The organism is Streptomyces sp. NPDC091281, assembly GCF_044757425.1.
Taxonomy (GTDB): domain Bacteria; phylum Actinomycetota; class Actinomycetes; order Streptomycetales; family Streptomycetaceae; genus Streptomyces.
In genome coordinates, this window is the sequence record NZ_JBIVUY010000018.1 from 56,043 (window position 1) to 111,677 (window position 55,635).

The following is a 55,635-nucleotide window of genomic DNA, read 5'->3' on the forward strand; positions in this document are numbered from 1 at the left end:
GCGCCCGGACCGGCGGCGCGGCCCGGTCGCCGGTCCGGCGTCCTGCGGCGATGTCGGCCGCGACGTCGACCGCGGCATCGGCTGCGGTGGCGGTCCCGGTGTCCGCGTCGGCGGTCGCGGGGTGCGGCCGGGCGGGCTGCCGCGCGCGGTGGGCGCGGGGCAGGACGGCGCGCGGGAAGAAGCCGATCAGCGCGGGCAGCAGGGTCAGCGCCACCAGCACGGCGACCACGACCGTACCGGCCGCGGCGAGGCCCATCCGGTCAGCGTCGGCACGCCGACCACGGAGAGCCCGGCGAGCGCGATGACGACGGTGAGACCGGCGAAGACGACGGCCGATCCGGCGGTGCCGACGGCCCGGCCCGCGGCCTCCTCGAAGGAGTGGCCCGCGGCGCGTTCGGACCGGTAGCGGGAGAGGATGAACAGGGCGTAGTCGATGCCGACGGCGAGCCCCAGCATCAGCGCCAGGGTGGTCGTGGTGGAGGAGAAGCCGACGGCGACGATCGCGCAGATGCCGACGCCGAGGCCGACCAGGGCGGTGAGCAGCGGCAGACCGGCCGCGACCAGGGCCCGGAAGGTGATCACGAGGACGACCGCGGCGGCGAGCAGACCGATGATCTCGGTGACGCCGCCGAGTTCGGGTTTGGCCTCCAGGGCGCTGCCGCCGATCTCCACGGTGAGACCGGCGGCCTCGCCCGCGCGGACCGCGTCGGTGAGCGCGCCCTTGGTCGCCCCGGTGAGGTCGCCGCTCTTCACGGCGTAGGTGACGGTGGCGTAGGCGGTACGGCCGTCCTCGCTGACGGCGTGCGTCGCATAGGGGTCGAGGACGCTCTTGACCTGGGGGCTGTCGGTGGCGCGGGCGACGACCCGGCTGACGGTCTCCTTGTCGGCGCCCGAGGTGAGGCGGTGGCCCTCCGGGGCGACGAGGACGATACGGGCGTCGGCACCGTCGGCCTTGCCGCCCGGGAAGCGCTCGTCGAGGAGCTGGAACGCCTTCTGGGACTCCGTGCCCGGCATCGCGAAGTCGTCCTCCGGCGCCGCCGGGGCGTTGAGGGCCGCGAGCGCGCCGAGGGCGAGGACCGCCAGCCACAGCAGGGCGAAGCGGCGTCGGTGCCGGAACGCGAGACGGCCCAGTCGGTACAGCAGCGTAGCCATGGGGAGGCTCTCCTGATCTGGGGGGTGTGACAGAGAAGGCGGTGGCCACCGCGCGCTCCGGCGGACCTGAGCCCGTGCGCGGAGAGCACGGGGGCCGGAGTGACGGCTTCATCCTGTCCGGCCGGGCGCGTCATCGTCGTCCTCCAGGCACAGGCCGTCGCCCGTACTGCCGCTGGTGTAGGCGGCGCGGCGAAGGTCGGCCCTGAGGACGAGAGTCCCGGCGGGAACGCCGGACGCGACCACCCCGCCGTCCGGTTCGCCCTAACTCGCCCTAGAATGTTCTTGAATCGGCCCGGCGGGTGTGCTCCGCGCCGCCCGGCCTCTGCGAGGAGCGCGGTGGACCCATGAGCGACACGTTCCCCCCACCTGTCACCGGTCCGGGGCGACCGGGGACCCTGCGGCGTGACGCGGTGCTGGCCGCGGCGCTCAGGAGGCTGCACCGGCGGCTGGGGCCGGGGACCTGCGCGGCCTATCTGGTGTCGGAGGACGGACGGGAGCTGCGGGCCGCGATGAGCGTGGACACCTCGCTGGGGTTCACGGTCCCGCCCGTCATCCCGGCCGACGCGGTGGAGCTGGCCACCGCGAAGGCGTTCCGGACGGGCGAGCTGGCGGTGTTCGGTCCGGTGGAGCGGGAGCGGGCCGAACGCCTCAACCCGACGCTCGTGCTGTACGGCCCGTTCCCCTTTCTGCTGGCGTCCGCCCCGCTGTGCACCGCGCGGCGCCGGTACGGCGCGCTGTCGCTGCGGTGGATGCCGCCGCGCGAGGTGGGTCCGGACGAACTCGCCCTGCTGCGGTCCGTCGGCGACGAGGTGGCCCGCGAGTTCGACGTCCTCGCCGACGCGGGTGTCCCGGTCACCGTGCCGCCCGTGCCCCGCTTCCTCTCCGTACCGCCCGCCGGACCCCGGCCGCCCCACGACCCCACGGCCTCCGGCGGTCAAGAGGACGGCGCGGTGGACGAGTTGGGCAGTACGGCCTATCTGTACGCCCTCCAGAAGCTGACCTCCGCGCTGGCCGCCGCGGTGCTCACGCGCGACGTGGTGGCCATCACCGGCGAGCAGTTGCTGCGGCCCTTCGGCGGGCGGGCGCTGATGCTGTGCCTGGCCGAGGAGGGGCTGCTGCGCGTGGTCGGCGCGACCGGGTTCTCCCGCGAGGAGGTGCGCCGCGTCGACGGCACCCCGCTGAGCCGCGCGACGCCCGAGACCGACACGGTGACCGACGTGCGGATCTCCTTCCACAGCACACCGGGAGAGATCCGGCGCGCCGGGACCGGCGCCCGCCGCGATCCCGAGGTCGGCACCCGCGTGCATGTCCCGCTGATCTCCGGCGGCCGGGTGGTGGGCGCCTGCGTCCTGGAGTTCCCCGCGCCGGGCCGCGGTCTCGGCTTCGAGGAGCGGGCGATGCTGATGATGATGCTGGAGCAGGTCGGCCAGTCCCTGGCGCGGGCCCGTTCGTACGAGGTGAAGCAGGTCCTCGCCCAGACGATGCAGCGCAGCCTGCTCCCCCGCACGCTGCCGCATCTGCCCGAACTCCTCACCACCGCCCGCTACTTCCCGGCGAACGAGGGCGCCGAGGTCGGCGGCGACTGGTACGACGTGCTGCGGCTGCCCGACGGCCGGATCGGCCTGGTCGTCGGGGACGTGGAGGGCCACACCATGGACGCGGTGGGCGTCATGGGCCAACTCCGCAGCGCCGTACGGGCGTACGCCGCCGAGGGTCATGAACCGGCCGCCGTGCTGGAGCGCACCAACCGTCTCCTCGCCGGGCTGGAGAGCGAGTTGTACGCCACCTGCTGCTGTGTCTGGCTGGACCTGGCGACCGGCGCCGCCCGCACCTCGAGCGCGGGCCACTGGCTGCCCCTCGTCGGCGAACCGGGCCGGACGGAGCACCACCGGACGGAGCATCACCGAGCGGAGCACCCCCGGACGGAGCATCACCGGGCGGACCCTGGTGGACCCGCGTCCGGGCAACCCGCTCGCACCCGACCAGAGTTCGACCGACCCGCGTCCGACCGTTCCAGCTCCGGCCGATCGGAGTCCCGGCGGTCCGAGTCCCGCCGTACGGAGCAGGTCGTCGGGCCGCCGCTGGGTATCGACACCGGGGCCGCCTACCGGCAGACCGCGTCGGTGCTGCGCCCGGGTTCGGTGCTCGCCCTGTTCACCGGCGGGCTGCTCCAGGCGCGGCGGCTCGGCACCGACGCGGCCCTGGCCCGCCTCGCCGATCTGCTGCGCGAGGGCGCCGGGGAGAACCTGGAGGTGCTCGCCGACCGTCTCGTCGGCGCCCGCCTCACGCACCGCCCGCCCGACGACGACACCGCGCTGCTGCTGGTCCGGTACGAGGGAGCGCGGCCGGGGCAGCGGCAGCGCGTCGCGGACGTCTCCGTGCACCGGCACGACCTCCAGGGCGTCGGCCACGTCCGCCGGTTCCTGCGCGAGCACCTGCGGGACTGGGAGCTGACGGCGCTCTTCGACGATCTGGAGCTGCTGGCCTCGGAGGTCGTGACCAACGCGCTCGTGCACGCCGACAGCGCGGTGGACCTGCGGCTGCGGGAGTGTGCCGACCGGGTCCGGGTGGAGGTCCGGGACAGTGATCCGCGTCCCCCGGTGCCCTCGGCCGTCCTGGGCACGGGCCGGGCCGAGGAGGAGGCGGAGTCCGGCCGGGGCCTGGTCATCGTGGACGCGCTCGCCGCCGACTGGGGCAGCTCCCCGTCCGGGCGCGGCAAGACGACCTGGTTCGAGATCGGCATCCCGCGCTGACCGGCCGCCACCGGTCGTACGGCGGACGCTCGGCCTCGGTCCGCCCCGGCCCGCTCCACCCTGCTCCGCCCGGGTCCACCCTGCGCCGCCCTGATCCGCCCTGATCCGCCGGACAGGCCTCTCACACCGCGGGCCGGTGCCACGCGCGCAGCACGCTGCCGACGAAGCCGGTCACGGCGCCCAGGAGCAGCCCGAGGAGCACGGTGTAGAGCACGCCGCCGGTGAGGTGGGCCCGGGTGCCGCCCATCGGGCTGCCGAAGACCTCGACGGAGAACGCGGCGGAGGCGCCCGCGACCCAGGCGAGCAGGCCGGTGACGGCGGCGACGGCGCAGCCGAGGCGTTCGGCCACCGCGAGATGGGGTGCCAGCGGGCCGGTCCCCCGGTACAGCAGGCCGGTGCGGTGGGGCCCCGCCGTCCCCGCGACGGACCGGCCGCACACCACCAGGGCCGCCGAGACCACCGTCAGGGCGGCCACCCACAGCGGCAGGCCGCCCGCGGCCAGGTCGTCCAGGCGGACGGCACGCGCGGTCATGAACGACGACGACGTCCCGCCGCCCGCACCCTCCCCGCCCCCCATGCCGCCCATGCCGCCCATGCCGCCGAACATCTCGGCGAGGGGGCTGCTCCCCGCGCTCTGGACGGGGTCGGTGGCGGCCCGCCAGGACGTGGTGAGGCCCAGCGTCGTGAAGACGGCGACGGCGTTGGGCAGGACCAGCAGCGCGGCGCCCGCCGCCGTCGCGGCCCGGTCCCCGGCGAGCACCGCCAGGACGCCCAGGGCCAGGAGGGGGAGTGCCGTGAGGACGGCGAGGGCGCGCAGCAACGGGGTGAGGACCGGCGCCCACGCGGTCCGCAGGGTGTCGAGGGCGCCGCCGAGCGGGAGCCGGACCCGGCGGGCGAGGAGGCACCCGAGGAGCAGGACCAGGCACGTCCAGACGACGGCCCCCAGGGCGGCCGGACCCGCGTGCACCTGGAAGGCGAGTTCGGTCGGCAGCCCGCCGCCCGCACCGGCAGCGCCTCCCCCGCCCCCGCCGAACAGCTCGGCCAGTCCGCCGAGTTGCCCCGCACCGGCACCCGCACCCCCACCGGCACCGCCCGTGCCGCCGCCGCCCATCCGGTCGGCCACCGTGTCCGGCAGGGTGAGGGTCCCGTTCCCGAGCCCGGCGACGACGGCGAGGAGCAGCGCGGCGGTGACGGCGGCGGCGGTGGCCCGCAGGGCGAGACCCGCGGTGTCGGACCGGTTGCGGCGCAGTCCGCGGGAGAACACCGCCCACAGGACGAGGGAGCCGACCAGGGTGACGCCCAGCGGGACGCCCTCGGCGGTGCCGCTCAGGGCGGGGCCCGTCCCGCCGCCGCCGAACAGGCCCGCCAGTCCGGAGGCGGGTGCGTCCGCCCCGGTGGCGGCGGCCGAGCCCGCGTCGAGGGTGCCGCCGACGGCCATCGCGGTCACGGCCGGGGTGAGCGCGGTCAGGGGGGCCACCTCGTCGGCGTCCAGCAGGACGAGCGCGAGGGCCGCGGCGGCGTACATCGCGGCGACCGCGCACAGCGCCGCGGCCGAGCCGTCGAGGGCGTGGCGCAGCGGGCCGGTGAGGGGTGCCGAGGGCGGGCGGGGCGGGGTGCGCCGCCGGACGGGGCGGGCCGGGACGGCGGGGGCGGTGGGGCGTGCGGTGACGGCCAAGGCGACGGCTCCGCTTCACTGGGGCGAGGGCGTGGGCGAGGACGCCGTCGAGCCTGGCAGGCGGGTGTGGCACGTTCCGGAGAGTGCGGGGGCGCTTCTGTGCGTTCTCTCAGGGACGTCGTGGCGGAGCGCCGGAGGCGCCGCCCGCGCGGGCGGTCGGACCGCGCGACTCCCAGAGAATTCCCAGAGGATTCCCGGAGAATCGCAGAAGGACGCCCCGACGGCGCCGGGCCCTCAGCGGGGCGGGAGCCGGTGCAGGACGACGTCGGTGAGGCGGCCCGCGTCCACGGTGGCCGTGAGGTAGGTGCAGTGGGGCTGGCGGCGGCGGTCGGTCGGGGAGCCCGGATTGAGCAGGCGGAGCCCGCCGGGGGCGGTGGTGTCCCAGGGGATGTGGCTGTGGCCGAAGACGAGGACGTCGGTGTCGGGGTACCGGGCGGCGCAGCGGGCCTCGCGGCCCTGCGCGGGGCCGGTCTCGTGGACCACCGCGAACCGCAGCCCGCCCAGCTCGGCGTGGGCCACCTCGGGCAGCCGGGCGCGCAGCGCGGGTCCGTCGTTGTTGCCGTGCACGGCGAGGAGCCGGCGGCTGCGGCTCTCCAGCAGGTCCAGGGTGGCGGTGTCGACCCAATCGCCCGCGTGCACGACGACGTCGGCCTCCGGCAGCGCGTCCAGGAGTGGCCCGGGGAGGGCCTTGGCGCGCTTGGGGAGATGGGTGTCGGACATGATCAGCAGGCGCACGGGGCCAGCGTACGACGGGTGCCGGGCGAGTGGGCGGGCCGGACGCGCAGGACGGGTGCGGCGACCGCCGCGGGGTTAGCATCGGGCCACGCACCCGCCGCCGTACGGAACACGATCCGAGGGGGTCCGGAGCCCGATGCCGGTCAAGGTCAGCGTCATCGTCCCCGTCTACGACCCCGGTCCCTACCTGGAGGACTGCGTGGCGTCGCTGCTGCGGCAGTCGCTGCCGCCGGACGCGTTCGAGGTGGTCTTCGTCGACGACGGCTCCACCGACGGCACGCCCGCCCGGCTGGACGCCCTCGCGGCCGAGCATCCCGGCCTGGTCCGGGTGATCCACCAGGAGAACTCCGGCTGGTCCGGGAAGCCGCGCAACGTCGGTATCGCGGCCTCGACCGGCGAGTATCTCATGTTCGTCGACCAGGACGACTACCTCGGCGACGAAGCGCTGGAACGCATGTACGACTACGGGGTGGCGCACGGCGCCGACGTCGTCGTCGGCAAGATGGCCGGGCGCGGCCGGTCGGTGCCGGTGGAGCTGTTCCGTGTGGACCGGCCCCGCGCCACCGTGGAGAACGCGCCGCTGATCGACAGCCTCACCCCGCACAAGATGGTCCGCCGCGCCTTCCTCGACCGCACCGGGCTGCGCTTCCCCGAGGGCCGCCGCCGGCTGGAGGACCACGTCTTCGTCACCGAGGCCTATCTGCGCGCCGACAGCGTGGCGGTCCTCAGCGACTACGTCTGCTACTACCACGTGCGCCGCGACGACGCGGGCAACGCGGGCTTCCGCCGCTTCGACCCGGTGGGGTACTTCAAGAACCTGCGCGAGGCCCTCGACGTCGTCGAGCGGTACACCGGGCCCGGTCCGCTGCGCGACCGGCTGTTCCGGCGCTGGCTGCGGGTGGAGATGGTCGAGCGGCTGCGCGGGCGCCGGTTCCTGGAGCTGCCGGACGACTACCGGCGGCAGCTCTTCGACGAGATCCACGCGGTCGTCGGCGAACGGTTCGGACCGGGCGTCGCGGCGCCGCTGCCGCCCACCCAGCGGGTGGTGGCCGCGCTGACGGCGGAGGGCCGCTACGACGACGTGGTGGCGTTCGCCCGCTGGGAGGCGGGGATCGCGTTCGCGGTCGAGCCGGACGGGCCGGAGGGGGTGCGGTGGCGTGACGGCGTGCTGCGGATCTCCTTCGCCGCGCAGCTCACCCACGAGGGCACCCCCATGACGTTCCCGTCCGCGCCGGGCTCCCCGCCGTGGCCGCCCGCCGACCTGGCCGCGGCGGTGCGCTGGCTGGGCTCCGACACGGAGGGCCGGTTCGGGCGGGCCCGCGCCGACGTGCTGCTGCGCGAACGGGTCAGCGGCGCGCAGTTCTTCCAGCCGACGGAGGTCGTCCGGGAGACGGTGCCCGACGGCGGGGACGGCGAGCGGGTCCGGCTGGTGCTGCGCGCGACCGCGGACCTGGACCCGGCCGGGGCGGTCGCGGGCGGCCCGGCGGGCGAGGGCCTGTGGGACGTGTACGTCCGGGTCGTCGTCGGCGGCTGGACGAAGGACGTCCGGCTGGGCCCGGCACCCCGGCAGGGCCGCCCGGCACCGTACGCGGGGGTCGTCGCGGGCCGGGTGGTGCTGCCGTACTGGACGGAGCGGCACGCCGCGCTCGCGCTGGACGTCGGGCGGGCCGGGCCCCGGCTGGGGCTCGGGCGGCTGCGGCCCGGCGACGTGGGCGTGACCGGGGACCGGCTGCGGGCCGACCTGCCGCTGTACGTGCCCGAGGAGACCGGGATGCTGCTGCGGCTGACCGGGCCGGGCGCCACCCACGAGGTGCTGGCCGGGCTCTCCCCCGGCGGGCGTCTGGAGGCGGTGCTGCCGGTCGGCGCGCTGGCCGGGCGGACCTGGCGGGCGGCCCTGTGCCTGACGCCCGAACCCCCTGACCGGGACGGTTCCGGTGCCCCGCCCGAGCCGCGTTTCCATCCGCTGCCCGTGGCGCTGCGGGCCGGGCGCGACGGCGTCCGGGCGGTCCACGCGGTGCGGCCGGGCGGGGCCCGGCGGGCGGTCCGCAGGACACGGCGGCTCCTGCACCGGATGCTGAGGAGAGGCGACCGCTAGCGGGACCCGGACCGTACGGGAAGGCCGGTCCGGGTGCCGCGCAGGAGAGGAGGGACGCCGTGCGGCCACTGGAGATCGACGGGGCCTGGGTGCGCGAGCCCGAGGTCCACCCCGACGAACGCGGCAGCTTCCACGAGTGGTACCGCTCCGACGACCTGCGCGAGGCAGCCCGGCACGGCCTCGACCCGGCCCAGGCCAACTGCTCGGTCTCCCGGCGCGGCGTCCTGCGCGGCGTGCACTTCTCCGACGTCCCGCCGGGCCAGGCCAAGTACGTGACGTGTCTGCGCGGGGCCGTCCTGGACGTCGTCGTCGACCTGCGGGTCGGCTCGCCCGGCTTCGGCCGGTGGGAGGCGGTCCGGCTGGACGACGTGACCCGGCGCGCCCTCTTCCTCGCGGAGGGACTGGGGCACGCCTTCCTGGCGCTGACCGAGGGCGCGGTCGTGGTCTACCTCTGCTCGACCGGCTACGCGCCCCGGCGCGAGCACGGCGTGCACCCCCTCGATCCCGGCCTCGGCATAGCCTGGCCCGCCGGACCGCGCCCGCTGCTCTCCCCGAAGGACGCGCGGGCACCGTCCCTGGCCCAGGCGAAGGAGTCCGGTCTGCTGCCGTCGTACGCGGCGTGCGTGGCGCACTACGAACGGCTCGACAGCCTCACCCGGTAGCCCGCGCCGCCGGGCGTCAGGCGTCAGGCGTGGGCGGCGAACGGTTGCAGCGCGCGCCGCAGGGGTTCCCAGCCGCGGGCGCGGCTGAGGCCGTGGTCGCGGGCGCGGACCAGGGGGCGCCAGAAGCCCGCCCGGAGCAGGTCCTCGGGGCGGACGGCGCCGACCCGCTTCAGGACGGCGTCGGGGACCGGCTGCGGGTCGGGGGTGTCGTGTGCGGTGACGATCTCCCCGTACGCGCGGCGCAGGACCGGGTTGCGGGGGTCGGCGCCGAAGACGAGGAGCTGGCCGGTGGGCCGGGTGTCGACGAGGACGGTGACCAGGTCGGGGCGGTGGCGGGCGAGGATCGCGGCGAGCTTGTAGACGTCGCCGGTCCAGGCGGTGGTGTGCCGGTCGCGGGCGGCCTCGTCGACGTTCCGCGGCAGCATGTCGTCGAAGACGATCACGCTGGACCAGTCGGCGTGCCGTTCGACGTGGGTGAAGTCGCGCAGGGCGTACTCGAAGAGGTGCATGCCGTCGATGAACGCCAGGTCGAGGACGGGGCGCCGCCAGTGGCCGAGGGGGTGGCGGCCGCGGGCGAGGTTGCGCAGCGGGTGGCGGCCGCCGCGGAGGTGGGCGAGCGGGTCGCGGCGGGCGAAGAAGTCGTCGCTGGTGGCCTTCACGAGGTGGACGTCGCAGCGGAGTTCGCAGGTCACCTTGAAGGCGGGGTCGACGGCCACGCTGGGCACCCGTGACAGGCGCAGGCTGCGGCCGTCGTTGACGCCGATCTCCAGATAGGTGCGGTTGGCGGTGACCTGGTGCAGGCCGCGCAGGAAGTCGTGACGTTTCACTCGGGGACTCCTCGGGTCTCCTCGCGGATCAGGGGCAGGGCGGCGTGCAGCGCGGTGCGCCAGTCCCGCGGGCGTTCCAGGCCCGCCTCGCGCCAGCGGCCGTGGCCGAGGACGCAGTAGGCGGGCCGGGGCGCCGGGCGCGGGAAGGCGGCGGAGGTGACGGGCCGGACCCGTTCCAGGTCGGCGCCGACGTGGCGGAACACCTCGCGGGCCAGTTCGTACCAGGTGGCCTCGCCCGCCGCCGTGGCGTGGAAGACGCCGTGGGCGTGCGGTCCGATGAGGGGGCCGAGGTCGGCGAGCCGGTCGGCGACGTCGGCGCTCCAGGTGGGCTGGCCGCGCTGGTCGTCGACCACCTCCACCACGCCGTCGCCCTCGGCTCGCTCCAGCATGGTGCGGACGAAGCTGCGGCCGTGGACGCCGTAGAGCCAGGCGGTGCGGACGACGGCGCTGGTGCCGGGGAGGGTGTCGAGGACGGCGCGTTCCCCGGCCAGTTTGGTGCGGCCGTAGGCGGAGCGCGGGGCGGGCGGATGGTCCTCGGGGTAGGGGGTGCGGCGGGCGCGGTCGCCGAAGACGTAGTCGGTGGAGACGTGCAGGAGGCGGGCGTCGTGGGCGGCGCAGGCCTCGGCGAGGTGGCGGGGGCCGTCGCCGTTGACGCGGAGGGCGTCGGGCTCGTGGGTCTCGGCGGCGTCGACGGCGGTCCAGCCCGCGCAGTTGACGACGAGGTCGGGGCGGTGGTCGCGGACGGCCCGGTGCACGGCGTCGGGGCGGGTGACGTCCAGGGCGGCGCGGTCGAGGCCGGTGACCTGCTCGCCGCGTCGGGTCAGCTCCGCGACCGTGTCCCGGCCGAGGAGTCCGTTCGCGCCCGTCACCAGCCACCTCATGGCCGCCCCGCCCCGGTGCGGGCGGTCCGCGCGGACGCCGGGAGGGGTTCCCACCAGGCGCGGTGGTCGCGGTACCAGGCGACGGTGGCGGCGAGGCCCTCGGTGAAGTCGCGGCGGGGCCGGTAGCCGAGTTCGGTGCGGGCCTTGGTCCAGTCGACCCGGTAGCGCAGGTCGTGGGCCTTGCGGTCCTCGACGTGGGTGACGCGGTCCCAGTCGGCGCCGCAGGCCGCGAGGAGCAGCCCGGTCAGCTCCCGGTTGGTGAGTTCGGTGCCGCCGCCGAGGTGGTAGACCTCCCCGGCGCGGCCCTTCGTGCGGACCAGGTCGATGCCGCGGCAGTGGTCGTCGACGTGCAGCCAGTCGCGGACGTTGCGGCCGTCGCCGTAGAGCGGGACCCGCTCGCCGTCCAGGAGGCGGGTGACGAACAGGGGGATCACCTTCTCGGGGAACTGGCGGGGCCCGTAGTTGTTGGAGCAGCGGGTGACGCGGACGTCGAGGCCGTGGGTGCGGTGGTGGGCGAGGGCGACGAGGTCGGCGGCGGCCTTGGAGGCGGCGTACGGCGAGGTCGGGCTCAGCGGCTGGTCCTCGGTCCAGGCGCCGGTCTCCAGGGAGCCGTACACCTCGTCGGTGGAGACCTGCACGAAGGGGCCGACGCCGTGCCGGAGGGCCGCGTCGAGGAGGGTCTGGGTGCCGAGGACGTTGGTGCGGACGAACGCGGCGCCGCCCTCGATGGAGCGGTCGACGTGCGACTCTGCGGCGAAGTGGACCACCTGGTCGGCGCGGGCCATGAGGGTGTCGACGATCTGCGGGTCGCAGACGTCGCCGTGGACGAACTCCAGGCGGGGGTGGCCGAGCGGCAGGTTGGCGCGGCTGCCCGCGTAGGTGAGGGCGTCCAGGACGGTGACGGTCAGGTCGGGCGGGGCGCCGAGACCGGCGGGGGCGTCGGTGGCATCGGTGCCTTCAGCACCGTCGGGGCCGCCAGCACCGTCGGGGCCGTCGGCGAGGAGGCCCCGGACGTAGGCGGAGCCGATGAAACCGGCGGCGCCGGTGACGAGGATGTTCATGAGTGGATCTGCACCTTGCTGTGGTCGCCGAGGACGAGCCGGTGGGCGGTGGGCACCCCGGGCGCGGGGGTGACCTCGACGTGCCGGCCGATGAGGGAGTTCTCGATGCGGCCGACGCCCTCGATGGAGGAGTCGCGCAGCACGATGGAGAACTCGACCTCGCTGTCGGTGATGCGGCAGTGCTCCCCCACCGAGGTGAAGGGGCCGACGTAGGAGTCGCGGATCTCGGTCCCGGCGCCGATGACGACGGGCCCCACGATCCGGGACCGCACCACGCGGGCCCCGGCCTCGACGACCACCCGGCCGACGGTCTCGGAGGCCTCGTCGACCTCGCCGTCGATGCGGCGCTCGACGCCCTCCAGGACGGTCCGGTTGACCTCCAGCATGTCGACGACGTTGCCGGTGTCCTTCCAGTAGCCCTTGATGATCGTGGAGCGCACCTCGGCGCCGGAGTCCAGCAGGTGCTGCACCGCGTCGGTGATCTCCAGCTCCCCGCGCCGCGACGGACGCACGGCCCGGACGGCGGCGTGGACGGCCGGGGTGAAGAGGTAGACGCCGACGAGGGCGAGGTCGCTGCGCGGGTTGCGGGGCTTCTCCTCCAGCCCGACCACGTTCCCGGCCTGGTCGAGTTCGGCGACGCCAAAGGCGCGGGGGTCGGCCACCCTGGTGAGGAGGATCTGGGCGGCCGGGCGGGTGCGGCGGAACTCGTCGACGAGGGCGGTGATGCCGCCGACGATGAAGTTGTCGCCCAGGTACATCACGAAGTCGTCGTCGCCGAGCCAGTCGCGGGCGACGATCACCGCGTGGGCGAGGCCCAGCGGGCGTTCCTGCGGGATGTAGGTGACGTGGAGGCCGAAGCGGGTGCCGTCGCCGACGGCCGCGCGGATCTCGTCGGCGGTCTCCCCGACGATCACTCCGGCCTCGGTGACACCCGCGTCGGCGAGGGACTCCAGGCCGTAGAAGAGGACGGCCTTGTTGGCGACCGGCACGAGCTGCTTGGCCGAGGTGTGGGTGATCGGCCTCAGTCGTGTCCCGGCGCCACCGGCCAGCACGAGAGCCTTCATCTGGCTCACCCTAGCCGCGGTCGCCCGGATCGGCCCGCCCGAGATGTCCGGTACGCGGCCGGGGGGGCGGAGGCGGTCGCCCCGCCTCAGTCCTCACCCCGGACGATGTGGCCCTCGGGCCCGGACCGGGCGGGCCGGGCGCCGCCGACGGCGGTCCCGGAGGCCTCGCGGGCGGGCACGGAGGTACGCGGCGCGGACGGGGCGCGGCGCAGACGGCGGGCCCGCGACCAGCCGGTCTCCGGCGGGGTGGGCTCGGCGGGCGCGGTCGCCGCGTCGGGGGTGGTGCTCGCTGCGGGTATCTCCTCGGCGCTCGGGTACGGGTGCGGGGTCGCGGTCACTGCGGGTCAACGCCTTTCGGTGGGTGGTGGTCGGGGCTCGTTCGTCGCGGGGGCGAGCCGGGCGCCGGTACGGGGCCGGTGGCTCAGTGGGTGTCCCAGCGGGGGCGCGGCGCGTTCCCGCCGCTCTCGCCGTCGCCGGGGGTCCGGGCGTCACGGCCGCCGTTCGGGTGCAGCTCGTGCGGGCGCAGCCGGGTGCCGTCGGCGGAGCGCGGCAGCTCGTCGGGCTCGCGCCGCTCGTGGCTCTCGCGGACCGGTCCGTCCGCGGGCAGCCGCGGCTGCTCCTCGGGGCGCGGCGGCGCGGGTTCGCGGCTGCGGATGCGGGCGCCGAGCCGGAAGGCCCAGATCAGGCCGCCGACGAGTACGACACCCACGACGACGAACGCGACGGTGGCCAGCGCGGACTTCCCGGCTGCCGCGAGTGTGGCGGTGGCGATGAGGTTCATGGACGGCGGGTACCCGGCGTTCGGTCCCGGACACCCCGTGACGCCCCGCGGGCGCCGTACGGTCGCTCAGGCGCCCAGCAGGATCTCGCTCCACACCTGTTTGCCGCCACTGACCGGCAGGGTCCCCCACGCCTCGGACACGGCCTCCACGAGGAGGATGCCGCGTCCGCCGGTGGCCTCCCAGCCCGGGTCGGTGGGCTGGACGGGGGTGCGGGGCGAGGCGTCGGTGACCGCGACGCGCAGGCGTCCGCCGACCAGGTGGAGGTCGAGGCGGACCCGGCCGTCGGTGTGCACGAGGGCGTTGGTGACCAGCTCGGACACGACGAGCAGCGCGGTGTCCAGGCAGTCGGCGGGCACGCCCCAGGTGCGCAGGGTGCGCCGGGTGAAGCGGCGGGCGTGCCGGGCGGCCTCGGGGACCCGCCACACGGTCCAGCCCTCGCGCAGCGGGCGGACGGCCATGCCGTCGTAGCGCATGAGGAGCAGGGCCACGTCGTCGCCGCGGTGGGCCTCGCCGAGCAGGGCGTCGGCCACCAGGTCGAGCTGGGCGGGGTCGGCGGCGGCGAGGCCGTCGGCGAGGCGGGCCATGCCGGTGTCGATGTCCAGCTCGGCCGACTCGACCAGGCCGTCCGTGGTGAGGGCGACGACCGTGCCGGGCCGCAGCCGCAGCGGGGTCATCGGGAAGTCGGCCTGGCTGACGACGCCGAGCGGCGGACCGCCCTCGGACTCCACGGTCTCCGTTGCTCCGTCCGGGTGGCGCAGGACGGGCGGGGGGTGTCCGGCGCGGACGCTCCAGGCGGTCCCGGCCTCCATGTCGACGTCGACGTAGCAGCAGGTCACGAAGAGGTCGGTCTCCAGCTCCAGCAGGAGCCGGTTGGCGTGCGAGACGACGACGTCGGGCGGGTGGCCCTCGGCGGCGTAGGCGCGCAGCGCGGTGCGCATCTGGCCCATGAGGGTGGCGGCGCCGGTGCTGTGGCCCTGGACGTCGCCGATGACGAGGGCGACGTGGTTGTCGGGCAGCGGGATCACGTCGTACCAGTCGCCGCCGACCTCCAGGCCGGCGGTGGCGGGGAGGTAGCGGGCGACGGCGGTGCCGCCGGGGAGTTCCGGCAGGCGGCGGGGCAGCAGCTGGCGCTGGAGCATCGCGACGAGTTCGTGCTCGGCGTCGAAGGCGTGGGCGCGCAGCAGGGCCTGGCCGACGAGTCCGGCGGAGGCGGTGAGCAGGGCGCGTTCGTCGGGGCCGAAGTCGTGCGGGGCGTCCCAGCCGATGAGGCAGGCACCGGCCATCCGGCCCGCGGCCGACAGGGGCAGCACGGCGAGGCCGCCGGGGCCGACCTCGGCGAGGGCCGGTTCGAGGGCGGTCCCGGCCGGCCAGATCTGGGCGCGCCCCTCGCGGAGGGCTCCGGCGAGGGTGGGCATGGCGCGGACCGGGGCGTCGGGCCACTCGGCGCGCCACTCCAGGCGCCACAGTTCGGGCCAGGACTCGGGTTCGGGCGGGTCGAGGACGGTGACGACGAGGCGGTCGTTCTCCAGTTCGGCGAGGGCGATGCGGTCGGCGCGCAGCGGGGCGCGCAGGGCGGCGACGACGGCCTTGCTGACGTCGCGCACGGTCCCGGCGGTGGCGAGGGCGGCGGCGAGCCGCTGGACGCGGGCGACGTCGGTGACGTCGGAGCGCAGGGTGGAGGCGTCCGCGACGGTCCCGGCGAGGCGGGCCGAGCGGCCCGTGCCGCCGGGCAGCAGCCGCCCCCGCAGCTGGAGCCAACGGGGCGGGCCGTCCGGGCGCACCACCCGGAACTCCAGTTCGCGCTCGCCGATCGGCATGTGGTCGGCCTCGACGACCGACATGAGGGCGGGCAGGTCGTCGGGGACGGTGAGGCCGAGCAGGGTCTCGACGCGGCCGTCGAAGTCCTCGCGGCGCAGCCCGAACAGGTCGAGGAGTTCGTCGCCGACGTCGACGCGGCCGGTGTCCATGGCGAGGCTGAAGGCGTCGGGGCGCAGGTCCTCCGGCGCGCCGGGCGGGGCCGGGGCGGGCAGGGCCACGGCCTCGGCGACCAGGTGGAGGCAGGCACGGTCCTCGGCGTCGAAGCCGTCGGGGTGCTCGCTCACCGCGAGGAGTCCGCCGCCCGCGCCGCCCGGCGTGCCGTCGCCGACGGGCAGCACCGCAAGATGGACGTCCCGGACGGGCATCCGGGCGCCCTCGGGGCCGTCGGCGAGCTGGTCCGGGGTGAGCCACAGGGGCCGCCCGCCGCGGCAGGCCTCGGCGATCGGGGAGCGGCCGTCGGCGGGATAGCTCTCGCGCAGCCCGTACAGGGTCCTCGGCACCCCGGCGGACTCGACGAGGCGGAGCGGGACGGCTCCGGCGGCGGGATCGGCCGGGTCGGCGGGGCGGGTCGGGTCGGCGGGGTCGGCGGGGGTGGTGAGGGCGGCGGGTTCGCCGGGGTGTCCGGGCGCGTAGACGGCGGCCACGGTCGCCCCGGTGAAGACGAGCGCCTGCTCCAGGACCCGGCGCAGCCGTTCGGGGGAGGCCGGGTCCCCGGCGAGCGTCTTCAGGGCAACCACGGCTCGCGTCGCTCTCGCTCTGCGCTCGGCGGCACCCTGACTGACCACGACCGTATTACAGCGCTTATGAGCCGTTCCCGCAGCCCTTGTGACGCCCCGCGCGGGATCACGGCACGGACCCGTGCCCCCATCCTTGGGCAGGGCTCCACCCGATCTCTGGTCAGGGCTTCACCCACCGTCGACGGCGGTCCGGGCTGGGCCCGCGGGCGGCTCCAGCAGGACGGCACTGAGGAGTCCCGCCAGCCAGTCCTCGTACGCCTCGGCGGACCAGCCGCGATCGGCGGTGAGCCGGGTGTAGGGGTGGGGGTCGGTCAGGGTCCAGCAGGAGTCGGCCAGACGGGCGAGGTCGGCGCCGGGGGGCAGGGCGCCTGTGGCGGAGAGGTGGGTGACGAAGGCGGTCACGCCGGTCAGCCGTTCCTCCTCGCTGCGGGCCAGGACCTCGGCGGCGTCGGGACCGGCCCCGGCGAGCAGGGCGGACAGCGCGGCGAGCCGTTCGTGGACGCCCCGGACGAACGCGGCGTAAAGGCGCAGCTTTTCCCGCGGGTCCGGTGTCTGCAGCACCTGCCGGAGCTGGGGGCGCTCGGCCATGGTCAGCGGTTCGTCGTCCCCGGCCAGGGTGACGTCCCAGAGGGCTTTCAGCAGGCCCGGTTTGCCGCCGAACGTCTTGTAGACCGTCTCGGGTGAGACACCGGCGCGTTCGGCCACCGTGCGCACGGTGGTGGGCCGGTAGCCGTCGCGCAGGAACAGCTCGCGGCAGGCCGCCAGCACGGCGGCACGGTTGCGGTCCGCCGCCTCCCTCCTGCGTCCGGAGTCGTACGGCCGCCGTGGGGCGTCCCCGGACATCGCGTCTCCCTTCCCCGTCCCGCGTGCGGCGGGCCCGGCACATCCATTACAGTCGACTGTATCGAATAGTCGCCCGGCGCCGGTCCCCGCCGTCCGACGACGCGGGGAGGCACCCCCGCCGCCGTCCGGGCAGGGGGCGGCAGGCGCCGTGACGCAGGAGGAATCCCATGTCGCGCTCCCCTCACCCCGGCGCCGGTCGGCAGGTCGCCCCGGGCGTCCACCGCCTGGGCGACGACGTCGTCAACTTCTACCTGGTCGAGGAGGGGGACGGGCTCGTCCTCGTCGACGCCGGGCTCCCCGCCCACCTCGGGCAGCTCCGCGCCCACCTCGCCGGGTCCGGCCGGACGCCCGCCGACATCCGGGCCGTCCTCGTGACGCACGGCCATCCCGACCACACGGGGCTCGCCCACGCCCTGCGGCGGGCCGGTGCCGACATCTGGGTGCACGAGGCGGACGCCCCGATCCTGCGCGACGGTCCCCGCAGCGCCCTGCGGCACGCGCGCGCCGAGCGCTCGATGCTGCCGTACCTGCTGCGGCGGCCCGCCGCGCTCGCCACCCCGCTGCACCTGGCCCGCGCGGGCGGCTTCACCGCGCCCGCCGTCCCCGACGTGCGCGTCCTCACCGGGGAGGAGCCGCTGGCGGAGGTCCCGGGCACGCCGCGGGCCGTCGCCCTGCCCGGCCACACCGGGGGCAGCACCGGCTACCTGTTCCCCGAGCGCGGGCTGCTCTTCACCGGCGACGCCCTGGTCACGTACGACGGCCTGACCGGGCACACCGGGCCCGGACTGGTCTGCCGGGGCTTCACCCAGGACAGCGGCGCGGCCCTGGCCTCCCTCGACCGGCTGGACGAGCTGACCGGCGTCACCCTGCTGCTGCCCGGCCACGGCACGCCCCTCCCGGGCGACCCGCGCGCCGCGACCCGCGAGGCCCGGCGAACGGTCCGCCGCTGACCGGGGCGGCCCCCGGCCGCAACCCTCCTCCCCTGCTCTCCTCCGCGACCCGCCGCCCGTCCGCGCCCGCCGCCCCGCCCGGCACGCCCGCCTGCGCCGCCCCGCGCCGACGCGCGCCGCCCCTCCGCGCCCCTCGCCGTGCGGCCCGGCCGCCCAGGGGGGAGATTTGAAGGTCAATGGGCCGCGCGGCCGGGCGAGGAGGTGGTCGCCGTGTCCGACGGGCGGAGGTCCGGTCAGCCGTCGGCGGTCGCGGGAGAGCCGGTCGGGCGGCCCCTGCTGTCCATGGCCCTCACCGGGATGATGGACGCCGTGGGCGCCCACTCCGGCGCGGTCTACCTGCGGCGGGACGACGAACCGGTGCTGGAGATGGCCGTGATGGCGGGCCTGCCCCGCTCGTTCGCCGCGCCCTGGGAACGGGTGGGCCTCACCGCGCCGATCCCGGTCGCGCGGGCCGCCCGGGAACGGCGGCTGGTCTGGGTGGGCGGCGAGGAGGAGATGGCCCGCCACTACCCGCGGATCGCCGTCGTCCTGCCGTACCCGTTCGCGCTGGCCGCGCTGCCGGTGGCGACCGGGACGCGGGTGTACGGCGCGGTCTTCGTGACCTGGCCCGGCTCGCACCCGCCGGACCTGTCCGCGTGGGAGCGGCGGCATCTGGAGGCGGACTGCGAACGGCTGGCGCTGAGCCTGGAGCGGGCCGCCGCCGAGAACCGCCCGGTGCGCGCGGAGGCGGACCCGCTGGACACCCGCTCCTACCGGGCGGGCGCCGACACGCTGGGCACGGTGGAGGCGGCCCGGATGGTGGCGCGGCTGCCGTACGGACTGTGCTCGCTGGACCCCGAGGGGCGCGTCGGCTTCGCGAACGCGGCGGCGGCCGAGCTGCTCGGGGTGCCGGTGGGCGACCTGCTCGGCGGTCAGCTGTGGGCCTCGGTGCCCTGGCTCAACGACCCGCTGTACGAGGAGCGGTACCGCGCGGCGCTGATCAGCCAGGCCGTCACCTCGTTCGTGGCGCTGCGCCCGCCCGCCGACTGGCTGTCGTTCCGGCTGTACCCGAGCACGTCCGGGATCAGCGTGCGCGTCACCCGCGCCCGCTCGGTGTCCACCACCCGGTCCGCCGCCGACGAGACCGGGGAGGCCCCGAACCGGCTGGTGTCGATGTCGCAGGCGCTCAGCCTGGCCGGGGCGCTCACCGAGACGGTCAGCGTGCGGGACGTGGTGCGGCTGGTGGCCGAGGAGATCGCCCCCGCCGTCGGCAGCAGGGCGCTGGCCCTGCTCGGCGCGCACGCGGGACGGCTGCGGGTGCTGGGCCACCACGGGTACGCCGACCCGCACGTCGTGGAACGCTTCGACGGCATGCCGCTCACCGCGCCGATCCCCGGCGCGCACACCCTCACCCACGGCGTCCCCGCCTTCTTCGACTCCCGGCAGCAGCTCGAACACCTCTACCCCGCCCGGCACTCCACCCCCGACGGCCACGCGGCCTGGGCGTTCCTGCCGCTGATCGCCTCCGGCCGCCCGGTCGGCGCCTGTGTGCTGGCGTACGCCGAGCCGCGCACCTTCGCCACCCACGAGCGCGCGGTGCTGACCAGCCTGGCCGGGCTGATCGCGCAGGCCCTGGACCGGGCGCTGCTCTACGACGCCAAGCACCGGCTCGCGCACGGACTCCAGGCGGCGCTGCTCCCCCACTCACTGCCCTCGCTGCCGGGCATCGAGGCGACCGCCCGCTATCTGCCCGCCACCCGCGGCATGGAGATCGGCGGCGACTTCTACGACCTGATCGCCGCCCGCCCGCTGCCCGCGGCGGTCATCGGGGACGTCCAGGGGCACAACGTGACCGCGGCCGGGCTGATGGGCCAGATCCGTACGGCCGTACGGGCGTACACGACCGTCGGGCAGGAACCGGCCGAGGTGATGCGCAGCACCAACCGGCTGCTGATCGACCTCGGTTCGGAGCTGTTCGCCAGCTGCCTCTACCTGCGGCTGGACCCGGCGCGCGGGCGCGCGGTGATGGCGCGGGCCGGGCATCCGCCGCCCCTGCTGCGGCGGCCGGACGGGCAGGTCCGGGTGCTCGACCTGGCGGGCGGGCCGCTGCTCGGCATCGACGGACGGGCCGCCTACACGACGACGGAGGTGGAGCTGACCCCCGGCTGCGTCCTCGCCCTCTACACCGACGGGCTGATCGAGACGCCCGGAGTGGACATCGAGGAGTCGGTGACCGAGCTGGGGCGGCGGCTCGCGGCGGCCGGGGACCTGCCGCCGGAGCGGCTGGCCGACGACCTGGTGGGGCATGTCGCGGCGGCGGAGGAACGCATCGACGACGTGGCGCTGCTGCTGATCCGGGCACACGCGTGACCCGGCGGCCCCGCCCTCCTTCCCGAAGGCCGGACCGCCGGGTCACCGCGGAGGTGACAGGTGTCACCCCGCGTCCGGCACCGGGATCAGTGCGTGTCGGTCAGGCCCGAGTCGTCGCCGTGGGCGGCGCCGCTGTTGCCGTTCTGGTCGTTGCCGTTCTGGTTGTTCTGGTTGTTGTTCTGGTGGCCGTTGTTCTGTCCGGCGCCCGCGTCCTGGTCGGCGGCGTCACCGGCACCCGCGCCGCCCGCGGCCGCGTCGTCCCCGGCGCCCGCGTCGTCGCCCGCGCCCGCGCCGGCGTCGTCACCGGCCCCGGCCTCGTCGCCCGCACCGGCACCGGCACCCGCGCCCGCGTCGCCGAGGGTCGCGCCGACGGCCGCCAGGGCGGTGGTCACCGGCTGGAAGAAGGTCTCGCCGCCGACCGTGCAGTCGCCGCTGCCGCCGGAGGTGAGGCCGATGGCCAGGCCGTCCTGGGTGAACAGGGAGCCGCCGCTGTCGCCGGGCTCGGCGCAGACGTCGGTCTGGATGAGGCCGGTGACGGTGCCCTCGGGATAGTTCACGGTCGCGTCGAGGCCGAGGACCTGGCCGTCGGAGAGGCCGGTGGTGCTGCCCATCCGGAAGACCTGGGTGCCGACGGTGGCCTCGGCGGCCTGGCTGATCTGGACGGTCTGCTCGCCGAGGTTGACCTCGCTCGGGGCGACCGTGGCCGGGTCGTCGTACTTCACGAGCGCGAAGTCGCCCTCGCCGGGGAAGACCGCCTGGTCGACGGTGGCGATCGGCTCGCCGTTCTGGGCGTCCGACCACGCCTCGGCGGCGACGCCGCAGTGACCGGCCGTCAGGAAGGCCGGGGAGCCGTCGCCCGCGGTGACGTTGAAGCCGAGGGAGCAGCGCGCCCCGCCGCCGAAGATGGCGTCGCCGCCGGAGGCGAAGGTCTTGAAGGTCCCGGTCGACTTCCGGATGGTGGCGGTGCCCGAGCCGAGCCGCTGCACGGTGGACTCCAGCTGGTCCCACCTGTCGCCGGTGACGGTGGCGTCGGCGGTGACGAGGATCTTGTTGGTCCGCGGGTCGACCGCCCAGGCGGTGCCCGGGATGGTGGCCCGCGTCTTCAACGTCCGCGCGGCGGCCTTGAGTTCGGCGGGACTGTTCTCGACCTCGCGGACGAGGGCACCGGCCCGCTTCACCTGCACGATCACGTTGTTGTTGTCGCCGTTCACGACGTTCACGACGAGCTGCTTGCGGCCCGTGTCGTAGTAGGAACCGGCGAAGGACTCACCGAGCAGGCCCTGGAGCTGCGAGGCGAGGTCCGAGGCGTCCGACGCCTTGAGCGTCTTCGGCGTGGCCGCGCCGGCGGCGTCGGCGCCGTCCTGGGAGGCGTTGGCGTTGGGGAGCAGGAGCGCCGCCGCTCCGAGCGCCGCGACACCGCCGACCGCGATCGCGGCCTTGCGCTTCGGAATTCGCTTGTGACTCAAAAAACTCGACCTCCTGGGGAACGGGGTCCGGCTGCCGGCGTTCGGCGACCCCGTGGAGCGGCGCCTGGTTGCGCAGGAGTACGGGGCGGGGACGGGGTGCGTTCAACGGGCTTCGCCAACTTCCTTTGCGAAGCCGTGAATCGGCCATGACCGTGCGCGGCAGGGAGACCGGGACGAACGGCGCCTTCCGGCCGCCCCCAGAGGCGAGGCGGCCGGGGTCACCCGGCAGGACGGAACGAACCGGTCGGAGGGGAGGGCGGAGCGTGGCCGAGGGTGAGCGTGCGCGGACGAACCGACCGTGGCTCGATCTCGACGGTCCGGGGCCGGTCCCGGCCTCGGCGGACACGCCACCGGAGCCCCGGATCGAAACTTTGCCGTTTCGCAGAAAGTGTTCTAGCCTCGACGTGTACGAAACGGTTTCGTTTACACGCTCTTTGCCTCCGCGTCCGCACGACTCAACCTGGAGCGCTTCCCCATGTCACAGAAGACCCTGACGGACGGCACCCGCGCGGGTGCCGACAAGGCGCCGGCGGCCGCCTCCGCCAAGCGGTGGTGGATTCTCGCCGTCGTCGCGCTGGCCCAGCTGATGGTGGTCCTGGACGCCACCATCGTGAACATCGCCCTGCCCTCGGCCCAGGCCGACCTCGGCTTCTCCGACGGCAACCGGCAGTGGATCGTCACGGCGTACGCGCTGTCGTTCGCCTCGCTGCTGCTGCTCGGCGGCCGGATCGCCGACCTCTTCGGCCGCAAGCCCGCCTTCCTCGTCGGGATCGTCGGCTTCGCCCTGGCCTCCGCGCTCGGCGGCGCGGCGAGCAGCTTCGGCATGCTGGTCACGGCCCGCTCGCTCCAGGGCGTGTTCGGCGCGCTGCTCGCCCCGGCCGCGCTCTCCCTGCTCAACACCACCTTCACCGACGCCCGCGAGCGGGCCCGCGCGTTCAGCGTGTACGGCGCCATCGCCGGGGCCGGCGGCGCGGTGGGTCTGCTGCTCGGCGGCTTCCTGACGGACGCCCTCGACTGGCGCTGGACGCTCTTCGTGAACGTGCCGATCGCGGTCGTCGCCTTCGCGGGCGGCTGGTTCCTGCTGACCAACCACCGGGACGCGGCGAACGCCAAGCTGGACGTGCCCGGCACCGTCCTGGTCGCCGCCGGTCTGTTCGGTGTGGTCTACGGCTTCTCCAACGCCGAGTCCCACGACTGGGGCTCCCCGCTGACCTGGGGCTTCCTGACCGCCGGTGGCCTGCTGCTGGTGGCCTTCACCTGGTGGCAGACGCGCACCGCGCACCCGCTGCTGCCGCTGCGCATCCTGCTCGACCGCGACCGCGGCGCCTCGTTCATCGCGGTGCTCATCTCCGGCGCGGGCATGTTCGGCGTGTTCCTCTTCCTCACCTACTACCTCCAGCTGAACCTGGGCTTCAGCCCGACCAAGACGGGTGTGGCGTTCCTGCCGATGGTCGGCGCGCTCATGGTGGCGGCGCAGGTCGGCACCACGGGCCTGCTGCCCCGGATCGGCCCGAAGGTCGTCATCCCGTCCGGTTTCGCCATCGCGGCGGCCGGTATGGCCTGGCTCACCGACATCGGTGTCGGCTCGGACTTCGCCACCTCGGTCCTGCCCCAGCTGATCGTGATCGGCTTCGGTCTCGGCCTGGTCATGCCGCCCGCGATGCAGCTGGCCACCGGCGGGGTCGCCGCCGAGGACGCGGGCGTCGCCTCCGCCACCGTCAACGCGATGCAGCAGGTGGGCGGTTCGATCGGTACGGCGCTGCTGAACACCCTCGCGGCGAGCGCGGCCACCGACTACCTCGTCGGCCGTGACCCCCGGGACAAGCTGGTGCAGGCGCAGGCCACGATCGAGAGCTACACCACCGCGTTCTGGTGGTCGGCCGGGTTCTTCGCGGCGGGCGCGGTCATCGCCCTGGTGCTCCACCGCCGCGGGGTCCCGGAGCAGGACCCCGACGCGGCGCCGGTCGTCCACATGTGACGCGTACGCCCATGTGACCCACCTGCCACCTGGCCGAGGGGCCGCCGTCCTGAGCGGGGACGGCGGCCCCTCATCTCTGCCGCCCCTCCCCCGAGGGGCTGCGGTGCGCCCCGTCGTTCCTCGCCGTTTCCGGGTCGCTTCCCGGTCGGCGGTGGCGCGCGGGCGCGTGTCGGCGGCCGTCGCGGGTACCCGCCCGGCCATGAGACTCAGCGTGCTCGACGTGGGCTCCAACGCCGTCCGGCTCGTGGTGGCGGACGCGCGGGACGGCGTACCGCTGCCGGTGCACACCGCGAAGTGGCGGATACGGCTGTCCCAGCGGGTCGAGCCCGGCGGGCCGATACCGGACGACGCGGTCGCCCGGCTGGCCGACGCGGTCGCCGCGGCCGGCCGGACCGCGACCCGGTGGGGTGCCACCGCCCCCTCCGCCTTCGCGACGGCCATGGTCCGCAACGCGCCCAACCGCGTGGACGTGCTGCGCACGGTCCGCTCCCGCACCGGGGTGGCGCTGTGCACACTGCCGGGTGAGGTGGAGGCCGAGCTGACGTTCCTCGGCGCGCGCCGCTGGATGGGCTGGCGGTGCGGGCCGCTCGCGCTGCTGGACATCGGCGGCGGCTCGTTCGAGGTCGCCTTCGGCCGGGGGCGGCTGCCCGACTTCGTGGCCTCGCTGCCGCTCGGGGCGGGCAGGCTCACCCACGAGTACTTCCCCGGCGCGGAGGCCCCGGCGCCGGACCGGGTGCGGGAGTTGCGCCGCAAGGTCCGCCACCAGTTGCGGGACGCCGCCGCGCGGGTCCGCTGGGAAGGGCCGCGCACCGCGGTCGCCACGTCCCGCACCTTCCAGCAGCTCGGCCGGTTGTGCGGGGCCGCTCCGGGTCGGCAGGGTCCGTTCGTCGAGCGCACGCTCGACCGCCGCGACCTCGGCGGGGCGGTGGAGCGGCTGGCGGCGCTGCCCGCCGCCGAGCGCTCCGCGCTGCCCGGTGTCTCCGCCCCGCGCGCGGCGCAGAGCCTGGCCGGGGCCGTGGTCGGGCACACCGCGATGAAACTGATCGGGCTGAAGCGGGTGACGCTCTGCCCGTGGGCGATCCGCGAGGGCATCATGCTCCGCCAGATCGAGGACGGCCCCTCCTGGTGGGCGGAGGTCGCCCGCCGCGCCGAGGAGGACGCGCCCCCTGAACCGGTCCCCCTCCTCCTGGCCGCCCACGGCCGCTGAGCCCCCGTACGCCCACCCCTGTCCCCCGCCGCCCACCCACCTGAGCCCACGGCCTCCGGACCGTCGGAGAGAGGAGCCCCCATGTCAGCCCACGACCGCCATTCCCGCCTCGACGAACCCGAGGAACACGACAACCACCCCGCGACCGCACTGGAGGACGTGCTGCGCGAGATAGAGGAGGCCGAGCGCCTGACCGACGACGCCGAGCACGGCCGGGGACCGCGCCACCGCGGCGAGACCGGCGACGCCCACTCCCCCGCCCCGGCGGCACGGGACGACGCCGCCGACGGATAGCTCCACGGGGGACCGGTGATCCGCCCCGCGTGGGTGGCCCCCGGCCCGAGGGGTACCCGGCGCGCATGGAACACCAGGAACCACGGCTCCCGTCGGCCCGGGGCCCGCTCTCCGCGGACGTCCGGGGGTATCTGCTGGGCACCGGTCCCCCGCCGGACCCCGCCCCGGCCGCGACCGCCGCGCCGTACGGCGACGACCTCCAGCTCGCGCTCCACCTCTGCTACGAGCTGCACTACCGCGGCTTCGCCGGGGTAGCCGACGACCTGGAGTGGGACCCGGAGCTGCTGCGGATGAGGGCCGCGCTGGAGGACCGCTTCCTCACCGCGCTGCGCGCCGACACCCCGGTCCGCGACACCGTGGAGGAGGCGCTCGGGGACCTGCTCGTCGAGCCCGTCGACGGCACCGGCGTCTCCCACTTCCTCCAGGACGAGGGCGCCTTGTGGCAGGTCCGCGAGTACGCGGTGCTGCGCTCCGTCTACCACCTCAAGGAGGCCGACCCGCACGCCTGGGTGCTGCCCCGGCTGCGGGGACGCGCGAAGGCCGCGATGGCGGCGGTGGAGTTCGACGAGTACGGCGGCGGACGCGCCGAGCGGGTCCACGCCCGGCTGTTCGCCGACCTGATGACCGACCTCGGCCTCGACACGACGTACGGCCGCTACCTCGACGCGGCGGGCGCGGACACGCTGGCCACGGTGAACGTGATGTCGCTGCTCGGTCTGCACCGGGCTCTGCGCGGCGCGCTGGTGGGGCACTTCGCCGCCGTGGAGATCACCTCCTCGCCGGGCTCGCGGCGGCTGGCGGAGGCGATGCGCCGGGTCGGCGCGGGACCCGCCGCCGCGTTCTTCTACGACGAGCACGTGGCGGCGGACGCCGTCCACGAGCAGGTGGTGCGGCACGAGGTGGTCGCCGGGCTGCTGGCGGAGGAGCCGTGGCTCGCCCCGGACGTGGCGTTCGGCGTCGCCGTCACCACGCTGCTGGAGGACCGCCTCGGTGCCCGGCTGCTCGCCGACTGGCGGGCCGGACGGTCCGCCCTGCGCACACCCCTCGAAGCACACCCCTCAATTCCGACATGACCCGTATTTCATGACGACCGGGGTACTCGGGTGCGCGTGAACACACTCGTGCTTCCCGGAATGTACGCCCCGCAGGAGGACACCGGCCTGCTGACCGAGGCCCTGTCCGAGGAACCCCTGCCGCCCGGCGCCGACGTGCTGGACCTGTGCACCGGCTCGGGGGTGCTGGCGCTGACGGCGGCCCGCCGGGGCTGCCGGGTCACCGCCGTGGACGTGTCCCGGCGCGCGGTGTACGCCGCCCGCTGGAACGCGCGGCGGGCCGGGGTGGCGGTGCGGGTACGGCACGGGAACCTCTTCGAACCGGTGCGCGGCCGGTCCTTCGACCTGGTGCTGGCGAACCCGCCGTACGTCCCGGCCCCGGGCGGCCGTGCTCCGCGCGGTCCGGCGCGCGCCTGGGACGCGGGGCGGGACGGGCGGCTGGTGCTGGACCGGATCTGCCACGAGGGCCCCGGACTGCTGCGGCCCGGCGGGGTGCTGCTGCTCGTGCACTCCTCGCTGAGCGACGGCGGGCGCACGGTCGGCCGGTTGCGGGCGGTGGGGCTCAGGGCCGCGGTGACCCGGCGGTGCCGGGTGCCGCTCGGGCCGGTGCTGCGCTCCCGCGAGGAGTGGCTGCGGGCGCGCGGACTGCTGCGCGCCGACGAGGAGAACGAGGAACTGGTGGTGGTCCGTGCCGAACTCGTCCGCTGACCGGCCCCGCCGGATCACCATGCGCCGCAAGGGCCCGCTGCTCGTCGAGGGCCCCGTGGAGGTGGAACTGGAGGACGGCTCCACGGTCACCTCCGACCGCTTCCAAGTGGCGCTGTGCACCTGTCGGCGCAGCCGCCGCTACCCCTGGTGCGACACCAGCCACCGCGACCGTTCCTGAGCGGAGCACGACGCGAAGGGCGACGTGAGGGGCCCCGGTCCGCGGTGACCGCGGGCCGGGGCCCCTCACGTATACCGGGGACCGGCGGGCGACCCCACATCGCCCTGCCGGTCCCCGGGTTGCGGGATCGCCGCGGTGTCCGTGTCGGCGGCTCGCACTCCCCACGTCACGAGCCGTTCCTGTCACCCACGGAACCACGCGATCCCGGTCTCAGAACGCGAAGAGGACGCTCCCGGAGGAGTTCTTCACGCACTCGTTGGACCAGGTGCGCTCGAAGGAGACGCGGCGGCCCTGCCACACGCCGTCCACGGTGACGACCACGGGGTCGTACTCCCGGGTGCACAGCCCGCCGCCGGGTCCGGCGAGGACCTCGAAGTCACCGCCGGCGGCGCGCAGTTCGGCGCAGGCGCGGGCGGCGGCCGGGTGGCTGCCGGAGGCGCTCGGGGCGCAGGTGAGGGTGACGGCACGGGCCGGGTTGACGGCGGCGGCGCTCTCTCCGTGGCCCGTGGTCAGCACGAGGGCCGAGGGGGCGTAGAGGGAGGCCGGGGCGGCCGGGGCGGCGTGCGCGGACCCGGTCAGGGTCCCGCAGAGGGTCGCGGCCGTGAGGCCGAGGGTCGCTGCCCAGCGCGCGGTGTTCCGCATTGTGTGCATCCTTCCGCTCGATTCGGGTGGTGCCGGTCCGGCCCGGTCGGGTGCCGGAAGCGGCGAGCGCGAGTCTGCCGAGTCCGCCGCCGAAACTCACATCGACCCCACAGGTTTCGGTAACCTTGGGTATTCAATCAGTGGCGTGAAGTGACAGAATTCGAACGTTGGAACGCCGGAAGCAAGCGCTTCATGATCCGCCGAGGCGCCCTGGTGACCGGATTCCATCGGTTCGTTAATCGTCCGGAAACATTCCGCTTCCGGTCCGCGAAGGACCCGCGGCGTACCCGGGAGAGGCTTCCCGTTCATGTTCCGGTGGTGTGCTTTTCATCCACTCACCGCACCGGAAAAGGATGAACAGTCCACTGGTCGGGACCAGTTCCGCGCCCGTCGTCGGCGGCGGTGTCAGTGCCGGGGGCTACGTTGGCGGGCATGACTCACTTCGTGGTGGTGGCAGGCGCCTGGCTCGGCGCGTGGGCGTGGGACGAGGTGGCGGCCGACCTGGAGGCCGCCGGGGAGACGGTGTCCGCGCTGACGCTGTCGGGTGTGGCGGAGCGGCGGGCGGAACCCGCCGGTCTGGAGACCCATGTGCGGGACGTGGTCGGGGCGGTGGAGGGGCGGGACCTGCGGGACGTGGTCCTCGTCGGGCACAGCTACTCCGGCGTCCCGGTCGGGATCGCGGCGGGGCGGATCGGCGACCGGCTGCGCCGGGTGGTGTTCGTGGACGCGAACGTGCCCGTGGCGGGCGAGGGGTTCCTTGACGCCTGGCCCAGCGACCCCGTCCGCGCCGCGATCGCCGCGCACGACGGCGTGTGGCCACCGCCCGCCGCCGAGGAGTTCGCGGGGCAGGGGCTGACGGACGAGCAGATCGGGCGGATCACGGCCGGTGCCACCCCGCACCCCGGCGCCACTCTCACCGATCCCGCCCGTCTCGCCCGCCCGCTGGGCGAGTTGCCCGCGACGTACGTCAAGTGCCTGCTGGACGGCGACGAGCCGCCGCCCCCGGTGGCCGAGCTGGTCGCGGACGGCCGCTGGGAGCTGGTGACGATGGACACCGGGCACTGGCCGATGTTCTCGCGCCCCGCCGAACTGGCCCGGCTGCTGCGGGAGTCGGCCGCCGCCCGCTGACCGGGCGTACCGGCCGGTAGGGTCGCCGTGCGCGTGCCTCGACGGCGAGAGACGGGACGGACCACGGATGGCGAAGCACTGGGCGGACTTCCAGTACGAGATCTATCTGAACGGGATGACGGGGGCGGTGCCCCGGCTGCCCACCGACCTGACCCGGCTGGAGGAGCTGGCCGAGCACCGCCTCGGCCCCGGCCCGGTCGGGTACGTCGCGGGCAGCGCGGGCGACGGCGGCACCGCCCGCGCCAACCGGGCGGCCCTGGCCCGGCGCCGGATCGTGCCCCGGATGCTGCGCGACGTGCACGAGCGGGACCTGTCGGTCGAGGTGCTGGGCCGCACGCTGCCCGCGCCGCTGGCGCTGGCGCCCGTGGGCGTGCTGTCGATCATGCATCCGGAGGCCGAGTCGGCGGCGGCCCGCGCCGCCGCCGCGCAGGGTGTGCCGTTCGTGCTGTCGTCGGCGTCCAGCACGCCCATGGAGGACGTGGCGGCGGCGATGGGCGACGCGGAGCGCTGGTTCCAGCTCTACTGGTCCAAGGACCGTGAAGTCACCCGCAGCTTCCTGGAGCGGGCGGCGGCCTGCGGGTTCTCGGTGCTGGTGGTCACGCTGGACACCCCGCTGCTGGCGTGGCGGCCCCGCGACCTCGACCAGGCGTACCTGCCGTTCCTGCACGGGGTGGGCACCGCCAACTACTTCACCGACCCGGCGTTCCGGGCGGGTCTGGCCAAGCCGGTGCACGAGGACATGGACGCGGCGGTCATGCGGTTCGTGAGCCTCTTCTCCGACCCCGCGAAGACCTGGCCGGACCTGGCGTTCCTGCGTGAGCACTGGTCGGGCCCGATCGTGCTCAAGGGGGTGCTGCATCCCGACGACGCCCGGCTCGCGGCGGACGCGGGGATGGACGGCGTGGTGGTCTCCAACCACGGCGGCCGTCAGGTGGCGGGCTCGGTCGCCGCCGCCGACGCGCTGCCGGGGATCGCGGCGGCCGTCGGGGACCGGCTGACGGTGCTGTTCGACAGCGGGGTGCGCACCGGCGACGACGTGGTCAAGGCGCTCGCCCTGGGCGCCCGCGCGGTCCTGCTGGGGCGGCCGTACGTGTACGGGCTGGGCCTGGACGGCCAGGCGGGCGTGGAGCACGTCATCCGCTGCCTGCTCGCCGAGGTCGATCTCACGCTGGCCCTGTCCGGGCACCGCACCCCGTCGTCGATCGGCCCGGACGACCTGGTGGAGACGTCCGGTTGACGCTCCCGGCCCCGGCCGCGCCCCCGGCCAGGTCCCCCTGCCGCCCGCTCAGGCGGTACGGCCGGACGGCCCTCCGGGAGCCGGGGGCGGTCCGTCGGTCCGCGTGATCGACAGGGAGCCCGCGCTGGCCGGGGTCGGGTCGGCGACCCAGCGTTGAGCGGCCGAGCGGTCGCGGATCTGGACGACCACGTCGGCGCCGGGCTCCTGCGCGGTGGCCGCGAGGGCGAGGGAGTCGTCCCAGCGGGGCACGAACTCGCCCTGCCCGCTGAGGTCGTAGCGGACGTCGTCGGCGCGGGCCCGGCCGGTCTCGGCGCACTCGGCGAGGATGACCACCCCGGCGTCGGCGTGCGAGTCCGCGCACAGTTCGGGCTCGGCCAGGTTGCGCATCAGCCCGTCCCGCTCGTACGACCACTGCTGGGTGAGGTCGGGCGAGCACTCCCGCAGTTCGAGGGGGGCGCCGTCGACGGCCTCGCCGCGCACGTCGAGGCAGAGGTCGGCGGCGGTGTTGCGCAGCCGCGTCTCGCGCGGGGCGACAGGCAGTTGGGCGGTGTCCGGGTCGGACGGCGCGGTGGGGGTGACCGGCGCGCCGGAGCCCGCCGGGGCGGCGCCGTCGGCGGCGGCCGTGGAGGTGGCCGGGTCGGCGCTCCCCTCGTCGGAGAAGACCCCGGCGGCGAGCATCGCCGTGATCAGTCCGGCGGACGCAAGGCCCACCCCGGTGAACAGGGCGCGCGGGGAACGGGGGGCGCCCGGGGTGCGGCGGCGCGGGGAGGGGATGCGGTCGAGGAGGGCCCCGGCGCCGCGCGCGCCGCGACGGCGGGAGCCGCCGGGGCCGCCGCCCCGGTGGGAGCCCTTGAGGCGGGTGGCCGGGCGGGCGGCGCGGCCGGGCCGGGAGTCGACGTAGCGGCGGGCGCCCCAGCCGAGGACGGCCTCGGCGAGCAGCATGCCGAGGTCGCGTTCGAACTGGCCGAGCTGTTCCGCGGCCGCCCGGCAGTAGCGGCAGGCGTCGAGGTGACGGCGGACGTCGGGCAGCAGTTCGCCGCCGCGTCCGATGGGCACGTCCAGGAGGCGGTTGTAGAAGCCGCAGTCCCGGCTGGGGGCGAGTTCGCGGTGGGCGCGGACGCAGCCCTGGCGGAGCTTCTCGCGCGCCTCGTCGCGTACGGCGGCCACGGCGTCGAGGTCCATGCCGAGGAGTCCGGCGGGGACGGTGATCGGGTCGGCCTCGACCTCGGCGTGCCAGAGGACGGCGCGGGCGACGGGCGGCAGTGCCTGGAAGGCGCGTTCGGTGAGCACCCGGTTCTCGGGTATCGGGGAGGCGGCGGCCCGCATGCCGCGGGCGCCCGCGGGCTTGCCCAGGTCGGGCACGGACGCGGACAGCACCGGGTCGGACGCCCAGAGCCGGACCGTGTCGCGGACGCCGACCAGCAGGCGGGGGCGGAGCGCGGCACCCGGCTCGCCGAGCTTCAGCCGGTCCAGGACCTGGTGGAAGGCGGCGGTGGAGACCATGGCGGCGGCGGGCGCCGAGGCGAGACAGATGACCGCGTAGTCCTGCACCGGCTGCCAGTGCCGCGCGATGAGCAGCGCGGTCGACCGGGCCACCTCGTCGTCCGTCCCGCCGCGCGTCCCGGCGGCGAGGGACTCGTCGGACTCACCCGGCCCGGAACCGGGCGGCGGGTAGGAGGGACGAGGGGGCTGGGGGGTGAGCACTGTGCGGCTTCCTTCGGGGGTACGTACCTGTCCGGCGCGGCGGGGAGCACGCGTTCGCCTCCGCCGGCGACCACGGGGAACCCGGCCCCGGCCCCCCGCACGAGGGGCTCACCTTCGCACAACCGAGTCGCGCGCAACAAGCGAGCGGGACGTCCCGGCCCCTGTTGAAAGAAAGTCGATAGCGGGCGCCCGATTCGCCCTCCGGACAGGGGGTTTCGCCCCGCCGCCCGACCCGCGCCGAGAGACCGTCCGGGCGCCCGCGCCCGTCCCCCGCGCCCCGTGTGAACCACGCGCCCGCGGGGGCACGGCGCACACGGTGCCGACGCGCGGCAGGACCGTGGTGGACTGGCGTCGGCCCTTCCTCGGGGGCCCCGCGCGGAACGGCGGCTCTCCCGCGCGAAACGGCCGCCGGCCCTGCTCCTCCCGCCCTCGGCCGGCGGCCCGGGGAGACCCCGGGACGGCACACGCGGAGGCGGGCCAGGGTCCGGGGTTCGGGGCCCGTGTGCTCAGATCTGCCAGGACCGCAGCCGGTCGGCCGCGCCGTACACGTCGGTCTTGCCGTCGATCAGGTCGCGGGCCAGGTCGACGAGGGCGCCGTAGGGCGGGTCGATGCCGACGCCGCTGACGAACATGTAGGCCACCGCGGTCGCGCAGGCGAAGCGGGCGTTGGCCGAGGGGAGCGGTTTGAGCAGGGCGAGCGTGTGCAGCAGGGCCGCCGCCCGCCAGGCCGGGTCGGAGTCCACGCCGAGCCGGGGCGGGTCGACCCGGTGGCGGGCGACCGCGGCGACGAGCGCGGAGAAGTCGTTGACGGTGGGCTGGTCCGGCAGCACCTCTTCGTGGCGCTGGAGCAGCCAGGGCACGTCGATGTGGATGACAGGGGTCATCGGTCAGGCGACCCGTCCCGCGCCCGCACCCCGTGCGGGCGACTCGTCGTCGGGGAAGGCCGCCGCGAACTCGTCGGCGTGGGAGGCGAAGAAGGTACGGAAGGCCGCGGCGCCCTCCTGGAGCGCCCGGTGCCGCGCTATGTCGGCGGCGGCCGCCTCCCGGACGAGCGCCTTCATCGACGTACCGCGTTCCTTGGCGATCTGCCGCAGGTCCTCCAGCTCGCGATCGCTGAATTCCACGTTGAGGGCTGGCATGCCTCTCACGGTACCGCTCGGGTACTTACTCGTAAATATCCCCAGGTCAAGCCGGAGGGCCACCGGTACCGGACCGGCCCGATCCGGCCCCGCCGCCCACCGCTTCCGGCCACCGACCGGCCACCGGACGCACCCGACCGCCCGACGGACCGGCCACCGCCCGGGTCACGGACCGGCCACGCGCCCCCTGCGGTACGGGGTGAACAGGGTTGGCCTCCGCACCAGCCCCACAAGCACTAAGGTGGAACTCAGGTGACGCAATCGATCACTGTGAGTGTCCGCGATGGAGTGGGGACGATGACCTCGGACAATCCGTTCGACGACGCCTCGACGGCGCGGGCGGTCATCGACGAGCACGGCACGCTGACCCGGTGGAGCGAGGGTGCCCGCCGCCTCCTGGGTCACGCCCCCTCCGAGGTGGTCGGCCGCCCCGCCGCCGAACTGCTGGCCCCCGTCCCGGCCAACACCGCCGGGACGCCGCGTCCGCCGGACCCCGGCGAGCGCCGCTGGTACGGCACGGTCGGGCTCCGCCACCGCGACGGCCGTACCGTCACCGCCTGGGTCCTCGCCCACCTCCGGCCCGCACAGGACGGCACCCCGGGCAGCTGGCTCGTGGCGTCCCCGCTGGAGGACACCTCCCCCGCACCCGGCGACGAGGCGCTCGCCCACGCCGCGCTGGTGCAGTCGCCGTGCGCCTCGATGGTCTTCGACGAACGGCTGCGGCTGCGCGGCGTCAACCACGCCATGGCCGACCTGGTCGACCTGCCGGCCGCCCGGATCATCGGTCTGCGGCCCACCGACTTCGACGGCCGCGCGCAGGGCTCGGAGCTGGAGGCCGTCATGCGGCGCGTCCTCGCGACCGGCGAGCGGCGCGAGATAGAGACCTTCCTGCGGGCGGCGGACCAGACCCGGGCGCACGCCTGGCTGCTGCGCGTGGCGCCGCTCACCGACGCCGCCGGACGGCCCTGCGGGGTCTGCTTCACCGCCCACGACTTCACCGAGCACGTCCGCGCCCGCGAGCGGCTCCAGCTGGTCAACGAGGCGAGCGTCCGGATCGGCAGCACCCTCGACGTCACCCGTACGGCACAGGAGCTGGCCGAGGTGTGCGTGCCCGCCCTCGCCGACTTCGTCTCCGTGGACCTGCTGGAGGCAGCCGACCACGGCGCCGAGGCCGCGGGTCCGCCCACCGCGCCGGTCGCCCTGCGGCGGGCCGCGCACCACTCGGTCACGCCGGGGGCGCCGGAGGCGGTGGCCCGGCTCGGCGAGGTGGAGACGTACCCGAAGACCTCCCCGCAGGCCGCGTCGCTGCTCGCGGGGCGGTCCGTGGTGGCCGGGGCGCAGTCGGACAGCGTCGCCGAGTGGCTCGCGTGGGACGAGCGCCGGTTCCGGCGGATCGCGGAGCACGGCGTCCACGCCACGATGTCGGTGCCGCTCCAGGCCCGCGGCACGACGCTCGGCGTGGTCGTCTTCACCCGCTTCCGGCAGCCGGAGTCGTTCTCCGCCGACGACGTGCTGCTCGCCGAGGAGGTCACGGCGCGGGCCGCCGTCTGCATCGACAACGCCCGCCGCTACTCCCGCGAGCGGGAGACCGCCCTCGCGCTCCAGCGCAGCCTGCTGCCGCGCTCCCTGCCGCAGACCGCCGCCGTCGAGGCCGCCTCGCGCTATCTCCCGGCCGCCCGCGCCGGGGTCGGCGGCGACTGGTTCGACGTGATCCCTCTGTCCGGGATGCGGGTCGCGATGGTGGTGGGCGACGTCGTCGGGCACGGCATCCAGGCCTCCGCGACCATGGGGCGGCTGCGTACCGCCGTGCGCACCCTCGCCGACATCGACCTCGCCCCCGACGAACTCCTCACCCACCTCGACGACCTGGTGGTCCGGCTCTCCCAGGAGGCGGGCGGCGAGGGCAGCCCCGGCGAGGTCGGCGCGAGCTGTCTGTACGCGGTGTACGACCCGGTGTCGCGCCGCTGCACCCTGGCCCGCGCCGGGCATCCGGCCCCCGTCCTGGTGCCGCCGGGCGGCACACCGCGCCGGGTCGAGATGCCCGCCGGTCCCGCCCTGGGGGTGGGCGGGCTGCCCTTCGAGTCGGCCGAACTGGCGGTGGCCGAGGGCTCGGTGCTCGCGTTCTACACCGACGGACTGATCGAGTGCGGCGACCGGGACGTCGAGACCGGGCACCGGGCGCTCGCCGAGGCCCTTGCCGCAACCCCGCCGAACCGGGCCCTGCCCAGGTCACCGGGGACGGCACCGGCGACAGGGAGCGCGGCGTACGGCTCGCTGGACGAGGTCTGCGACCGGGTGCTGCGCGCGCTGCTCCCGCCGGGCGGCGCCGCCGACGACGTGGCGCTGCTGCTGGCGCGGACCTGCGGGCTGCCCGCTTCCCAGGTCGCCACCTGGGACATCCCGGCCGATCCGGCGCTGGTCGGGCCGATCCGCAAGCAGGTCGTGGAGCAACTGGCCCGCTGGGGGCTGAGCGAGACCTCGTTCACGGCGGAGCTGGTCGTCAGCGAGCTGGTCACCAACGCGATCCGGTACGGCGCCCGGCCGATCCGGCTCCGGCTCATCCATGACGCCACCACCCTGATCTGCGAGGTCTCCGACACCAGCCACACCGCGCCGCACCTGCGCCGGGCGAAGACCTTCGACGAGGGCGGGCGGGGGCTGCTGCTGGTCGCCCAGCTCACCCAGCGGTGGGGCAGCCGGCACACGGCGGACGGCAAGACGATCTGGGCCGAACTGGGTCTCCTCGACGAGGACTGAGCCCCCCGTCGGCGCGGACCCGGTCCGGCCGGTCGGCCGCCCTACCCGATCGGGGCGGGCGGGTCCAGGTGTCGGCCCGGCAGCACCGGGGCACCCGTTCGGTGCATGTGCCACGTAACTGACGTGGCGCGCGGGTGTGTGGAGGGTGGAGACATGACACGTACGTCCCGTCCGGCCGTGGTGACGGCGGGTGTCCTCGCGGCGTTCGGCCTGCTGGGCGCCTGCGGCGGCAGCGACGGTGGGGGCGGTGGCTCCGCGTCCTCGTCGGCCGCGCCGCCCCCGACGAGCGCGTCGGCGCCCACCTCCCCGGCGCCCACGGCCACGCTCACGCCCCCGGCCCCCGCCTCCGAGGCGACGGGCACCCCGACGGCCACCACCGCGCCCGCCGCCGACGCCCGCTGCCACACCTCCGAACTGCGGGCCTCGGTGGGCCGCGCGGAACCGGGGGCCGGGCAGGTCAACTTCCCGCTGGTGCTGACCAACACGGGTGACCGGACCTGCACGGTGCGCGGCTATCCCGGCGCCGCCTTCACCGACGCCGCCGGGAAGCAGCTCGGGCCGGACCCCGTGCGGACGCCCGGTTCGGCGCAGGCCGTGTCGCTGGCCCCGGGGCGCAGTGCCTGGTCGGGGCTGACGTACTCGAATCCGCAGGTCAGCGGGGCCGAGACGGCGACTCCGCGCACGCTGGTGGTGACTCCGCCCAACGAGCGGGACGCGCTGAAGGTGCCGTGGACGGGCGGCGAGGTGCCGGTGTCCGGGAACGCCTCCTCGGTCCGGCTCACCGTGCTGGCGCCCGGCACCGGCCCCTGATCCACCCGGCCGCCGCCCCCGGCCGTCCCCTGACGACCCGGTACGCCGGTCCCCGTCACGGCATCCCCTCCCGCACCTGGTTCGATGGGCGGGCATCATCACCCTCGCCCTGGAGCACCGCCCTGAACGCCCCGCTCGCCACCGTGCTGTCCGTCGTCCTCCTCGCCGCCTCCCTCGGGTGGGCCGTGCTGCGCCCCGCCGGGCGGTCGGAGGCGCTGGTCGCCGTCCCGGCCGCCCTGCTGGCGGTCGCGCTCGGGCTGGTGTCGCCGCAGCACGCGCTCTCCGAGGCGGAGCGGCTCGGCCCGGTGGTCGGCTTCCTCGCGGCCGTGCTGGTCCTGGCGCATCTCTGCGCCGTGGACGGCCTGTTCACCTGGTGCGGGGCGTGGATGGCGCATCACGCGGCCGGACGGCCCCGACGGCTGCTGACCTCGGTGTTCGTGCTGGCCTCGGTGGTCACGGCGGTGCTGAGCCTGGACGCCACCGTGGTGCTGCTGACCCCGGTCGTGCTCGCCACCGCGACCCGGATGGGCGTACGGGCCCGGCCGCACCTCTACGCCTGCGCCCACCTGTCGAACACGGCGTCGCTGCTCCTGCCGGTCTCCAACCTGACCAATCTGCTGGCGTTCACGGCGAGCGGACTGACGTTCACCCGGTTCGCCGCGCTGATGGCGCTGCCGTGGCTGGTGGCGATCGCCGCCGAGTACGTCGTCCTGCGCCGCTTCTTCGCCGCCGACCTGCCCGCCGGGGACCTCCAGGCCGCTGCGGCGCCGGAGGCGGAGGAGGCGCCCGAGGTCCGGCTGCCGTTGTTCGCGCTGGTGACGGTGGGCTGCACGCTCGCCGGGTTCGTGGTGGCGTCGGCGGTCGGCGTCGAACCGGCCTGGGCGGCGTTCGCCGGGGCGCTGGTGATGGCGGTCCGGGCACTGGCACGCCGCCGGGTCACGCCCCTGACGGTGGTCCGGGAGGCGGCCCCCGGGTTCCTGGCGTTCGTGCTGGCGCTCGGGATCGTGGTGCGGGCGGTCGTCGACCACGGGCTCGCCGACGCCCTGCGCCACGTGCTGCCCGACGGGACGGGGCTGCTCGCCCTGCTGGGCCTCGCCGCACTGGCCGCCGTCCTCGCCAACCTGATCAACAACCTGCCCGCGGTGCTGGTACTGGTGCCGCTCACCGCCCCGGCCGGGGCGGGGGCGGTGCTCGCCGTGCTGATCGGGGTGAACATCGGGCCGAACCTGACCTACGCCGGTTCCCTCGCGACGCTGCTGTGGCGCCGGGTGGTGCAGGCGCACCAGGAGCGGGTCTCCGTCGGCGAGTTCACCCGCGTCGGCCTGCTCGCCGTACCGGCGGCACTGGTGCCGACCGTGCTGGCACTGTGGGCGTCACTGCGGGTGATCGGCGTCTGAACCGGCCCGGCCGCGCGGGCAAGCCGTCAGCGCGGACCCGGCCGACGCACGCGGGTCAGCGTCCCCCGCCGCCTCCCCCGCCCCCGCCACCGCCACCGCCACCGCCCCCGCCGCGGGAGCCGCCGTCGGAACCGGACCCGTAACCGTCGTCGTAGCCACCGCCGTAGCCGTAGCCGTCGTCGTAGTCGTCGTCCGGGTACCAGCCGCCGTCCTGGCCGCCGGACACGCACTCGCCCCGGGCGTCCTCACGGCAGATCGGGGGGTACGTCACAGCGGGCGGCGGTGGGGTGACGGGCGCCGGGGCGGGCGGACGGGGCGCGGCGGACGGGGTCGGGGTGGTACGGCCGGGTGCCGGGGTCCGGGAGGCGGAGGGCGCCGGGACGGGGGCGCGGGGGGCGGCGCCGTCGAGGTCCCAGTTGACGCTCTGCATCTTGGGGTCGGGCTGCGAGGTGTCGATCACCCAGCGCTGGGCGCCGCTGTCGGTGCGGTTCTTCAGGACGAGGGCGCCCGATCCGTCGGTGGCGGCGGGGGCCAGGGCGAGGTTCTGGTCGGAGCGCGGCACCAGGGTGCCCTGGAGGGTGAAGTCGTAGCGGACGCTCTTGGCGCCGCGGTCTCCGGCGCCCGTGCAGGTGGCGAGCCGCACCGAGTAGCCGAGGCCGGAGTCGAGGCAGAGGCCGGGGTCGGCGCCGTTGCGGAGCAGCCCGTCGGGCTCGTACGACCACTGCTGGGCGGGCGTTCCGGAGCACTTGGTCACCTCGGTCTCGGCGCCCTTGGCGGCCTGCTTGCCGATGATGCCGATGCAGAGCCCGGAGGAGACGTTGTGGAGGCTGCCCCGGAGGGTGCCCTGGGGCTCGTCGCCGATGCCCACCCAGGCGGGGTCGGAGGGGGCCTTGCCGGGGGTGACCGGGGAGTCGTCGGCGCTCGCCGCGTCCCGGTCGCTGCCGGACAGGGTGGACCAGAGCACGAGCGGCAGGACGACCAGGCCGCTCACGGTGAGCACGGCGAGGGCGAGGTTGCGACGGCGGGCCCGGCGGTTCGCCTTCTGCGCGCTACGGCTGGACGCCGGGCGGCGGCCCGCGCCGGACCCGGCGGACGCGACCGGCACGAGATCGGTGCCCGGACGGCGGGCCCGGCCTGAGCGGCGGTGCGGACCGTCCGGCTGCGGGACGCCCGGCGCGTCGGAGGCAACCGGGGGTGCGGGGACCACGGCGGGCAGGCCGGACGCGGCGGGCGCGCCGGGTATCGCGGGCGCGCCGGACGCGTGGTCGGTGCCGGACGCGTGGTCGGTGCCGGGTGTGCCGCCCACCGGCATCTCGACGGTGAACGCCTCGCCCACGGCGGCCAGTCGCTCGGCGGGCGGCGGCGCGAGGACCCGCTCGTCGCGGGTCGGCTCGGTACGGGCCCGCAGATAGGCCTCGGCGGCCCAGCCGAGGACGCTCTCCGCGAGCGCGGTGCCGATCCCGGTCTCGAACCGGCGCAGTTGCTCCGCGGTGTGCAGGCAGTGCCGGCAGCCCTCCAGGTGGGCGCGGAGGTCGGGGTCGAGGTCGGTGCCGCCGCGGCGGCAGGTGACGTCGAGGAGCCGGTGGTAGCGCTGGCATTCCTCGTCGACGGCCTGCTCGCGGTGGACCTGGAGGCACTCCTCGCGCAGCCGCTCGCGGGCGCGGCGCAGTTCGACGGCGGCGCCGTCCTCCTCCAGCCCGAGCAGTCCGGCGGGCACCGCGAGGGGCTCGGCCTCGATCTCGGTGTGCCAGAGCAGACAGCGCGCGGACTGCGGCAGCCGGTGGAAGGCGCGGGACAGCAGGCGCCGGTTGGCGGGGGGCAGCAGGCGGGCGGCAAGGCGCTCGCTGTCGCCCTCGGCGGCGCGCAGGTCGGGGTGGAGCAGGTCGCGGCGGCCGTCGGAGTCCCACTCGGCGGCGATCCGCCGCACGGTGAGCAGGAGGTGGGGGCGCCAGGCGGCGCTGGGGCCGTTCTGCCGCAGGGTCTCCCCGAAGAGGCGGGTGAAGGCGGCCGTGGTGAGCATGCCCGCCGCCCGCTCCCCGTCCGCGCACAGCCGCGCGTAGGCGAAGGCGGCCTCCCAGTGCCGGTCGAGGAGTTCACCGACGGGATGCAGCGCGGGCGACGCTCCCGTCCAGTTCTTCAGTTCGGCGCTGAGTTGCACGTCCGTCACGTCGAAGCGGCGCGCCGATGGGGAATTCGACAGGCCTGCGTCCTTCACGGCTGCATTCCTCCCGGGGAATCACGGCAACGAAAGTACGTACCAGGCGCCGCGGTTCGGTGCGTCTGACGCTCGACACGTACACCCGTCGTCAGGGAGACGGGATTTGTGGAACAGGGTTCGGCACCGTGGACGTCCACCGGAAACAGCACTGCTGGAACGGGGGGTGTGTTGTTCGGGAGACGTCTCGTGCGCACGGATCGGGAAATCTTACTGTCCGTGTGCCGACACGTGACACCCTTGCACAGGCGAAGCAGGCAGAACAAGAGATTCCGCCTGTCCTCCTTGCCCCTTCAGGCACGCTTTTTTGACGCGAAGTCAAAAGCACGCGAAGAGGTTGAACAGCGGGTGTATTCCGGTTCTTTTCCGCGGTGCCCGAGCGTCGTACGGGACTTGTTGTCCGGGACTTGTTGTCCGGGACTTGTCGTACGGGCCTTAGTGACCGGCCACCGCGTGCGGGACGTACGGCTGTTGCAGCGCGGTCCGTTCCTCGTCGGTGAGCGTCAGGTCGACCGCGGCCAGGGCGTCCCGCAGGTGTCCGGAGGTGGCGGCGCCGACGATCGGGGCGGTCACGGTGTCCTGCCGGAGCAGCCAGGCGAGTGCCACCTGGGCGCGCGGGACGCCGCGGGCGTCGGCGACGCGGCCGACGGCCTCCACGACGGCCCGGTCGCCGTCCGGGTAGAGACGGCTGCCGAAGGCGTCCTGCGTGCTGCGTCCGGTGTCGGTGCCCCAGTCGCGGGTGAGGCGGCCGCGGGCCAGCGGGCTCCAGGGGAGCACGCCGACGCCCTGGTCGGCGCAGAGCGGGAGCATCTCGCGCTCCTCCTCGCGGTAGAGGAGGTTGTAGTGGTTCTGCATGGAGACGAAGCGGGTCCAGCCGTGCCGTTCGGCGGTGTGCTGCATCTTCGCGAACTGCCACGCGTACATCGAACTCGCCCCGATGTAGCGGGCCTTGCCCGCCTTCACGACGTCGTGCAGCGCCTCCATCGTCTCCTCGACCGGGGTGTGCGGGTCGAAGCGGTGGATCTGGTAGAGGTCGACGTGGTCGGTGCCGAGGCGGCTCAGGCTGTGGTCGATCTCGGTGAGGATCGCCTTGCGGGACAGGCCCGCGCCGTTGGGGCCGGGGCGCATCCGGCCGTGCACCTTGGTGGCGAGGACGATCTCGTCGCGGCGGGCGAAGTCGCGCAGCGCCCTGCCGACGATCTCCTCGCTGGTGCCGTCGGAGTAGACGTTCGCCGTGTCGAAGAAGGTGACCCCGGCCTCCACGGCCTCCCGGATGATCGGGCGCGACGCGTCCTCGCCGAGCGTCCAGGCGTGCGCGCCGCGGTCGGGGAGGCCGTAGGTCATACAGCCCAGACAGATCCGGGAGACGTCCAGACCGGTGGAACCGAGCTTCACGTACTGCATGGCTGCTGCTCCTGACGTGGGTTGCCGGGGGGGGCTGAAGTGCCCGGACGACGGGTGGGGCGGGCCGCTTCGGCAGCGTATCGGCCGGTCCGGCCGCCGCTCACTCCACCAGGTCGAGTGCCCGCTCCCAGCCGAAGTCCCCGCCCTCGTGGGGGTGGCCGAACCGGACGCCCGCCTCGCGCAGACGGATCAGGCTGTGCTGGTAGGCCGGGTGGGCGGCCAGGGCGTCGGAGACGCGGGGCAGCACCCCGATGGGCACCCCGAGCCCGAGCGCCTCGCACAGAGTGGCCACGGCGAGGGTGTCGGCTATGCCGGCCGCCCACTTGTTGACGGTGTTGAAGGTCGCCGGGGCGACCACGACCGCGTCGGGCGCCGGGAAGGGCCGCGGGTCGCCGGGGCGGCGCCAGGCCGAGCGGACGGGGCGTCCGGTGCGTGCCTCGACGGCGTCGACGTCGAAGAACCCGTTCAGGGCGGAGGGGGTGGCGAAGACGCCGACGTGCCACCCCCGGTCCTGGGCGGCGGTGATCAGACGGTCGACGTCCGCGGCGATGCCCGCGGCGCAGACGACGACGTAGAGGAAGGGCGGCTGTTCGTCCTGTGCGGTCACGTCGGCACCCTACTGAACAGGTGTTCGCCTGGATCGGAGGGGCGGTGCTGGGCCGTGTGCAGCAACGCGACGGGCGCGGGACGGGGAGCCCCGGAAGGCTGGGGCCCGCGGCGGCGTCCCCCCGCCGCACCCGTTCACCTCTGCCGTCCGCGCCGTCCCCACCCCTCCCCCACCGCATCCGGTTGTCTCCGCTTCGACCGGTTCGCCCCTCGCGTCTCCAGGAGCATCCATGTCCCGCAGTTCCGTCCCCTCCCACAGTTCCGTCCCCTCCCGCCGTGCCGGGCACCGGCCTCGCGCGCGCGCCCTGACCGTCCTCTCCCTCTGCCTCGGCGCGCTCGCTCCTGCGGTCGCGTCGGCCGACGCGGGAACCGCCTCCGGCGGCGGTGCAGGCCACCCCGGCGACCGGGCGCTGGAGCGCCGGATCGCGGAGTTCGTCCGCAGCCCCGGCGGTCCGCCCGGGATCATCGCGGTGCTGCGCGAGGGGAGGGAGAGCCGGGTGGTGCGCGCGGGCGTCGCCGACGTGGCCACCGGCAGGCCGCCGACGCCCGATGACCACATGCGGATCGCGAGTACCGCGAAGGCATTCAGCGGCGCGGTGGCGCTGACCCTCGTCGACCACGGCGCCCTCCGGCTGGACGACACCCTCCGCAAGATCCTGCCCCGACTCCCCTCCGCCTGGGACAAAGTGACGCTCCGTCAACTCCTGAACCACACCAGTGGTCTGCCGGACTACACGGAGTCCCAGGAGTTCCTCGACATCCTCACCGCCGACCCCCGGCACCGCTTCGACTCCCGGCGGCTCCTGGACTACGTCGCCGACGAGCCGCTGCGCTTCCGGCCCGGCAGCCGGTACCAGTACTCCAACTCGGACAACATCGCCGTGGCCCTGATGGCGGAGGCCGTCACCGGCACGCCGTACGAGCAGCTGCTGCGTGAACTCGTGTACCGGCCGCTCAAGTTGAGGAACACGACCCTGCCGCAGGGCTACCGGATGCCGGAGCCCTATCTGCACGGCTACGACGTCGACCCGGCCGACCCGGCCGCGCCGCCGGAGGACATCAGCGAGGTCCTCAGCGCGTCCGGGGTGTGGGCGTCGGGCGGGATCGTGTCCACGCCCGCCGACATGACGCGCTTCGTCCGCGGCTACGCGGGCGGCGCCCTCTACGGCGCGAACGTGGTGCGGGAGCAGCGCCGGTGGGTCGAGGGCGCCTCGGAACCGGCCGGGCCGGGCCGCAACACGGCCGGTCTGGGGATCTTCCGCTACGCGACGCGCTGCGGGGTCGTGCTCGGCCACACGGGCAACTTCCCCGGCTACACGCAGCTCATCGCGGCCACCCCGGACGGCAGCCGCTCGCTGACCTTCTCGGTGACCACGCAGATCAACAAGACGCTGGCGCCCGAGCGGCTGGCGCGGCTGCGGGCGATCCAGGAGGACTTCGTCTGCGCGCTGCTGAAGTAGCCGACGCGGCCTGGGCGGGCGGCGGATATTCCGTTGCCCGGTGGTCGCTCGCGCCCGCAGGATGCGGGCATGTCCTCGCGCAGCCTCCCGCATCCGCCCGCCGCCGCCGACCGCTGTCCGCGGCGGCGACAGCGGGCCGGCCGTTCCGGGAGGCCTGGCACCGCGCTCCGGTGACCGGCGCGTTCGTCGCCGGTCTGGTCGCGGGGTACGGCATCGCCGTCCCCGTCGGCGCGATCGGGACGTATCTCGTGTCGCTGTCCGCCCGCGTGCCGTGGCGTACGGGGGTGTGCGCCGCGCTGGGCGTGGCCGCCGCCGACGGGCTGTACGCCCTGGTGGCCACGGTCGGCGGTACGGCGGTGGCGGCGGCGCTGCGGCCCGTGCTGGGGCCGCTGCGCTGGATCTCGGCGTCGGTACTGCTGGCGCTGGCGGTGTGGAACGCGGCGGGGGCCGTCCGCCGGTACCGGGCCGGACGGCTCGCCACGCGTTCGGCGCCTGACCCGCCGGGCCCGGCCCACGCCTTCCTGAGCCTGTTCGGCCTCACCCTCCTCAACCCGGCCACGGTGGTGTATTTCGCCGCCCTGGTTCTGGGCGGCGGCGCCGGGTCCGCCGTGGAGCCCCTGGAACGGGGCGTGTTCGTGCTGGCGGCGCTGGTCGCGTCCGCGAGCTGGCAGGTGCTGCTCGCCGGGGGCGGGTCCCTGCTCGGGCGGGCGCTGACCGGTCACCGGGGGCGGCTGGTGACGGCGCTGGTGTCGAGCGGCGTGATGACCGTGCTGGCGGTGCGGACGGTGGCGTAGGGCGGCCGGTCAGTCCGCGAAGGCGCGGGCGACGGCCAGGCTGTCCTCGTAGACGTGGTGCCGTACGACGAGGCCGTCCTCGACGGTGAGGTGCAGGGCGAACCGGGCCCGGTAGGGGCGGCCGGTGGGCGCGGCGGTCTGCCGGATCTCGCCGAGGACCACGGCGTCGGCGCCGTCGACGAGGACGCGTTCGATCCGGGTGCCGGCGCCGGTCGGCAGGTGGTGGGCGGCGAGCGCGCGGTAGTGGTCGGCGACGTCGGCGCGGGTGGCCCGGTGCCGTATCCAGGGGGTGGCGGGGCGCCCGTGCTCGTCGTCCGGCCAGCTCAGCCGCCAGTCGGTCCGCTCGGCGTAGCGGGCGGCGATCCGCTCGGGGTCGCCCTCGGCGATGCGGCGCAGCAGGTCGTCGACGACGGACCGGGTGGTCGGAGCGGCGGCGTGCGTCATGGTGGGCCCTCTCGTCGGGCGCACCGCGCCCCTGGTACGGCGCGGTACGGCGCGGTGCGGTGCGGTGCGACGAGTCTGGCGCGGGCGGGTGGCCGACGCGATGACCCGCGAGGTAATGCGCGGTGCGGATGATTCGCGGGGGTACGGGTGTTGACTGGAACGGCACGCTGCGGATCGTCGCGCGAGCCCGCACGACGACACACGACGCACGACACACGACGAAGCGACAAGAAGGGGAATCGACACCATGCCTCTTGAGGGCGAGTACGAGCCGAGCCCGACCCAGTGGGTGCGCGAGCAGGTGGAGCTGTACGAGAGCTCCGGCGGTACCAAGGGGACCACGCTCCAGGACACCGGGATGCCGGTCGTCCTGCTGACCACCCGCGGCGCGAAGAGCGGGAAGCTCCGCAAGACGCCGCTGATGCGGGTGGAGCACGACGGGCAGTACGCGGTGGTCGCCTCGCTCGGCGGGGCCCCCAAGCACCCGGTCTGGTACTTCAACGTGAAGACCGACCCGCGGGTGGAGCTGCGGGACGGCACGCGGACGTGGGACCTGACGGCGCGTGAGGTCACCGGCGAGGAGAAGGCCCGCTGGTGGGAGCGGGCGGTCGCCGCGTTCCCGCAGTACGCCGAGTACCAGAAGAAGACCGACCGCGAGATCCCGGTCTTCGTGCTGGAGCCGTCCGAGGGTCACTGAGCCGGGGCGCGCCGCTCCCCCGTGACGGCGCGCGGCGGTGATCGCGCGGGACATCCCGTAGAAAAATCTGCTCGCCGCAGGCATGGACGGCTCCGTGCCGGGCAACGGACAGTCAGGCCCCGCCGCGCTCCCCCGTCGCGGCGGGGCTCTCTGGCGCCCCGCGCCGTGTCCGCACCGTCCTGTCCGCCCCGCGACGCGCGGCGGGCTCCGCCGAATGCCGCATCCGACCGCGCGCGGGCCGTGCCGTTCGCGCGAAATGGGGAACGCGTGCACCGAGGTACGGACCGCGCGGACCCGGTACGGGCCCGGCCCGGTCCGGCAGCGTCCCGGCGGCTCCCGCCGGCACCGTAAGGAACTGAAGAACCTGCCCGAACGGGCACAGAACATCGGAGGCACCCGTGGGCAAGAAGCAGAAACTCCCCCTCGTCTACCAACCCGTCGGGTTCGTCTTCGGCTGGGCGGGCGGCACGCTCGCGGCGATGGCGTTCCGCAAGGTCTGGAAGGTGGTCCGGCACGAGGACGACGCGCCCGACGCCCTCGACCGGGACCGCGGCTGGGGCGAGGTGATCCTCGCCGCGGCCGTCCAGGGCGCGATCTTCGCGGCGGTGCGCAGCGCCGCGGACCGTACGGGCGCGAAGGCCATCGAACGGTCCACCGGCGTCTGGCCCGTGAAGGACAAGGGCGGCCGGGACTGAGACTCGGCCGGGACGGACGGCACGGACAGGGGTGAGGCCCCCGGGGACGGTTCCCGGGGGCCTCACCCCTGTGTCGCGTGGCCCGTCAGCCCTGCTTGGGGGCGGTGGACGTGGTCCGGCGCAGGGTGAAGGAGTGTCCGGACGGGTCGGCGTAGCCGCGTTCCTCCAGCGGGCCGGAGGTCACCCGTGCCTCCAGCGGGCGTCCGCCGAGGCCGACGATGACGCGTTCCGCCTCGTCCAGGTCGTCGACGAGGAAGTCGAGGTGGGCCTGGAGCGAGTTCTCCGGCCGGGGCCAGCTCGGCGGAGTCGCGTTCGCGTCCCGGCGGAAGGCCAGCCGGGTGCCGTCGGCGCCCCGGATCTCGATCAGGTTGGCGGTCGTGGCGGTCTCCTCGGCGTCCAGGAGCCCCTTGTAGAACTCGGCGAGCGTCTCGGGCTCGGCGCAGTCGAGCACCACGACGCCCGCTTTCACCAGTGCCATGTCGTGTCGTCCCCTCCCGGATCGGTCCGGCGGGCGGTCCCGCACCGCCCCCGGGACCCTGCGGATACCCCGTTCGCCCGGGAACGACCGTCCGCGCGCACCCCTTTACTTCATGGACACCTGTCCAGTTATAGTGGACACCCGTCCAAGAAATATGGACGGGTGTCCAAGACAACGCCGCGTGTGCGCGCCGACCGGCCGCCTGCGGGAGCCCATGGGAGAACGAGATGGATACGGTCGCGACCGTCCTGGTGGCGCTGATCGCCGCACTGCACGTGTACATCCTGGTGCTGGAGATGTTCCTCTGGCAGCGGAAGCCGGGGCGTTCGCTGCACGGCCTGGACCCGGCGATGGCCGAGGCCACCGCCCCGCTCGCCGCCAACCAGGGCCTCTACAACGGGTTTCTGGCGGCCGGCCTGGTCTGGGGACTGATCGCCGCGGACCCGACGGGGTACCGTGCCCAGGTGTTCTTCCTGTCCTGCGTGGTCGTGGCGGGCCTCTACGGCGCCGCCACGGCGAACCGGCGCATCCTGTTCGCCCAGGCCCTGCCCGGCGCGGTGGCGCTCGCCGCCGTCCTCGTGGCGCAGTGATCCGCGGCGGCCCCGAGGACCCGCGGGCGGCCCGCACCCGTGCCCGACTGCGCACCGCGCTGCTGGAGGAGTGCGCTCAGCGCCCCCTGGAGGAGATCGGCGTTGCCGCGCTGGCCCGCCGGGCGGGCGTCGGCCGGGCCACCTTCTACGTCCACTACGAGGATCTGGAGGCCCTCGCCGTCGACGCCTGCGCGGACGTCGTGCGCGAGGCCGTCGAGGCGCTGCACTCCTGGCAGGGCCGCCCCGATCCCCGGCGGGCGCCCGCCGCCCTCGCGGGCTTCTTCGCCTCGCTCACCCCACACCTACGGCTCTACCGCAGCCTGATGACACCGGGCGGCGGCGGTCCGCTCGGCCTGGTGCTCCACCGGGACCTGCGGGAGTACAGCCGACGTGAGCGGGAGCGGGCGGGTGCGGCGGACGCGGCGCTGGTGGCGTCCGCCGTCGCCGCGACCTTCGCGGGCGTCCTCGCCGACTGGCTCCACGGCCTCCTCGACGCGACCCCGGAGGAGATCGCCGACCAGGTCTGGCAACTCCTGGTCGCGCTGCACGCCAGCCGGTAGCCACCCGACGGGGTGGGCCCCCGGACGCGCCGTCGGCACCCGCCCTGTGCGCGGTTCCCCGCGCCCCCAAGCGACACGCACCGCCCGCCGCCCGGGACCCGGCATGAACGGACAGCCGAGCAACACGCGCCCCGGCCCCCAACGCGCTGTCGGCACACACCCCGTGCGCGGTTCCCCGCGCCCCCAAGCGGCACGCACCGCCCGCCGCCCAGCACCCGGCGTGGCCGGGCAGCCGAGCGACACGCGCCCCCAAGGGGCGCGGGGAACCGCGCACGCCGGTCGCAGCCGACGGTCACAGCCGGGCCGGGCGTCGGCACACCCCCTCAGGGGCGCGAGGAACCGCGCGCAGCGGTCGCGGCCGACGGTCACAGCCCGGCCGGGAGTCGGCACACCCCTCCAGGGGCGCGAGGAACCGCGCACAGCACCTGCGCCTACCCGCACAACCCAACAGCCCCCTACCTGACCGCCTGGAACGTCTTCCGATAGGCCTGCGGGGAGACGCCGATCGCCGCATGCAGATGCTGCCGCAGAGACGCCCCCGTCGCGAACCCCACCCGCCCCGCGATCTGATCCACCGTGAGATCACTCGCCTCCAGCAGATGCCGCGCATGCGCCACCCGCTGCTGGATCAACCAGCGCCCGGGGCTCAGCCCGACCTCGTCGTGGAACCGCCGGGCGAACGTCCGCAGGCTCATCCGGGCGTGCGCGGCGAGGTCGGTGAGAGTGAGCGGCTCCCCCAGCCGCTCCAGCGCCCACGACCGGGTGGCCGCCGTACTCGCGGGCCCCGCCTCCGGCACCGGCTGCTCGATGAACTGCGCCTGCCCGCCGTCCCGGAACGGGGGGACGACACAGCGCCGGGCGACCGTGTTGGCGAGGTCGCTGCCGTGGTCCGTGCGGATGAGGTGCAGGCAGGCGTCCACCCCGGACGCGGCGCCGGCCGAGGTCAGCATCCGGCCGTCCTCGACGAACAGGACGTCGGGGTCGAGGTCGACATGGGGGAAGCGGCGGCGGAAGGCGTCGGCGACCTGCCAGTGGGTGGTGGCCCGGCGGCCGTCGAGGAGACCGGCGGCGGCGAGCACGAAGGCGCCGGTGCAGATGGAGACGATGCGCGCGTCCGGGGGGATCCGGGCGAGCGCGGCGGCGACGGCGTCCGGCAGGTCGGGGGGCACGCGCGCGGGCGCGACAGGTGCGACGACCACCGTGTCCGCCGCCTCCAGCGCTTCGGCGCCGTGCTCGACGCCGACGGTGAAGTCCGCGTTGGTGCGCACCGGTCGCCCGTCGACCGTGCAGGTCACCACCGAGTACCGGCCGTCGGCGGCGCCGAGGATGCGGCTCGGCATGCCCAGCTCGAAGGGGTAGACGCCGTCGAGGGCGAGGACGACGACCCGCTCGGGCTCCCCCGCCCTCCCCGCGCCACCGGCACCCCCGGCCTCGCCGCACCGGTCCACGAGTCCGTTGTTCCGCTCCGTCACACGCATGGCACGATTCTATCGGAGACTGGCATTCATGCCAGTTACGGGTGGGGAGCCGCCCTGGCAGGCTCGGGTCCCATGAGCACTGAGCGCACGATGCGGGTCATTCGACAGGACGTCCTCGGCGGTCCCGAGGTACTGAAGCTCCAGGAGGTGGAGCGGCCGAAGCCGCGCCCCAACGAGGTACTGGTCCGGGTGCGGGCGGCCGCCCTCAACCCGACCGACTGGAAGCACCGGGCCACCGGCGGCTTCCTCGGCAAGCCCCCGTTCGTGCTGGGCTGGGACGTGTCCGGCACCGTCGAGGAGGTCGGCATCGGGGTCGCCGCCTTCGCGCCCGGCGACGACGTCTTCGGCATGCTGCCGTACCCGCACGGCCACGGCTCGCACGCCGAGTACGTCATCGCGCCGGTCCGCGCCCTCTGGCACAAGCCGGCCTCGATCGACCACGTCCAGGCGGCGGCCCTGCCCCTGGTCTCGCTGACCGCCCTCCAGGCCCTGGACGAGGTCGCCGGACTGGAGGCCGGGCAGCGGGTGCTCATCCACGCGGCGGCGGGCGGCGTCGGGCACGTCGCCGTGCAGCTCGCCAAGGAGCGCGGCGCCCACGTCATCGGCACCGCGAGCGCGGCCAAGCACGGCTTCCTGCGCGAGCTGGGCGCCGACGAGGTGATCGACTACCGGGAGACCGACTACACCCAGGCGGTGAAGGACGTCGACGTCGTGCTGGACACCCTCGGCGGCAGCACCTCGACGGGCTCGCTGACGGTGCTGCGGCCGGGCGGCGTGGTGGTCTCGATCCTGCCCGTCGGCTCGCGGACGTTCTACGACGAGGCCGAACGGCTCGGGGTGCGGGCGGTACGGATGCTGGTGGACACCGACCGGGCGGGACTGCGCCGGATCTCCGAGCTGGTCGAGGCGGGCAGCCTGCGCGCCACGATCGCGGGCACCTTCCCGCTCGCCGACGCCGCCGAGGCGCACGCCCTGGGCGACACCGGCCGGACCACGGGGAAGCTGGTCCTCACGGTCGACTGAGACGTACCCGGCGGTGCGCGACGGAGTGGGTGGGAACGGTGGACCGTTCCCACCCTTTCGTTATACGGTCCGATTTGTTCACCGGCCGATAAAATTCGACCGAGACACGACATGATTTCGAAGACATATGTCAATCACACATGCTGAAATTCACTCCATCGGGGGTAGCTTGCTCAAGCGGGGAACTGCTGTGCGCTCCCCCGCCGTTGAACGCTCCCGACCGGTGGAGCTGTGTGGGAGGCGATGTCGTCGTGCAGCAGGAAGCCGCCGCGGACACCCCGCATCTGCGGGTCCTGGAGGACCGCGGGTACACGGTGCTCCAGTTCCGGGGTGAGATCGACATCGTCGCCGCCACCGAGATCGGGCCGCATCTGGACGACGCCACGACGGGCCCCGCACCCCGAGTAGTCCTCGACCTGAGCCGGATCGACTTCCTCGACTGCTCCGGGCTGCGCCTGCTCTACCGCGCCCGCGGCCGGGTGCTGGACCACGACGGCGATCTGCGCCTCGTCTGCGCCCACCCGCTGACCCTGCGCGTCCTGCGCGCCACCGGACTGCACCGGCTGCTGCCGCCCGCCCCGACCCTGGAGGCGGCCCTGCGGCGGCCCGAGGCGGCGTCCGGCTCGTTATGACCGCGGCCAGGAGCATGCCCCTCACCAGGGCCATGACCAGCCGCTTTCCCCCTCCCCTCCCCCGTTCCTGCGCCCCACGCCACCCCGCCCCACCCCGGTCAGACCTCGCGCGCAGCGTCGAACAGCGCGCTCACCGACTCCCCGTTGTGGATGCGCCGTACGGCCTCCGCGAGGGCGGGCGCGATCGACAGGACGCGCAGCTTCTCCGCGTACGGGGCGCACTCCTCCGCGGGCAGCGGCACCGTGTTCGTGCACACGATCTCCAGCACGTCCGGCTGCTCGCCGAGCCGTTTGAGGGCTCCCGCCGCGAACAGCCCGTGCGTACAGGCCAGTCGTATCGACCGCGGCTTCGACTCCCGCAGCTTGTCGAGGAGTTCGAGCACCGTGCTGCCCTTGGCGATCTCGTCGTCGAGGACGATCACGTCCCGGTCGGCGACCTCCCCGATCACCGTGCTGATGGTGACCCGGTCGTCGGCGTACCGCTGCTTGGCGCCCGCCGCCACCTGCGCGCCGATCAGCCGGGCGAAGGCGGCGGCCTCCTTGGCGTTGCCCAGGTCCGGTGAGACGACGGTGGTGCGGCTGAGGTCGTAGCGGCGGAAGTGGGCGGCCAGCTCGCGCAGCGCGTGCAGATGGTCCACGGGCACCGAGAAGAACCCGTGGACCTGCGGCGAGTGCAGTGTCATCGCGAGGACCCGGTGCACCCCGGCCGCCGCGATCAGGTCCGCGACGAGCCGCCCGCCCAGCGAGATGCGCGGCGCGTCCTTCTTGTCGGAGCGGGCGTACGAGTAGTGCGGCATGACGACGGTGATGCGTCCGGCGGACGCGCCGCGCGCGGCGTCGCACATCAGCAGCAGCTCGACCAGGTGCTCCTGGACCGGCCGGACCAGCGGCTGGACCAGGAAGACGTCCCGTTCGCGGCAGTTGGCCTGGAGCTGGACCTCCAGGCAGTCGTTGGCGAACCGGCTCACGCGGGTGGGGCTGAGCGGCACCCCCAGGTGGGCACAGACCTCGGCGGCCAGCTCGGGGTGGGCACTGCCGCTGAACACGGAGATGTCGCGCACGGGGCTCCTCGGGTGACCTCGGTCCGGCGGGCCCCTCCATGCTGTCCGATCCCACCCGTCCCGTCACCCGCACAGGTCACCGGACGGCCGGGAGAGGCGGGTACCGGGGACGGCCGCCCCCGCCGGACACGGCCCGCGGCCCCGTGGAGCCCGTACCGCCGTCCGGGTGAGGAGGGGTCGGCCGCAGGCCGTGGCGACGTCTGTCACAGGTTCTCAACAAGCCCGTCTGCCAAGAAGTTTGGCGGGAAGCCGCTCAGCAGGAAGGAGGGCCGTCGACATGACGACTGCCATCAAGCGCCTCCCGGGGCGCCTGCCAGGATGGGCCAAGGTGCTCATCGCCGTCGTGGCCGTGCTCGCCGTGCTGTTCGCGGGCATCCGGTTCAGCCTGCTGCCGGGCCTCAAGGACGTGTTCGGCACCGAGACCCGCGACCGGTCGGGCCCCGCCCTGCTGGAGTCCATCCAGGACATGAGCCGCTACGAGGCCGCCTCCGGGAACTTCCAGGTCGTCGTGGACCTGGAGAAGGACGCCAAGTACCTCCCGGACGCGCTCCGCGGCAGCCGCACCCTGTACGTGGGCGCGGGCAGCGTGGACGCGTACGTCGACCTGGGCAAGGTCACCGACAAGGACGTCACCGTGAACGAGGACCGCACCAGCGCGACCCTCAAGCTGCCGCACGCCGCGCTCGGCAAGCCCGCCCTCGACCCCGACCGGTCCTACGCCGTCTCCAAGCAGCGCGGGCTGTTCGACCGGCTCGGCGACCTGTTCTCCGACAACCCCAACGGTGAGCAGGCCGTGCAGAAGCTCGCGGTCCGGCACATCGGGGACGCGGCGAAGGAGAGCGAGCTGACCAAGCGCGCCGAGACCAACACGACCGGCATGCTCAAGGGCCTGCTGCGCTCCCTCGGCTTCGAGGAGGTCCAGGTCACCTACGGCACCTGAACCGGGTGCGGGGAGGGCCGCGAGCGTCGCCGGGCCGTCCCGGCGACGTCGCCGGGGAAGCCCGGCATTGTCCGGAGGTTCGGGGGTAACCGCCCCCTCACGCAGGCAACTTGAACCCTGGAGGACCAGATGGGCCGTGCAGCCCTCAGTACGCGTGCGGCCGCGCTGCGGGCACGTACGCCGTTCCGTGACCGCCCGGCCGCGGCGGAGCCGGCGCCGAAGGCCGCGCGCCCGGCCGCGCCGGCGCGGGAGAGCAGGCGGGAGCGGAAGGCCGCCGAGCGGCGGGCCAAGGCCGAGGCCAGGGAACGGGACCGGGACCGGGACCGGCGCTCCGGGAAGGACGAGCGCCGCCCGCTGCCCCTCCCGCTGCGGCTGCTCGCGATGCTGATCGCGTTCGGGTTCATGGTGGCCTTCGCGGTCGTGCTCGCCCGGCTGACGCTGGAGCCGTCCCCCGCCTCCGAGTCCCTCATCCACACCAACCTGCACCCCGGCCGGTCGCTGGAGGCCTACCTCAACCAGCCCGAACTGCGCGACGCGGTCAAGCAGATCGGCGGGAACATCCTGCTCGGCGTGCCGTTCGGGGTGCTGGTGCCGGTGGTGGCGCCCCGGACGCGCGGGGTGCTGCGGGTGGCGCTGCTGACCGCGACGGTGATGCTGCTCGTGGAGGTCGCGCAGGGCGCCCTGGTGACCGGGCGCGCCTTCGACATCGACGACGTCATCCTCAACACCTCGGGCGCGCTGATCGGTTACCTGCTGCTGGGCCGCCGGATGAGCCGCGCGGTGCACGCCAGGAAGCGCCGGCCGGCCCGTCAGACCGCCTGACCCGCGTCCCCGCTCCGACGACCGCCGACCCTGTCGGCGGCCGTCAGTGTGTGCGCGGCCTCCAGTGGTAGCGGTCGCCGCCCACCCAGCGCACGGCGTCCGGGTCGTCGAGGTCGTGGATCGTGATGCCGAAGGCGGCGGCGGTCTCCAGCACGTCGGTGGCGGCCCGTGCCGTACCGACGACCTCGCCGTCGATCTCCACGATGCGGAACGGCGACGCGCCGGGTTGCACCCCGAGCACCGTGACCCGGGGGTGGGGCAGGTAGGGGCTCGCGATTTCGGTCATGGAATAGAGAGTAAATCGGAACAGAACAAAATGATTCATTGGATTCCCTGACGAACAGGCGTGGACCGGCCCGCACGTCACCGCACCACCACCGCACACCACCGCACGCCCCCGTGCCGCCTCGTCGTGCGGAGCGGGCGCCGGTGGGGAACCCTGGGTCCAGGAGGTGGCGATGGAGCCCGTCGAGGCGCTGGACCGGATCGCCTTCCTGCTGGAGCGCTCGCTCGCGCCGACGTACCGGGTGCGGGCGTTCCGCACGGCGGCCGGGGTGCTCGGGCGGCTGCCCGCCGGTGAGGTGCGGCGGCGGGCGGACGCGGGAAGCCTGGAGTCCCTGAAGGGCGTCGGCCCGAAGACGGCGCAGGTGGTGCGGGAGGCGCTGGACGGGCGGGTCCCGGAGTACCTGCGGCGGCTGGAGGAGGAGTCCGGCGGCCCGCTGACCGAGGGCGGCGCGGAGCTGCGGGCGCTGCTGCGCGGCGACTGCCACCTGCACTCGGACTGGTCGGACGGCGGCAGCCCGATCGAGGAGATGGGCCGTACGGCGATCGCGCTCGGCCACGCCTGGGCGGCGCTCACCGACCACTCTCCGCGTCTGACGGTCGCCCGGGGGCTCACGCCGGAGCGGCTGCGGCGCCAACTCGACGTCGTCGCGCGGCTGAACGAGACCTGGGCGCCGTTCAGGCTGCTCACCGGGATCGAGTGCGACATCCTCGACGACGGCACCCTCGACCAGGAACCGGAACTGCTGGAGCGGCTCGACGTCGTCGTGGTGTCCGTGCACTCCAAGCTGCGGATGGACGCGCGGGAGATGACCCGCCGCATGGTGAACGCCGTCCGCGATCCGCACGCCGACATCCTGGGGCACTGCACCGGACGCCTGGTGACCGGGCGGAGCAGGCCCGAGTCGCGGTTCGACGCGGACGAGGTCTTCGCGGCCTGCGCCGAGTCCGGGACGGCCGTGGAGATCAACAGCCGGCCGGAACGGCTGGACCCGCCCCGGCGGCTGCTGCGGCGCGCGGTGGAGGCGGGAACGCTGTTCTCCGTCGACACGGACGCGCACGCGCCGGGCCAGCTGGACTGGCAGATCCTCGGCTGCGCCCGCGCGCAGGAGTGCGGAGTGCCCCCGGAGCGGGTGGTGAACACCTGGCCGCTGCCGGACCTGCTGGCCTGGACGCGGGAGGGGCGGGTGCCCGCCCCTGACCGGGGTACCCGGAGCTGATCACTGGACGACGCGCCCGGAGACCCGGCGCGTCCCCGAAGAAGGGAATCCCGGATGGACCGCGCCGCCGTCTTCGACGTCGACGGAACACTGGTCGACACCAACCACCTGCACGTGGTGACCTGGTGGGAGGCGCTGCGGCAGGCCGGTCAC

51 protein-coding genes and 1 pseudogene (2 of these 52 running past the window's edge) are annotated in these 55,635 nt (G+C 75.0%); 28 read left to right on the forward strand and 24 right to left on the reverse strand.

Translation table 11 applies throughout. From position 1 onward, the window contains the following. Positions 1-1,152 (reverse strand): annotated as a pseudogene (locus tag ACIQPQ_RS35100) (MMPL family transporter) (it extends 1,187 nt beyond the left edge of the window). Between the two features lie 344 nt (positions 1,153-1,496). Between ACIQPQ_RS35100 and ACIQPQ_RS35105 the strand changes: the two are divergent. Next, the gene (locus ACIQPQ_RS35105; RefSeq protein ID WP_401312354.1) at positions 1,497-3,905 is read left to right on the forward strand and encodes a SpoIIE family protein phosphatase; all 2,409 of its coding nucleotides are present in this window, start codon (positions 1,497-1,499) and stop codon (positions 3,903-3,905) included. A gap of 121 nt (positions 3,906-4,026) precedes the next feature. Here ACIQPQ_RS35105 and ACIQPQ_RS35110 read toward each other — a convergent pair whose 3' ends face one another. Both ACIQPQ_RS35110 and ACIQPQ_RS35115 read right to left on the reverse strand, forming a co-directional pair. Next, positions 4,027-5,580, reverse strand: a complete 1,554-nt coding sequence (locus ACIQPQ_RS35110) for a streptophobe family protein (protein ID WP_401312357.1) — start codon at positions 5,578-5,580, stop codon at positions 4,027-4,029. Between the two features lie 234 nt (positions 5,581-5,814). After that, on the reverse strand, positions 5,815-6,315 hold the full coding sequence (locus ACIQPQ_RS35115; protein WP_401312360.1) for a metallophosphoesterase family protein: 501 nt from the start codon (positions 6,313-6,315) through the stop codon (positions 5,815-5,817). Between the two features lie 136 nt (positions 6,316-6,451). Between ACIQPQ_RS35115 and ACIQPQ_RS35120 the strand changes: the two genes are divergently transcribed. Together ACIQPQ_RS35120 and ACIQPQ_RS35125 are read left to right on the forward strand one after the other, a co-directional pair. Further along, positions 6,452-8,410: a glycosyltransferase family 2 protein gene (locus ACIQPQ_RS35120; RefSeq protein ID WP_401312363.1), complete on the forward strand. Its 1,959-nt coding sequence runs from the start codon at positions 6,452-6,454 to the stop codon at positions 8,408-8,410. Positions 8,411-8,469: 59 nt separating this feature from the next. Beyond that, positions 8,470-9,072, forward strand: coding sequence for a dTDP-4-dehydrorhamnose 3,5-epimerase family protein (locus ACIQPQ_RS35125; RefSeq protein WP_401312365.1), 603 nt, complete (start codon positions 8,470-8,472; stop codon positions 9,070-9,072). 23 nt (positions 9,073-9,095) lie between these two features. Here ACIQPQ_RS35125 and ACIQPQ_RS35130 read toward each other — a convergent pair whose 3' ends face one another. From ACIQPQ_RS35130 to ACIQPQ_RS35165, 8 genes are all read right to left on the reverse strand, one after another. Further along, the gene (locus ACIQPQ_RS35130; protein WP_401312368.1) at positions 9,096-9,899 is read right to left on the reverse strand and encodes a class I SAM-dependent methyltransferase; all 804 of its coding nucleotides are present in this window, start codon (positions 9,897-9,899) and stop codon (positions 9,096-9,098) included. Continuing rightward, positions 9,896-10,780, reverse strand: coding sequence for a dTDP-4-dehydrorhamnose reductase (gene rfbD / locus ACIQPQ_RS35135; protein ID WP_401312371.1), 885 nt, complete (start codon positions 10,778-10,780; stop codon positions 9,896-9,898). Before rfbD ends, ACIQPQ_RS35130 begins: the two co-directional genes overlap by 4 nt. Then, entirely contained in the window at positions 10,777-11,841 is a 1,065-nt protein-coding gene (gene rfbB, locus ACIQPQ_RS35140) for a dTDP-glucose 4,6-dehydratase (protein ID WP_401312374.1), read from the reverse strand. The genes rfbD and rfbB overlap by 4 nt, the downstream gene beginning before the upstream one ends. Then, positions 11,838-12,905, reverse strand: a complete 1,068-nt coding sequence (locus ACIQPQ_RS35145; protein ID WP_401312377.1) for a glucose-1-phosphate thymidylyltransferase — start codon at positions 12,903-12,905, stop codon at positions 11,838-11,840. Before ACIQPQ_RS35145 ends, rfbB begins: the two co-directional genes overlap by 4 nt. Positions 12,906-12,991: 86 nt before the next feature. Further along, complete coding sequence (locus ACIQPQ_RS35150; protein ID WP_401312380.1) at positions 12,992-13,243, reverse strand: hypothetical protein; 252 nt, start codon at positions 13,241-13,243, stop codon at positions 12,992-12,994. Positions 13,244-13,326: 83 nt separating this feature from the next. Continuing rightward, positions 13,327-13,686, reverse strand: a complete 360-nt coding sequence (locus tag ACIQPQ_RS35155; RefSeq protein WP_401312383.1) for a DUF6479 family protein — start codon at positions 13,684-13,686, stop codon at positions 13,327-13,329. A 66-nt stretch (positions 13,687-13,752) separates the two neighbouring features. Further along, positions 13,753-16,290 (reverse strand): SpoIIE family protein phosphatase, encoded by a 2,538-nt coding sequence (locus ACIQPQ_RS35160; protein WP_401312386.1) that lies wholly within the window; start codon positions 16,288-16,290, stop codon positions 13,753-13,755. 120 nt (positions 16,291-16,410) lie between these two features. Then, positions 16,411-17,085, reverse strand: coding sequence for a TetR/AcrR family transcriptional regulator (locus ACIQPQ_RS35165; RefSeq protein WP_401312389.1), 675 nt, complete (start codon positions 17,083-17,085; stop codon positions 16,411-16,413). 167 nt (positions 17,086-17,252) lie between these two features. Here ACIQPQ_RS35165 and ACIQPQ_RS35170 point away from each other — a divergent pair, with 167 nt between their 5' ends. Both ACIQPQ_RS35170 and ACIQPQ_RS35175 read left to right on the forward strand, forming a co-directional pair. Continuing rightward, a complete protein-coding gene (locus tag ACIQPQ_RS35170; protein ID WP_401312391.1) occupies positions 17,253-18,035 on the forward strand; it encodes an MBL fold metallo-hydrolase in 783 nt (260 codons plus the stop codon). 201 nt (positions 18,036-18,236) lie between these two features. Continuing rightward, entirely contained in the window at positions 18,237-20,384 is a 2,148-nt protein-coding gene (locus tag ACIQPQ_RS35175; RefSeq protein WP_401312394.1) for a SpoIIE family protein phosphatase, read from the forward strand. 86 nt (positions 20,385-20,470) lie between these two features. On the opposite strand, the gene ACIQPQ_RS35180 is transcribed toward ACIQPQ_RS35175, so the two are convergent. After that, positions 20,471-21,850 (reverse strand): S1 family peptidase, encoded by a 1,380-nt coding sequence (locus ACIQPQ_RS35180; protein ID WP_401312396.1) that lies wholly within the window; start codon positions 21,848-21,850, stop codon positions 20,471-20,473. Positions 21,851-22,325: 475 nt separating this feature from the next. On the opposite strand from ACIQPQ_RS35180, the gene ACIQPQ_RS35185 reads away from it, so the two are divergent. The 6 genes from ACIQPQ_RS35185 (at position 22,326) to ACIQPQ_RS35210 (ending at position 27,267) form a co-directional block, all read left to right on the forward strand. Beyond that, positions 22,326-23,828: an MFS transporter gene (locus ACIQPQ_RS35185; RefSeq protein ID WP_401312399.1), complete on the forward strand. Its 1,503-nt coding sequence runs from the start codon at positions 22,326-22,328 to the stop codon at positions 23,826-23,828. 199 nt (positions 23,829-24,027) lie between these two features. Further along, entirely contained in the window at positions 24,028-25,035 is a 1,008-nt protein-coding gene (locus tag ACIQPQ_RS35190) for a Ppx/GppA family phosphatase (RefSeq protein ID WP_401312401.1), read from the forward strand. 81 nt (positions 25,036-25,116) lie between these two features. Then, positions 25,117-25,329: a hypothetical protein gene (locus ACIQPQ_RS35195; protein WP_401312403.1), complete on the forward strand. Its 213-nt coding sequence runs from the start codon at positions 25,117-25,119 to the stop codon at positions 25,327-25,329. Between the two features lie 65 nt (positions 25,330-25,394). Continuing rightward, the gene (locus ACIQPQ_RS35200; protein WP_401312406.1) at positions 25,395-26,402 is read left to right on the forward strand and encodes an iron-containing redox enzyme family protein; all 1,008 of its coding nucleotides are present in this window, start codon (positions 25,395-25,397) and stop codon (positions 26,400-26,402) included. Positions 26,403-26,462: 60 nt separating this feature from the next. Then, entirely contained in the window at positions 26,463-27,089 is a 627-nt protein-coding gene (locus tag ACIQPQ_RS35205) for a HemK2/MTQ2 family protein methyltransferase (RefSeq protein WP_401312534.1), read from the forward strand. Further along, positions 27,070-27,267, forward strand: coding sequence for a CDGSH iron-sulfur domain-containing protein (locus ACIQPQ_RS35210; RefSeq protein ID WP_401312408.1), 198 nt, complete (start codon positions 27,070-27,072; stop codon positions 27,265-27,267). The genes ACIQPQ_RS35205 and ACIQPQ_RS35210 overlap by 20 nt, the downstream gene beginning before the upstream one ends. 210 nt (positions 27,268-27,477) lie before the next feature. On the opposite strand, the gene ACIQPQ_RS35215 is transcribed toward ACIQPQ_RS35210, so the two are convergent. Continuing rightward, positions 27,478-27,909 carry a subtilase-type protease inhibitor gene (locus ACIQPQ_RS35215; RefSeq protein ID WP_383778785.1) on the reverse strand — a complete coding sequence of 144 codons (432 nt, stop codon included), beginning with the start codon at positions 27,907-27,909 and terminating at the stop codon, positions 27,478-27,480. A gap of 432 nt (positions 27,910-28,341) precedes the next feature. Between ACIQPQ_RS35215 and ACIQPQ_RS35220 the strand changes: the two genes are divergently transcribed. Beyond that, positions 28,342-29,037, forward strand: a complete 696-nt coding sequence (locus ACIQPQ_RS35220; protein WP_401312411.1) for an alpha/beta fold hydrolase — start codon at positions 28,342-28,344, stop codon at positions 29,035-29,037. A 67-nt stretch (positions 29,038-29,104) separates the two neighbouring features. Next, entirely contained in the window at positions 29,105-30,274 is a 1,170-nt protein-coding gene (locus ACIQPQ_RS35225; protein ID WP_401312414.1) for a lactate 2-monooxygenase, read from the forward strand. 48 nt (positions 30,275-30,322) lie between these two features. Here the strand turns inward: ACIQPQ_RS35225 and ACIQPQ_RS35230 are convergent, their stop codons facing one another. From ACIQPQ_RS35230 to ACIQPQ_RS35240, 3 genes are all read right to left on the reverse strand, one after another. Then, on the reverse strand, positions 30,323-31,978 hold the full coding sequence (locus ACIQPQ_RS35230; protein WP_401312417.1) for an RICIN domain-containing protein: 1,656 nt from the start codon (positions 31,976-31,978) through the stop codon (positions 30,323-30,325). 506 nt (positions 31,979-32,484) lie between these two features. Continuing rightward, positions 32,485-32,862, reverse strand: coding sequence for a hypothetical protein (locus ACIQPQ_RS35235; RefSeq protein ID WP_055631619.1), 378 nt, complete (start codon positions 32,860-32,862; stop codon positions 32,485-32,487). Between the two features lie 3 nt (positions 32,863-32,865). Continuing rightward, the gene (locus ACIQPQ_RS35240; protein WP_383778776.1) at positions 32,866-33,117 is read right to left on the reverse strand and encodes a hypothetical protein; all 252 of its coding nucleotides are present in this window, start codon (positions 33,115-33,117) and stop codon (positions 32,866-32,868) included. Between the two features lie 297 nt (positions 33,118-33,414). Here ACIQPQ_RS35240 and ACIQPQ_RS35245 point away from each other — a divergent pair, with 297 nt between their 5' ends. The 3 genes from ACIQPQ_RS35245 (at position 33,415) to ACIQPQ_RS35255 (ending at position 38,081) form a co-directional block, all read left to right on the forward strand. After that, the gene (locus tag ACIQPQ_RS35245; RefSeq protein WP_401312422.1) at positions 33,415-35,874 is read left to right on the forward strand and encodes a SpoIIE family protein phosphatase; all 2,460 of its coding nucleotides are present in this window, start codon (positions 33,415-33,417) and stop codon (positions 35,872-35,874) included. A gap of 153 nt (positions 35,875-36,027) precedes the next feature. Next, positions 36,028-36,684: a DUF4232 domain-containing protein gene (locus ACIQPQ_RS35250; RefSeq protein ID WP_401312424.1), complete on the forward strand. Its 657-nt coding sequence runs from the start codon at positions 36,028-36,030 to the stop codon at positions 36,682-36,684. A 143-nt stretch (positions 36,685-36,827) separates the two neighbouring features. Then, positions 36,828-38,081, forward strand: coding sequence for an SLC13 family permease (locus tag ACIQPQ_RS35255; protein ID WP_401312426.1), 1,254 nt, complete (start codon positions 36,828-36,830; stop codon positions 38,079-38,081). 55 nt (positions 38,082-38,136) lie between these two features. On the opposite strand, the gene ACIQPQ_RS35260 is transcribed toward ACIQPQ_RS35255, so the two are convergent. The 3 genes from ACIQPQ_RS35260 to ACIQPQ_RS35270 form a co-directional block, all read right to left on the reverse strand. Continuing rightward, positions 38,137-40,296, reverse strand: coding sequence for an RICIN domain-containing protein (locus ACIQPQ_RS35260; RefSeq protein ID WP_401312428.1), 2,160 nt, complete (start codon positions 40,294-40,296; stop codon positions 38,137-38,139). A gap of 435 nt (positions 40,297-40,731) precedes the next feature. Beyond that, a complete protein-coding gene (locus ACIQPQ_RS35265) occupies positions 40,732-41,700 on the reverse strand; it encodes an aldo/keto reductase (protein ID WP_401312431.1) in 969 nt (322 codons plus the stop codon). A gap of 100 nt (positions 41,701-41,800) precedes the next feature. Continuing rightward, positions 41,801-42,307, reverse strand: a complete 507-nt coding sequence (locus ACIQPQ_RS35270) for a flavoprotein (protein WP_401312434.1) — start codon at positions 42,305-42,307, stop codon at positions 41,801-41,803. Positions 42,308-42,536: 229 nt separating this feature from the next. On the opposite strand from ACIQPQ_RS35270, the gene ACIQPQ_RS35275 reads away from it, so the two are divergent. Next, complete coding sequence (locus tag ACIQPQ_RS35275) at positions 42,537-43,766, forward strand: serine hydrolase domain-containing protein (protein WP_401312436.1); 1,230 nt, start codon at positions 42,537-42,539, stop codon at positions 43,764-43,766. A 170-nt stretch (positions 43,767-43,936) separates the two neighbouring features. Beyond that, complete coding sequence (locus ACIQPQ_RS35280; protein WP_401312439.1) at positions 43,937-44,560, forward strand: LysE family transporter; 624 nt, start codon at positions 43,937-43,939, stop codon at positions 44,558-44,560. Positions 44,561-44,569: 9 nt separating this feature from the next. Here ACIQPQ_RS35280 and ACIQPQ_RS35285 read toward each other — a convergent pair whose 3' ends face one another. After that, on the reverse strand, positions 44,570-45,004 hold the full coding sequence (locus ACIQPQ_RS35285) for a nuclear transport factor 2 family protein (protein ID WP_401312442.1): 435 nt from the start codon (positions 45,002-45,004) through the stop codon (positions 44,570-44,572). Between the two features lie 247 nt (positions 45,005-45,251). On the opposite strand from ACIQPQ_RS35285, the gene ACIQPQ_RS35290 reads away from it, so the two are divergent. Both ACIQPQ_RS35290 and ACIQPQ_RS35295 read left to right on the forward strand, forming a co-directional pair. Beyond that, positions 45,252-45,701 (forward strand): nitroreductase family deazaflavin-dependent oxidoreductase, encoded by a 450-nt coding sequence (locus ACIQPQ_RS35290; RefSeq protein ID WP_401312445.1) that lies wholly within the window; start codon positions 45,252-45,254, stop codon positions 45,699-45,701. A 398-nt stretch (positions 45,702-46,099) separates the two neighbouring features. Further along, entirely contained in the window at positions 46,100-46,396 is a 297-nt protein-coding gene (locus ACIQPQ_RS35295) for a DUF4235 domain-containing protein (protein ID WP_383778760.1), read from the forward strand. Positions 46,397-46,481: 85 nt separating this feature from the next. Here ACIQPQ_RS35295 and ACIQPQ_RS35300 read toward each other — a convergent pair whose 3' ends face one another. Then, positions 46,482-46,874, reverse strand: coding sequence for a VOC family protein (locus tag ACIQPQ_RS35300; RefSeq protein ID WP_401312448.1), 393 nt, complete (start codon positions 46,872-46,874; stop codon positions 46,482-46,484). A 227-nt stretch (positions 46,875-47,101) separates the two neighbouring features. On the opposite strand from ACIQPQ_RS35300, the gene ACIQPQ_RS35305 reads away from it, so the two are divergent. Then, on the forward strand, positions 47,102-47,464 hold the full coding sequence (locus tag ACIQPQ_RS35305) for a DUF1304 domain-containing protein (RefSeq protein WP_383778756.1): 363 nt from the start codon (positions 47,102-47,104) through the stop codon (positions 47,462-47,464). Beyond that, complete coding sequence (locus ACIQPQ_RS35310) at positions 47,461-48,024, forward strand: TetR/AcrR family transcriptional regulator (RefSeq protein WP_401312451.1); 564 nt, start codon at positions 47,461-47,463, stop codon at positions 48,022-48,024. Before ACIQPQ_RS35305 ends, ACIQPQ_RS35310 begins: the two co-directional genes overlap by 4 nt. 455 nt (positions 48,025-48,479) lie before the next feature. On the opposite strand, the gene ACIQPQ_RS35315 is transcribed toward ACIQPQ_RS35310, so the two are convergent. Next, a complete protein-coding gene (locus ACIQPQ_RS35315; protein WP_401312454.1) occupies positions 48,480-49,502 on the reverse strand; it encodes a GlxA family transcriptional regulator in 1,023 nt (340 codons plus the stop codon). 72 nt (positions 49,503-49,574) lie between these two features. On the opposite strand from ACIQPQ_RS35315, the gene ACIQPQ_RS35320 reads away from it, so the two are divergent. Both ACIQPQ_RS35320 and ACIQPQ_RS35325 read left to right on the forward strand, forming a co-directional pair. Continuing rightward, the gene (locus tag ACIQPQ_RS35320) at positions 49,575-50,525 is read left to right on the forward strand and encodes an NADP-dependent oxidoreductase (protein WP_401312456.1); all 951 of its coding nucleotides are present in this window, start codon (positions 49,575-49,577) and stop codon (positions 50,523-50,525) included. A gap of 251 nt (positions 50,526-50,776) precedes the next feature. Beyond that, positions 50,777-51,157, forward strand: coding sequence for an anti-sigma factor antagonist (locus ACIQPQ_RS35325; protein WP_383778750.1), 381 nt, complete (start codon positions 50,777-50,779; stop codon positions 51,155-51,157). Between the two features lie 98 nt (positions 51,158-51,255). Here the strand turns inward: ACIQPQ_RS35325 and ACIQPQ_RS35330 are convergent, their stop codons facing one another. Then, positions 51,256-52,218 (reverse strand): ribose-phosphate diphosphokinase, encoded by a 963-nt coding sequence (locus tag ACIQPQ_RS35330; protein WP_401312459.1) that lies wholly within the window; start codon positions 52,216-52,218, stop codon positions 51,256-51,258. A gap of 277 nt (positions 52,219-52,495) precedes the next feature. Here ACIQPQ_RS35330 and ACIQPQ_RS35335 point away from each other — a divergent pair, with 277 nt between their 5' ends. After that, positions 52,496-53,158: a DUF4230 domain-containing protein gene (locus ACIQPQ_RS35335; protein WP_401312462.1), complete on the forward strand. Its 663-nt coding sequence runs from the start codon at positions 52,496-52,498 to the stop codon at positions 53,156-53,158. Positions 53,159-53,287: 129 nt separating this feature from the next. After that, entirely contained in the window at positions 53,288-53,980 is a 693-nt protein-coding gene (locus tag ACIQPQ_RS35340) for a VanZ family protein (protein ID WP_401312465.1), read from the forward strand. Positions 53,981-54,023: 43 nt separating this feature from the next. On the opposite strand, the gene ACIQPQ_RS35345 is transcribed toward ACIQPQ_RS35340, so the two are convergent. Further along, the gene (locus tag ACIQPQ_RS35345) at positions 54,024-54,266 is read right to left on the reverse strand and encodes a hypothetical protein (RefSeq protein WP_383778742.1); all 243 of its coding nucleotides are present in this window, start codon (positions 54,264-54,266) and stop codon (positions 54,024-54,026) included. Between the two features lie 172 nt (positions 54,267-54,438). On the opposite strand from ACIQPQ_RS35345, the gene ACIQPQ_RS35350 reads away from it, so the two are divergent. Continuing rightward, the gene (locus tag ACIQPQ_RS35350; RefSeq protein ID WP_401312468.1) at positions 54,439-55,482 is read left to right on the forward strand and encodes a PHP domain-containing protein; all 1,044 of its coding nucleotides are present in this window, start codon (positions 54,439-54,441) and stop codon (positions 55,480-55,482) included. Positions 55,483-55,536: 54 nt separating this feature from the next. Next, positions 55,537-55,635: the beginning of an HAD family hydrolase gene (locus ACIQPQ_RS35355; RefSeq protein ID WP_401312471.1), read on the forward strand. The gene runs 558 nt beyond the window's last position; 99 of the gene's 657 nt are visible here — the first part of the coding sequence; its start codon is at positions 55,537-55,539; its stop codon lies beyond the right edge, outside the window.

Bases quoted from the DNA above. Each gene is read 5' to 3' on its own strand.
- ACIQPQ_RS35105 (WP_401312354.1), top strand. From the start codon at position 1,497: ATGAGCGACACGTTCCCCCCACCTGTCACCGGTCCGGGGCGACCGGGG.
- ACIQPQ_RS35120 (WP_401312363.1), top strand. From the start codon at position 6,452: ATGCCGGTCAAGGTCAGCGTCATCGTCCCCGTCTACGACCCCGGTCCC.
- rfbD (WP_401312371.1), bottom strand. From the start codon at position 10,780: ATGAGGTGGCTGGTGACGGGCGCGAACGGACTCCTCGGCCGGGACACG.
- rfbB (WP_401312374.1), bottom strand. From the start codon at position 11,841: ATGAACATCCTCGTCACCGGCGCCGCCGGTTTCATCGGCTCCGCCTAC.
- ACIQPQ_RS35145 (WP_401312377.1), bottom strand. From the start codon at position 12,905: ATGAAGGCTCTCGTGCTGGCCGGTGGCGCCGGGACACGACTGAGGCCG.
- ACIQPQ_RS35155 (WP_401312383.1), bottom strand. From the start codon at position 13,686: ATGAACCTCATCGCCACCGCCACACTCGCGGCAGCCGGGAAGTCCGCG.
- ACIQPQ_RS35165 (WP_401312389.1), bottom strand. From the start codon at position 17,085: ATGTCCGGGGACGCCCCACGGCGGCCGTACGACTCCGGACGCAGGAGG.
- ACIQPQ_RS35170 (WP_401312391.1), top strand. From the start codon at position 17,253: ATGTCGCGCTCCCCTCACCCCGGCGCCGGTCGGCAGGTCGCCCCGGGC.
- ACIQPQ_RS35185 (WP_401312399.1), top strand. From the start codon at position 22,326: ATGTCACAGAAGACCCTGACGGACGGCACCCGCGCGGGTGCCGACAAG.
- ACIQPQ_RS35190 (WP_401312401.1), top strand. From the start codon at position 24,028: ATGAGACTCAGCGTGCTCGACGTGGGCTCCAACGCCGTCCGGCTCGTG.
- ACIQPQ_RS35195 (WP_401312403.1), top strand. From the start codon at position 25,117: ATGTCAGCCCACGACCGCCATTCCCGCCTCGACGAACCCGAGGAACAC.
- ACIQPQ_RS35200 (WP_401312406.1), top strand. From the start codon at position 25,395: ATGGAACACCAGGAACCACGGCTCCCGTCGGCCCGGGGCCCGCTCTCC.
- ACIQPQ_RS35205 (WP_401312534.1), top strand. From the start codon at position 26,463: ATGTACGCCCCGCAGGAGGACACCGGCCTGCTGACCGAGGCCCTGTCC.
- ACIQPQ_RS35215 (WP_383778785.1), bottom strand. From the start codon at position 27,909: ATGCGGAACACCGCGCGCTGGGCAGCGACCCTCGGCCTCACGGCCGCG.
- ACIQPQ_RS35220 (WP_401312411.1), top strand. From the start codon at position 28,342: ATGACTCACTTCGTGGTGGTGGCAGGCGCCTGGCTCGGCGCGTGGGCG.
- ACIQPQ_RS35225 (WP_401312414.1), top strand. From the start codon at position 29,105: ATGGCGAAGCACTGGGCGGACTTCCAGTACGAGATCTATCTGAACGGG.
- ACIQPQ_RS35235 (WP_055631619.1), bottom strand. From the start codon at position 32,862: ATGACCCCTGTCATCCACATCGACGTGCCCTGGCTGCTCCAGCGCCAC.
- ACIQPQ_RS35240 (WP_383778776.1), bottom strand. From the start codon at position 33,117: ATGCCAGCCCTCAACGTGGAATTCAGCGATCGCGAGCTGGAGGACCTG.
- ACIQPQ_RS35245 (WP_401312422.1), top strand. From the start codon at position 33,415: ATGACCTCGGACAATCCGTTCGACGACGCCTCGACGGCGCGGGCGGTC.
- ACIQPQ_RS35250 (WP_401312424.1), top strand. From the start codon at position 36,028: ATGACACGTACGTCCCGTCCGGCCGTGGTGACGGCGGGTGTCCTCGCG.
- ACIQPQ_RS35265 (WP_401312431.1), bottom strand. From the start codon at position 41,700: ATGCAGTACGTGAAGCTCGGTTCCACCGGTCTGGACGTCTCCCGGATC.
- ACIQPQ_RS35275 (WP_401312436.1), top strand. From the start codon at position 42,537: ATGTCCCGCAGTTCCGTCCCCTCCCACAGTTCCGTCCCCTCCCGCCGT.
- ACIQPQ_RS35285 (WP_401312442.1), bottom strand. From the start codon at position 45,004: ATGACGCACGCCGCCGCTCCGACCACCCGGTCCGTCGTCGACGACCTG.
- ACIQPQ_RS35290 (WP_401312445.1), top strand. From the start codon at position 45,252: ATGCCTCTTGAGGGCGAGTACGAGCCGAGCCCGACCCAGTGGGTGCGC.
- ACIQPQ_RS35300 (WP_401312448.1), bottom strand. From the start codon at position 46,874: ATGGCACTGGTGAAAGCGGGCGTCGTGGTGCTCGACTGCGCCGAGCCC.
- ACIQPQ_RS35305 (WP_383778756.1), top strand. From the start codon at position 47,102: ATGGATACGGTCGCGACCGTCCTGGTGGCGCTGATCGCCGCACTGCAC.
- ACIQPQ_RS35315 (WP_401312454.1), bottom strand. From the start codon at position 49,502: ATGCGTGTGACGGAGCGGAACAACGGACTCGTGGACCGGTGCGGCGAG.
- ACIQPQ_RS35320 (WP_401312456.1), top strand. From the start codon at position 49,575: ATGAGCACTGAGCGCACGATGCGGGTCATTCGACAGGACGTCCTCGGC.
- ACIQPQ_RS35335 (WP_401312462.1), top strand. From the start codon at position 52,496: ATGACGACTGCCATCAAGCGCCTCCCGGGGCGCCTGCCAGGATGGGCC.
- ACIQPQ_RS35340 (WP_401312465.1), top strand. From the start codon at position 53,288: ATGGGCCGTGCAGCCCTCAGTACGCGTGCGGCCGCGCTGCGGGCACGT.
- ACIQPQ_RS35345 (WP_383778742.1), bottom strand. From the start codon at position 54,266: ATGACCGAAATCGCGAGCCCCTACCTGCCCCACCCCCGGGTCACGGTG.
- ACIQPQ_RS35350 (WP_401312468.1), top strand. From the start codon at position 54,439: ATGGAGCCCGTCGAGGCGCTGGACCGGATCGCCTTCCTGCTGGAGCGC.